This is a genomic window from Pseudomonas sp. NPDC086566 (genome assembly GCF_050280885.1).
GTDB classification, from domain to species: domain Bacteria; phylum Pseudomonadota; class Gammaproteobacteria; order Pseudomonadales; family Pseudomonadaceae; genus Aquipseudomonas; species Aquipseudomonas vlassakiae.
Map to the genome: position 1 here is coordinate 113,038 of NZ_JBNNWD010000008.1, position 55,703 is coordinate 168,740.

The 55,703-nt window shown below is 63.3% G+C and carries 56 protein-coding genes (2 of these 56 only partly in view); 30 read left to right on the top strand and 26 right to left on the bottom strand.

The window, feature by feature from the left end; all coding sequences use genetic code 11:
- Together proX and dddP are read left to right on the top strand one after the other, a co-directional pair.
- Window positions 1-163, top strand: the end of a protein-coding gene (gene proX, locus ACQKPS_RS19385) for a glycine betaine/L-proline ABC transporter substrate-binding protein ProX (RefSeq protein ID WP_427605378.1). 866 nt of this gene lie to the left of the window's left edge; only the last 163 of its 1,029 coding nucleotides appear in the window; the start codon falls outside the window, past its left edge; the stop codon is at window positions 161-163.
- A 97-nt stretch (window positions 164-260) separates the two neighbouring features.
- Window positions 261-1,604 (top strand): dimethylsulfonioproprionate lyase DddP, encoded by a 1,344-nt coding sequence (gene dddP, locus ACQKPS_RS19390; RefSeq protein WP_427605379.1) that lies wholly within the window; start codon window positions 261-263, stop codon window positions 1,602-1,604.
- Window positions 1,605-1,699: 95 nt separating this feature from the next.
- Here the strand turns inward: dddP and ACQKPS_RS19395 are convergent, their stop codons facing one another.
- Window positions 1,700-2,620 (bottom strand): LysR substrate-binding domain-containing protein, encoded by a 921-nt coding sequence (locus ACQKPS_RS19395; protein ID WP_427605380.1) that lies wholly within the window; start codon window positions 2,618-2,620, stop codon window positions 1,700-1,702.
- A 133-nt stretch (window positions 2,621-2,753) separates the two neighbouring features.
- Complete coding sequence (locus tag ACQKPS_RS19400) at window positions 2,754-3,038, bottom strand: DUF6555 family protein (protein WP_254480165.1); 285 nt, start codon at window positions 3,036-3,038, stop codon at window positions 2,754-2,756.
- Window positions 3,039-3,297: 259 nt separating this feature from the next.
- On the opposite strand from ACQKPS_RS19400, the gene ACQKPS_RS19405 reads away from it, so the two are divergent.
- Together ACQKPS_RS19405 and ACQKPS_RS19410 are read left to right on the top strand one after the other, a co-directional pair.
- Window positions 3,298-3,762 carry a hemerythrin domain-containing protein gene (locus ACQKPS_RS19405; RefSeq protein WP_254480166.1) on the top strand — a complete coding sequence of 155 codons (465 nt, stop codon included), beginning with the start codon at window positions 3,298-3,300 and terminating at the stop codon, window positions 3,760-3,762.
- Window positions 3,763-3,866: 104 nt separating this feature from the next.
- Window positions 3,867-4,112 carry a hypothetical protein gene (locus ACQKPS_RS19410; RefSeq protein WP_176506730.1) on the top strand — a complete coding sequence of 82 codons (246 nt, stop codon included), beginning with the start codon at window positions 3,867-3,869 and terminating at the stop codon, window positions 4,110-4,112.
- Window positions 4,113-4,148: 36 nt separating this feature from the next.
- Here ACQKPS_RS19410 and ACQKPS_RS19415 read toward each other — a convergent pair whose 3' ends face one another.
- Entirely contained in the window at window positions 4,149-4,445 is a 297-nt protein-coding gene (locus ACQKPS_RS19415; RefSeq protein WP_176506731.1) for a hypothetical protein, read from the bottom strand.
- A gap of 220 nt (window positions 4,446-4,665) precedes the next feature.
- Here ACQKPS_RS19415 and ACQKPS_RS19420 point away from each other — a divergent pair, with 220 nt between their 5' ends.
- Window positions 4,666-5,790 (top strand): mechanosensitive ion channel family protein, encoded by a 1,125-nt coding sequence (locus ACQKPS_RS19420; protein ID WP_313203269.1) that lies wholly within the window; start codon window positions 4,666-4,668, stop codon window positions 5,788-5,790.
- Window positions 5,791-5,878: 88 nt separating this feature from the next.
- On the top strand, window positions 5,879-6,226 hold the full coding sequence (locus ACQKPS_RS19425; RefSeq protein ID WP_254480168.1) for a hypothetical protein: 348 nt from the start codon (window positions 5,879-5,881) through the stop codon (window positions 6,224-6,226).
- Between the two features lie 64 nt (window positions 6,227-6,290).
- On the opposite strand, the gene ACQKPS_RS19430 is transcribed toward ACQKPS_RS19425, so the two are convergent.
- Window positions 6,291-7,244 (bottom strand): GlxA family transcriptional regulator, encoded by a 954-nt coding sequence (locus ACQKPS_RS19430; RefSeq protein ID WP_054887759.1) that lies wholly within the window; start codon window positions 7,242-7,244, stop codon window positions 6,291-6,293.
- A 104-nt stretch (window positions 7,245-7,348) separates the two neighbouring features.
- Between ACQKPS_RS19430 and ACQKPS_RS19435 the strand changes: the two genes are divergently transcribed.
- A complete protein-coding gene (locus ACQKPS_RS19435; RefSeq protein ID WP_283722888.1) occupies window positions 7,349-8,146 on the top strand; it encodes an SDR family NAD(P)-dependent oxidoreductase in 798 nt (265 codons plus the stop codon).
- 154 nt (window positions 8,147-8,300) lie between these two features.
- Complete coding sequence (locus tag ACQKPS_RS19440; RefSeq protein WP_427605381.1) at window positions 8,301-9,308, top strand: zinc-binding alcohol dehydrogenase family protein; 1,008 nt, start codon at window positions 8,301-8,303, stop codon at window positions 9,306-9,308.
- Between the two features lie 44 nt (window positions 9,309-9,352).
- Here the strand turns inward: ACQKPS_RS19440 and ACQKPS_RS19445 are convergent, their stop codons facing one another.
- On the bottom strand, window positions 9,353-9,529 hold the full coding sequence (locus ACQKPS_RS19445; protein WP_427605382.1) for a hypothetical protein: 177 nt from the start codon (window positions 9,527-9,529) through the stop codon (window positions 9,353-9,355).
- A 98-nt stretch (window positions 9,530-9,627) separates the two neighbouring features.
- Here ACQKPS_RS19445 and ACQKPS_RS19450 point away from each other — a divergent pair, with 98 nt between their 5' ends.
- The 16 genes from ACQKPS_RS19450 (at window position 9,628) to ACQKPS_RS19525 (ending at window position 23,236) form a co-directional block, all read left to right on the top strand.
- A complete protein-coding gene (locus ACQKPS_RS19450; protein WP_427605383.1) occupies window positions 9,628-11,037 on the top strand; it encodes a circularly permuted type 2 ATP-grasp protein in 1,410 nt (469 codons plus the stop codon).
- 3 nt (window positions 11,038-11,040) lie between these two features.
- A complete protein-coding gene (locus ACQKPS_RS19455; protein WP_427605384.1) occupies window positions 11,041-11,988 on the top strand; it encodes an alpha-E domain-containing protein in 948 nt (315 codons plus the stop codon).
- The gene (locus ACQKPS_RS19460) at window positions 11,985-12,764 is read left to right on the top strand and encodes a transglutaminase family protein (protein WP_254480173.1); all 780 of its coding nucleotides are present in this window, start codon (window positions 11,985-11,987) and stop codon (window positions 12,762-12,764) included. The genes ACQKPS_RS19455 and ACQKPS_RS19460 overlap by 4 nt, the downstream gene beginning before the upstream one ends.
- A gap of 39 nt (window positions 12,765-12,803) precedes the next feature.
- Window positions 12,804-13,526: a peptidase gene (locus ACQKPS_RS19465; RefSeq protein ID WP_427605385.1), complete on the top strand. Its 723-nt coding sequence runs from the start codon at window positions 12,804-12,806 to the stop codon at window positions 13,524-13,526.
- Window positions 13,527-13,640: 114 nt separating this feature from the next.
- Window positions 13,641-14,063: a nuclear transport factor 2 family protein gene (locus ACQKPS_RS19470; protein ID WP_254480175.1), complete on the top strand. Its 423-nt coding sequence runs from the start codon at window positions 13,641-13,643 to the stop codon at window positions 14,061-14,063.
- Window positions 14,060-14,812, top strand: a complete 753-nt coding sequence (locus tag ACQKPS_RS19475) for an SDR family NAD(P)-dependent oxidoreductase (protein WP_427605386.1) — start codon at window positions 14,060-14,062, stop codon at window positions 14,810-14,812. Before ACQKPS_RS19470 ends, ACQKPS_RS19475 begins: the two co-directional genes overlap by 4 nt.
- 3 nt (window positions 14,813-14,815) lie before the next feature.
- Complete coding sequence (locus ACQKPS_RS19480; RefSeq protein ID WP_427605387.1) at window positions 14,816-16,063, top strand: NAD(P)/FAD-dependent oxidoreductase; 1,248 nt, start codon at window positions 14,816-14,818, stop codon at window positions 16,061-16,063.
- A complete protein-coding gene (locus ACQKPS_RS19485; RefSeq protein ID WP_283722894.1) occupies window positions 16,060-16,872 on the top strand; it encodes a DUF1365 domain-containing protein in 813 nt (270 codons plus the stop codon). The genes ACQKPS_RS19480 and ACQKPS_RS19485 overlap by 4 nt, the downstream gene beginning before the upstream one ends.
- Window positions 16,847-18,106 (top strand): class I SAM-dependent methyltransferase, encoded by a 1,260-nt coding sequence (locus ACQKPS_RS19490; protein ID WP_427605388.1) that lies wholly within the window; start codon window positions 16,847-16,849, stop codon window positions 18,104-18,106. The genes ACQKPS_RS19485 and ACQKPS_RS19490 overlap by 26 nt, the downstream gene beginning before the upstream one ends.
- Before the next feature lie 2 nt (window positions 18,107-18,108).
- A complete protein-coding gene (locus ACQKPS_RS19495) occupies window positions 18,109-18,594 on the top strand; it encodes a DUF2878 domain-containing protein (protein WP_427605389.1) in 486 nt (161 codons plus the stop codon).
- Between the two features lie 322 nt (window positions 18,595-18,916).
- Window positions 18,917-19,957, top strand: coding sequence for an ABC transporter substrate-binding protein (locus ACQKPS_RS19500; RefSeq protein WP_427605390.1), 1,041 nt, complete (start codon window positions 18,917-18,919; stop codon window positions 19,955-19,957).
- Window positions 19,958-20,146: 189 nt separating this feature from the next.
- Entirely contained in the window at window positions 20,147-20,674 is a 528-nt protein-coding gene (locus tag ACQKPS_RS19505; RefSeq protein ID WP_427605391.1) for a DUF3455 domain-containing protein, read from the top strand.
- Between the two features lie 104 nt (window positions 20,675-20,778).
- Window positions 20,779-21,327 carry a sigma-70 family RNA polymerase sigma factor gene (locus tag ACQKPS_RS19510; protein ID WP_427605392.1) on the top strand — a complete coding sequence of 183 codons (549 nt, stop codon included), beginning with the start codon at window positions 20,779-20,781 and terminating at the stop codon, window positions 21,325-21,327.
- The gene (locus ACQKPS_RS19515; protein WP_427605393.1) at window positions 21,324-22,022 is read left to right on the top strand and encodes an anti-sigma factor; all 699 of its coding nucleotides are present in this window, start codon (window positions 21,324-21,326) and stop codon (window positions 22,020-22,022) included. The genes ACQKPS_RS19510 and ACQKPS_RS19515 overlap by 4 nt, the downstream gene beginning before the upstream one ends.
- Window positions 22,023-22,127: 105 nt before the next feature.
- Complete coding sequence (locus tag ACQKPS_RS19520) at window positions 22,128-22,706, top strand: TetR/AcrR family transcriptional regulator (RefSeq protein ID WP_427605488.1); 579 nt, start codon at window positions 22,128-22,130, stop codon at window positions 22,704-22,706.
- 53 nt (window positions 22,707-22,759) lie between these two features.
- Complete coding sequence (locus tag ACQKPS_RS19525; RefSeq protein ID WP_254480186.1) at window positions 22,760-23,236, top strand: DUF1348 family protein; 477 nt, start codon at window positions 22,760-22,762, stop codon at window positions 23,234-23,236.
- A gap of 145 nt (window positions 23,237-23,381) precedes the next feature.
- Here ACQKPS_RS19525 and ACQKPS_RS19530 read toward each other — a convergent pair whose 3' ends face one another.
- Window positions 23,382-24,236 carry a LysR family transcriptional regulator gene (locus ACQKPS_RS19530; protein WP_427605394.1) on the bottom strand — a complete coding sequence of 285 codons (855 nt, stop codon included), beginning with the start codon at window positions 24,234-24,236 and terminating at the stop codon, window positions 23,382-23,384.
- Between the two features lie 75 nt (window positions 24,237-24,311).
- Here ACQKPS_RS19530 and ACQKPS_RS19535 point away from each other — a divergent pair, with 75 nt between their 5' ends.
- Window positions 24,312-25,277, top strand: coding sequence for a DMT family transporter (locus ACQKPS_RS19535; protein WP_427605395.1), 966 nt, complete (start codon window positions 24,312-24,314; stop codon window positions 25,275-25,277).
- A 91-nt stretch (window positions 25,278-25,368) separates the two neighbouring features.
- Here ACQKPS_RS19535 and ttdB read toward each other — a convergent pair whose 3' ends face one another.
- From ttdB to ACQKPS_RS19550, 3 genes are read right to left on the bottom strand one after another with little or no spacing between them, the layout of a single operon-like run.
- Window positions 25,369-25,977 carry a L(+)-tartrate dehydratase subunit beta gene (gene ttdB / locus ACQKPS_RS19540; RefSeq protein ID WP_028945996.1) on the bottom strand — a complete coding sequence of 203 codons (609 nt, stop codon included), beginning with the start codon at window positions 25,975-25,977 and terminating at the stop codon, window positions 25,369-25,371.
- On the bottom strand, window positions 25,974-26,873 hold the full coding sequence (gene ttdA / locus ACQKPS_RS19545) for a L(+)-tartrate dehydratase subunit alpha (protein ID WP_081255345.1): 900 nt from the start codon (window positions 26,871-26,873) through the stop codon (window positions 25,974-25,976). Before ttdA ends, ttdB begins: the two co-directional genes overlap by 4 nt.
- 19 nt (window positions 26,874-26,892) lie before the next feature.
- Window positions 26,893-28,239, bottom strand: coding sequence for a dicarboxylate/amino acid:cation symporter (locus tag ACQKPS_RS19550; protein WP_427605396.1), 1,347 nt, complete (start codon window positions 28,237-28,239; stop codon window positions 26,893-26,895).
- Between the two features lie 195 nt (window positions 28,240-28,434).
- On the opposite strand from ACQKPS_RS19550, the gene ACQKPS_RS19555 reads away from it, so the two are divergent.
- Complete coding sequence (locus ACQKPS_RS19555) at window positions 28,435-29,364, top strand: LysR substrate-binding domain-containing protein (RefSeq protein WP_427605397.1); 930 nt, start codon at window positions 28,435-28,437, stop codon at window positions 29,362-29,364.
- 322 nt (window positions 29,365-29,686) lie between these two features.
- On the opposite strand, the gene ACQKPS_RS19560 is transcribed toward ACQKPS_RS19555, so the two are convergent.
- From ACQKPS_RS19560 to ACQKPS_RS19570, 3 genes are all read right to left on the bottom strand, one after another.
- Window positions 29,687-30,685 carry an AraC family transcriptional regulator ligand-binding domain-containing protein gene (locus ACQKPS_RS19560; RefSeq protein WP_427605398.1) on the bottom strand — a complete coding sequence of 333 codons (999 nt, stop codon included), beginning with the start codon at window positions 30,683-30,685 and terminating at the stop codon, window positions 29,687-29,689.
- A gap of 83 nt (window positions 30,686-30,768) precedes the next feature.
- Window positions 30,769-31,551, bottom strand: a complete 783-nt coding sequence (locus ACQKPS_RS19565; protein ID WP_254480193.1) for an SDR family NAD(P)-dependent oxidoreductase — start codon at window positions 31,549-31,551, stop codon at window positions 30,769-30,771.
- A gap of 681 nt (window positions 31,552-32,232) precedes the next feature.
- On the bottom strand, window positions 32,233-32,637 hold the full coding sequence (locus ACQKPS_RS19570) for a MerR family transcriptional regulator (RefSeq protein WP_427605489.1): 405 nt from the start codon (window positions 32,635-32,637) through the stop codon (window positions 32,233-32,235).
- A gap of 73 nt (window positions 32,638-32,710) precedes the next feature.
- Here ACQKPS_RS19570 and ACQKPS_RS19575 point away from each other — a divergent pair, with 73 nt between their 5' ends.
- From ACQKPS_RS19575 to ACQKPS_RS19585, 3 genes are all read left to right on the top strand, one after another.
- Window positions 32,711-33,775, top strand: coding sequence for an SDR family oxidoreductase (locus ACQKPS_RS19575; RefSeq protein WP_427605399.1), 1,065 nt, complete (start codon window positions 32,711-32,713; stop codon window positions 33,773-33,775).
- 26 nt (window positions 33,776-33,801) lie between these two features.
- Complete coding sequence (locus tag ACQKPS_RS19580) at window positions 33,802-34,701, top strand: DMT family transporter (RefSeq protein ID WP_427605400.1); 900 nt, start codon at window positions 33,802-33,804, stop codon at window positions 34,699-34,701.
- A 271-nt stretch (window positions 34,702-34,972) separates the two neighbouring features.
- Window positions 34,973-36,124: an alanine--glyoxylate aminotransferase family protein gene (locus ACQKPS_RS19585; RefSeq protein ID WP_427605401.1), complete on the top strand. Its 1,152-nt coding sequence runs from the start codon at window positions 34,973-34,975 to the stop codon at window positions 36,122-36,124.
- A 16-nt stretch (window positions 36,125-36,140) separates the two neighbouring features.
- Here ACQKPS_RS19585 and ACQKPS_RS19590 read toward each other — a convergent pair whose 3' ends face one another.
- From ACQKPS_RS19590 to ACQKPS_RS19600, 3 genes are read right to left on the bottom strand one after another with little or no spacing between them, the layout of a single operon-like run.
- Window positions 36,141-36,956, bottom strand: a complete 816-nt coding sequence (locus tag ACQKPS_RS19590) for a helix-turn-helix transcriptional regulator (protein WP_427605402.1) — start codon at window positions 36,954-36,956, stop codon at window positions 36,141-36,143.
- A 53-nt stretch (window positions 36,957-37,009) separates the two neighbouring features.
- Window positions 37,010-38,428 carry an aminotransferase gene (locus ACQKPS_RS19595; protein ID WP_254480198.1) on the bottom strand — a complete coding sequence of 473 codons (1,419 nt, stop codon included), beginning with the start codon at window positions 38,426-38,428 and terminating at the stop codon, window positions 37,010-37,012.
- A 37-nt stretch (window positions 38,429-38,465) separates the two neighbouring features.
- On the bottom strand, window positions 38,466-39,569 hold the full coding sequence (locus ACQKPS_RS19600; RefSeq protein WP_427605403.1) for a polyamine ABC transporter substrate-binding protein: 1,104 nt from the start codon (window positions 39,567-39,569) through the stop codon (window positions 38,466-38,468).
- A 230-nt stretch (window positions 39,570-39,799) separates the two neighbouring features.
- Between ACQKPS_RS19600 and ACQKPS_RS19605 the strand changes: the two genes are divergently transcribed.
- Window positions 39,800-41,191: an FAD-dependent oxidoreductase gene (locus ACQKPS_RS19605; RefSeq protein WP_254480200.1), complete on the top strand. Its 1,392-nt coding sequence runs from the start codon at window positions 39,800-39,802 to the stop codon at window positions 41,189-41,191.
- Window positions 41,192-41,215: 24 nt separating this feature from the next.
- On the opposite strand, the gene ACQKPS_RS19610 is transcribed toward ACQKPS_RS19605, so the two are convergent.
- From ACQKPS_RS19610 to ACQKPS_RS19660, 11 genes are all read right to left on the bottom strand, one after another.
- Window positions 41,216-41,920: an NAD(P)H-dependent oxidoreductase gene (locus tag ACQKPS_RS19610; RefSeq protein WP_254480201.1), complete on the bottom strand. Its 705-nt coding sequence runs from the start codon at window positions 41,918-41,920 to the stop codon at window positions 41,216-41,218.
- Between the two features lie 35 nt (window positions 41,921-41,955).
- Window positions 41,956-43,371, bottom strand: a complete 1,416-nt coding sequence (locus ACQKPS_RS19615; protein ID WP_427605404.1) for an aldehyde dehydrogenase family protein — start codon at window positions 43,369-43,371, stop codon at window positions 41,956-41,958.
- Window positions 43,364-44,554: a pyridoxal phosphate-dependent aminotransferase gene (locus tag ACQKPS_RS19620; protein WP_427605405.1), complete on the bottom strand. Its 1,191-nt coding sequence runs from the start codon at window positions 44,552-44,554 to the stop codon at window positions 43,364-43,366. The genes ACQKPS_RS19615 and ACQKPS_RS19620 overlap by 8 nt, the downstream gene beginning before the upstream one ends.
- 29 nt (window positions 44,555-44,583) lie before the next feature.
- Window positions 44,584-46,191 (bottom strand): 5-guanidino-2-oxopentanoate decarboxylase, encoded by a 1,608-nt coding sequence (locus ACQKPS_RS19625; RefSeq protein ID WP_427605406.1) that lies wholly within the window; start codon window positions 46,189-46,191, stop codon window positions 44,584-44,586.
- Between the two features lie 10 nt (window positions 46,192-46,201).
- Window positions 46,202-48,301: an acetate--CoA ligase family protein gene (locus tag ACQKPS_RS19630; RefSeq protein WP_427605407.1), complete on the bottom strand. Its 2,100-nt coding sequence runs from the start codon at window positions 48,299-48,301 to the stop codon at window positions 46,202-46,204.
- Between the two features lie 13 nt (window positions 48,302-48,314).
- Entirely contained in the window at window positions 48,315-49,475 is a 1,161-nt protein-coding gene (locus ACQKPS_RS19635; RefSeq protein ID WP_427605408.1) for an acyl-CoA dehydrogenase family protein, read from the bottom strand.
- Between the two features lie 35 nt (window positions 49,476-49,510).
- Window positions 49,511-50,302, bottom strand: coding sequence for an enoyl-CoA hydratase/isomerase family protein (locus ACQKPS_RS19640; RefSeq protein ID WP_427605409.1), 792 nt, complete (start codon window positions 50,300-50,302; stop codon window positions 49,511-49,513).
- 259 nt (window positions 50,303-50,561) lie between these two features.
- Window positions 50,562-51,968, bottom strand: a complete 1,407-nt coding sequence (locus ACQKPS_RS19645; protein ID WP_283722922.1) for an amino acid permease — start codon at window positions 51,966-51,968, stop codon at window positions 50,562-50,564.
- A 126-nt stretch (window positions 51,969-52,094) separates the two neighbouring features.
- The gene (locus ACQKPS_RS19650; RefSeq protein WP_427605410.1) at window positions 52,095-54,347 is read right to left on the bottom strand and encodes an ATP-binding protein; all 2,253 of its coding nucleotides are present in this window, start codon (window positions 54,345-54,347) and stop codon (window positions 52,095-52,097) included.
- A complete protein-coding gene (locus ACQKPS_RS19655) occupies window positions 54,344-55,108 on the bottom strand; it encodes a substrate-binding periplasmic protein (RefSeq protein WP_427605411.1) in 765 nt (254 codons plus the stop codon). Before ACQKPS_RS19655 ends, ACQKPS_RS19650 begins: the two co-directional genes overlap by 4 nt.
- On the bottom strand, window positions 55,105-55,703 hold the 3' portion of the coding sequence (locus ACQKPS_RS19660) for a response regulator (protein WP_427605412.1). The gene runs 118 nt beyond the window's last position; 599 of the gene's 717 nt are visible here — the last part of the coding sequence; the start codon falls outside the window, past its right edge — the gene reads right to left on this strand; its stop codon occupies window positions 55,105-55,107. The genes ACQKPS_RS19655 and ACQKPS_RS19660 overlap by 4 nt, the downstream gene beginning before the upstream one ends.

Consider the following 55,703-nt stretch of genomic DNA (forward strand, 5'->3'; position numbering starts at 1 on the left):
CAGCACCGCAGATGAAAGTGCCCAGAACATGAAAATGCAGCAAGGCGAGAAAAGTCCTGAGGCCATCCGTGGTCATGCCACCCAGTGGATAGCTGCACATCGGCAGCAGTTTGACGAATGGCTCCAGGCTGCCCGCGCCGCCGCCACACAAGCCAACAAGTAGTGCACACCTGAAGGCAGCCTGGCTGCCTTCAGTTTCCGCTACGCCCACAACCCTTGATCGTTCACGTGCGAACCACGCGCATTGCTTGGAGATGGTGATGTCGGCACCCTTTTCGATTTCCCCTGATAACAGACGCATTGACCCTGCCCGGCAGCGGGCCGCAGCACTGAAGGCAGACGGCTCTGTCGACGATAACGACCGGACTGAGATCGGCCCCACCCCTCTGGCTTTTGCCGAATGGCGTGCGCTGGGCCTGGAAGCGCCAAATCTGCCAAGGATGCGTGAGTACCGACTACAGCGCATTCGTGAACAACTTGTCGCGCGTGACCTGGGCGGGATATTGCTGTTCGACCCACTCAATATCCGTTATGCCACCGACACTACAAACATGCAGCTGTGGACGACCCACAACCCGGCGCGTGCCTGTTTCATCGCAGCAAGTGGCCATGTCGTGCTCTGGGATTTCCATGGCTGTGATCACCTCAGCGCTCATCTGCCGCTGGTGAGCGAACTTCGCAGCGGGGCTTCTTTCTTCTACTTTGAAACAGGCGATCGCACGGATGAGCATGCCCGACGATTTGCACTGCAGCTCGACGACATCCTGCGTCAGCATGCAGGATCGAACCGCCGCCTCGCAGTAGACCGGATTGAATTGGCTGGCGTCCGGGCATTGGACGCGTTGGGGATACAGCTGTTCAGCGGCCAGGAAGTCACTGAATTCGCTCGGGTGATCAAGGGCCCCGATGAAATCAAAGCCATGCGCTGCGCAGTGGCCGCTTGCGAAGCCGCCGTAGCGGAAATGCATCAGGCAATGCGCGCAGGGATGACAGAGAACGATATCTGGGCCGTGCTGCATGCCGGCAATATACGTCGCGGAGGTGAATGGATCGAAACTCGGATTCTAAGCTCTGGGCCGCGCACCAACCCGTGGTTCCAGGAGTCGGGGCCGCGAGTATTGAGCGATGGTGACTTGCTGTCTTTCGACACAGACCTGATCGGCGTGTATGGCATGTGTGTCGACATGTCACGTAGCTGGATCTGCGGAGGTTTGCCACCCACCGCTGAGCAGAAACGGTTGTATCGAATCGCCTACGATCACATCACGCAAAACATCGAGATGATCAAGCCGGGTGTCAAATTCACCGAACTCACTGCCAACGGTCACCGACTCCCTGAGTCTTGCCGAGCGCAACGTTACGGCGTCATGTTCCATGGCGTCGGGCTTTGTGACGAATATCCGTGCATTCGGTATCCCGAAGACCTGGAGTCCTATGGCTACGAAGGCGTGCTGGAACCGGGCATGGCCCTTTGTGTGGAGGCCTATATCGGCGAGGTGGGTGGACGCGATGGTATCAAGTTGGAGAACCAGTTGTTGGTCACAGAGACCGGCTATGAACTCTTGACGCGTTACCCTTTCGACAACAGCTTTCTTCGCGACTAACCCTGCCGCTCTGCGCTGGCTCTGTGACGACGTATCGCAGAGCCTTGCCCGAGGTGGAATCAAGGTCATCACGTTCTACAGACCGCAGCTTGCGGCTAGCTGCGTAACCACTCCACAAGACCGAGGATCGTTTTCGTAGCATCGCGCCCCTGCGGCACGACCAGGTAGTAAGCTTCCCTGGGCTTTATCACGAAATCCGTCAATCGCACCAACTCGCCCGATGCCAACAGATGATCGAGCATCCGCCCCCAGCCCAAGGCAACCCCATGCCCGTGAAGTGCTGCCTGGATCGTGTCCGTGTATAGCTGGCAGTGCAGGCGATAATGAAGCTTGGGTGGGTTCACGCCCAACGCGCGGAACCAGGTTGGCCATGTCATCCATCCCTCGGTGGTGGCCTCCGCATCGAGCAGATCAGCACTGTAGAGCTGCTCCACCGTCGACGGCACTGAATGTCGCGCAAGCCAGGCCGGAGAGCACACCGGAAAAACCTCTTCATCAAACAGATGCAGGGCGCTGCCGTCTGCCCACTTGCCGTTGCCATAACGCACCATCAAGTCAACGTCATGGCTGCGCAGATCACCGGTAAACATTTGCGTGGCGAGGCGCAAGCGTAAATGAGGCATGGCATCCTGAAGGCTGTTTAGACGAGGCATAACCCTCAGGTGCGAAAAAGTCGCTGTGGTACTGAGCACCAACTGCTGCTCATCACGCCCCTCGGAGAGGCGGACAAACACCGCCGCAACCTTCTGCAGCGATTCAGACATCACGGCGAACAATGTCTGCCCCTCACTGGTCATCCGCACGCCTCGATGTAGGCGATGAAAGAGCTGAACGCCGATGTTCTCTTCAAGAATCTTGATCTGTTTGCTCACTGCAGCCTGGGTCACACCTAACTCCCGGGCTGCCAGGGTGATGCTGCTGTTACGGGCAACCGCTTCGAACTCCAGAAGCGCGGTCATGGACGGAATGATCCGCCGGTACCCGTTGTGAAGGGTGTCTTTTTCTACTGTTTTCATCCAACGTCCCAAGTGTTGCGGCGCTCTGGCCAGCGCCACAACAAACATTGGCAGAAAACGGGTGCAGTGAACAGCGCTGGTACGGGCCTGCCTTAGCCCATCTGCGCGGCGTCTACGGCCAGTGCACAGACGGTCAAGAGGTGGACGAGAATTTCTTGACGTCCACTGGCGGAGCGACAAACTCCGGGCCCTCCCCGGCAGCTCGCCATTTCACATTGGAAATGCCATAGCGCTCTGCCATGGGCCGGCTGACCTTCTTGATCTTGTGCTGGCCGAAACGAGGAATGATGCCGACCCCGGCATCACAGCTCGCCCAATGCCACGCTTCGGCGTTATCCATCTTGTCCAGGCGGATGATAAATGTGCGGTATTCACTCCTGAGCGCATACTCGATCACGAAAAGTTGCTGACCTGCCATCGGACTCTCCTTTTACGATTCACGATCTAGGAGCAACGCGTGCAAGAAAAGATTCAGTGAAAGTGCACGACCGGATACGTCGCACATTACAGGGGCCGATACTTGCCGACCGCGTCACACCCTGGGTCGAAGTGCGGCGTTATTGGCGATGCCTGCCCCGTCCCGCCAGTGCGCTGATCAATTGCATTGAACCCCGCCGCTTGTGGCCCACTCCATCGAAGGCAACCGTGATTTTTCCCAGCCCCTGAAGAGGTGTCCCATGAATGCAATCGAACTGCTGATCCAGGACCATCAACTGGTGAAGAAACTGCTCGAGGAACTGTCCTCGACCACCGAACGTGCGGTGAAGAAACGCGCCGAGCTGCTGGAACGCATCAAGCAGGAAGTCACCATCCATACGGCCCTGGAAGAAGAGATCCTGTACCCGGCGATCAAGCAGGCTGGTGGCAAGGAAGAGGCCAAGATGTATTACGAGGCCAAGGAGGAACACCGCACGGTCGACTCGCTGGTGCTTCCCGACCTGCTGGAGACCGAGACCGGTACCGTGGAATTTGCCGGCCGGGTCAAAGTGATGAAAGAGCTGCTGGAACACCACATCGAAGAAGAAGAGAGCGAGTTGTTCCCCACCGCTCGCAAGCTGCTCGGCAAGCAGCAACTGGAAGACATGGGCCAGGCCATGGAGGCCCAGAAGAAACTGCTCAAGGGCGAACAGCGCGCTGCCTGACTGTCCCCAGCGCGCCCGCCCGGGCGCGCTGACCCAGGCTTACCGGGTGGCAACTCAGCGCTGGGGCAATCTACATCGAAACGCAATCACTCGGATATCGCAGGATGAATGACTGGATCGACTTTCTCGAATGGCCCGCCATGGCCCTCACCGTACTGGCCGCCTGGTGCATCGGCTCACGGCGCCCGGGCCGACGCAAGCTCGGCTTCTGCTGCTTCATCGCCAGCAATGTGCTGTGGGCGGTGTGGGGGTGGCAGGCACAGGCCTGGGCGTTGATCATCCTTCAGGTCTGCCTGTGCGTGATGAACCTGCGGGGCTGGAAAAAGAACACGGCGATGCAGACTGGCTGAACGCCAGGCGCCATCGCCGGGCCTTCAGCCACACGCTCATCGGCCTGCCGTTTCGGCGCTTACGACCTTGTCCTCGCTCGCTAGACGCCGGGCATAGCCAACGCCCCAAACCAGCGCCCGGCTCATGGTTTCCCCGGGGCGCTGATGATAGACCCGTTCACGCAGCACCGATCCGTCTGCCCGATAGACACCGATGAACAACTGGGTAGCACCTGTGCGTGACAAACGAGACTGCACTTCAATGCAAACCCCGTTGTCGAGCGCTTCCTCATGGGTCTGGTGGTGCAAGATCGGGTCGCACCACTGCCGATAGGTTTCGCCTCGTCTTTTCATCTGCCTGTCCTCTGTACGGTTGTCAGCGGTAGATCACCTGCCCTGCGCCAACACTCCAAATCAAATGCCAGTGTCGGACGGCCGGCCAGATGCACTCATTCCAGCCCCGACGCCTGGAATTTGCTGAAAGAGAAAAATCCGATCGACCTGTGGCGCCTGTTGGGCGTCCCAACAAAAGGACATTGGCTAATCAATCGGGCAAACCAGAGGTGAAGCTCACATGAACGAACGCATCATCGCTTTTTTCACCGACACCACCGTATTTGGTATTTCCATCCTCAACCTGCTGCTGGCACTGACCGTGGCCATCCTGACCTTCCTGGTCTCCCGCGCCGCGATCAGTTTTCTGCTACACCGGGTGAGGCGCTGGTCCGAGCATGACGGCGCGTTGAGCCAGGTGCTTGCCAAGGTGCTGTCAGGCACCAGCAATTTCCTCCTGTTCCTGGCCTCGCTGCTGGTGGGCCTGGGCATGCTCGACCTGCCCGAGCGCTGGCTGACGCGGGTCGGCAGCCTGTGGTTCGTGGTCGCTGCATTGCAGATCGGCCTTTGGGCCAACCGCGCCATCGGCCTCGGCCTGGGGCACTACTTCGCCCGCCACCGCGCCGCTGGCCTGAACCAGGGCAGTGCACTGGCCACGCTGTCGGCCTGGGGCGCGCGGGTGCTGCTGTGGTCGGTGGTGCTGCTGGCCATGCTGTCCAATCTGGGCGTGAACATCACTGCGTTCGTCGCCAGCCTGGGTGTGGGAGGCATCGCGGTGGCGCTCGCCGTGCAGAACATTCTCGGCGACCTGTTCGCTTCGTTGTCGATCGCCGTGGACAAGCCCTTCGAGGTCGGCGACTTCATCGTCATCGGGCCGCTGGCCGGGACGGTCGAGCACGTCGGCCTGAAGACCACACGCATCCGCAGCCTCGGCGGCGAGCAGATCGTCATGGCCAACGCCAGCATGATCAGCAGCACCATCCAGAACTACAAGCGCCTGCAGGAGCGACGCATCGTGTTCGAGTTCGGCCTGTCCTACGACACGCCCACCGAAGCGGTAAAGAAAGCGCCAGGTATTGTCGAAGAGGCCATCAAGGCCCAGGAACAGGTGCGTTTCGACCGCGCGCACCTGCGCGGTTTCGGCAAGGAGGCGCTGGAATTCGAATGCGTGTACATCGTCAAGGACCCTGGCTACAACCTGTACATGGACATACAGCAGGCCATCAACTTCAGGCTGCTCGAACGCTTCTCGAAAATCGGCGCCAAGTTCGCAGTCCCGGTGCGGGCGATCAAGGTCACCGCGTTGCCACACGAGGCCGACGTGCAGGGCCAGGGGCGCGACAGCCTCGGTATCAGAGGGGCCTGACTGCGTGGCCTCCGCTCGTCGGCGCCATCGCACAGGTTGCCCCGCGGGCAGGCCCAACCAGAGGTAAACCCCTTAATGGAGACAGACCATGAAGATCATCAAGCCTCATTCGTTGTTACTGGCGCTGTGTCTTGGCGCCAGCGCCCCGCTTGTGCTGGCGGCGACTGATCTGAACGACCAACGCGCCCCAGGTACGCAAACCCAGGACAGCGGCCACATGAATGGCAACGGCGGGGCCACCGGCTCCGGAACGCCTGGGGATGGCATGGGCACCGGCTCTGGGGGTACCGATAGCAATGGCACGGACAATACCGGGGGTGACGGCACTACCAACGGCTCAGGTACCGGCAGCGGAACTGGCGGCGGTAACGGCAGTGGCGGCTCGGGTGCTGGCGGCTCAGGTGGTGCATCAGGTGGCGGTAGCTCCGGCGGTTGATGCAGTCTCAACAAGCCGGGCTAGCGAGCGGCAGGCGCCCGTCAGCCCGCTGAGCCCATGCCGGTCATGACGCGGTCACAACCCGCCTGGCGTCCCTGCGCACGGCTTGCGGGGGGACGCCATAGCCGCGCATGAAGGCTTCGCGCATGTGCCGCCGATCCCTGAAGCCGGCCTCCTTGGCCACCACGTCCAGGCTGTGCCTGCTCTGCTCGATCAGCAGCCTGGCCGCTTCAAGCCGCAAGCTCTCCACCGCCTTGGCCGGTGACTGGCCGGTCTCGGCAGTGAATACGCGGGTGAATTGCCGGGGGCTCAAATGCACGGCTTCGGCGAGTTCCTCGACACTCAACGGCCGACTCAGGTGCTTGCGCGCGTAATCCAGGGCGCTCTGAATCCGATCCGACTTTGGCGAAAGGGTCAGCAGCTCGGAATGTTGCGATTGCCCACCCGAGCGGCGTTGATGCATCACCAGCTTGCGTGCCACGGACCTGGCCATGTCGGTCCCCAGGTCCTTTTCCACCATGCCAAGCGCCATATCCAGGGCAGCGGTCATGCCGGCAGAGGTCCAGATCTGCCCATCGACGATAAAGATCCGATCATCTTCCACCTCGATTTTCGGATGCAGCTCACGCAACTTTTTTGCATAGGCCCAGTGCGTCGTGGCGCGCCGGTTATCCAGCACGCCCGCCTGGGCCAGGATGAAACACCCGGTACACAGGCCAGCGGTACGTCGAGCGCCGTCGACGAAGCCTCGCACGCTAGCCAGCACTTGCTCACTCGGCGGCGTCAGCGGGGTCAAGGTCCCGGTGATCATCCAGGTATCGGCCAGGCCAGGCGCGCCCAGCGGCAGCGTGTCCATGTACATGCCCAGGGAAGAGCGCACCGTGCCGCCCTCGATGGAAAAGTTCTGGATCTTGTAAACCGCTTCACCCGCGACGATGTTCGCGAACTCGAAGACCGACTGCGTCGCCAGCGACATGATCTGGAACCCTTCGGTGATGAGGTAGCCGACCCGGTGCATGATTAGCGCTCCTTGTTCAATGTCCTGAAACCGTACCATATACGTCGTTCAAGACAAAAGCGAGCTGCTCCATCATGGCGCCACACCCAACCAGGAGCACGACCATGACTCAGCCATTCAAAGGCACCGCCCTCATCACTGGCGCATCCACCGGCATCGGTTCCATCTACGCGGAACGTCTGGCACGCCGAGGTTACGACCTGGTGCTGGTCGCCCGTAACCGCGAACGCCTCAACACGCTGGCCAGCCGGCTCACCACGCAAACCCAACAGAACGTAGAGGTGTTCCCGGCAGACCTGGGCAACGCCGACGACCTGGCCAGGGTGGAACGCAAACTGCGTGAAGACGCCAGCATCAGCCTGCTGGTGAACAACGCGGGCATCGGCACTCACACCAGCCTGCTGGAAAGCGATGTCGAGCGCATGGCCGACATGATCAGCCTCAACGTCACCGCGCTCACCCGCCTCACGTATGCGGCCGTTCCAGGGTTCGTGGCGCGCAAGCAAGGCGCCGTCATCAACATCTCGTCGATCGTCAGCCTGGCGCCGGAGCTGCTCAATGGCGTGTACGGTGCCAGCAAGGCCTATGTCACCGCCTTCACCCAGTCGCTGCACAAGGAGCTTGCGGACCAGGGCATCAAGGTCCAGGCAGTCCTGCCCGGGGCCACGGCGACCGACTTCTGGCAGATCGGCGGTTTGCCGGTCGAGAACCTGGATCCCGCCATCGTCATGTCGGCCCAGGACCTGGTGGACGGCGCCTTGCAGGACTTCGACGACAATGTGCTGATTTCCATCCCGTCGATGCATGACCTGCAACCGTTCGAGCGCTATGAAGCCAGCCGCAAGGCCCTGCTCGGTCAGCTGTCCAACAACCAGCTGGCTCCCCGCTACAACGCCAGGTGATCCCGTTCAGCGGGTGAAGCGAGCCAGCCCGGTCGTGGCTGCTTCACCCGATTTTCATCCCAAGCGATAAAGTCTTACTCCATTCAGGCTGTGTCTTGAATGAATCGAAACGAATAGCCTGCACGCCCTTTTCAAACCATTGGAGGTAGCGCCCATGAAAGCCGTCGTTTATAACCAGCCCGGTTTGCCTATCCAGGACCCGCAATCGCTCTACGACGCGGAACTCCCCGCACCCAAGCCGGGCGCCCGGGATCTGCTGGTGGAGGTCAAGGCGATTGCCGTAAACCCTGTCGACACGAAAATCCGCGCGAGCCGTGGCGGTGAGCTGCAGCAGGTTCTGGGCTGGGATGCGGTTGGTGTCGTCCGCGAGACCGGCGCTGAAGTGACGTTGTTCCAACCGGGCGATGAGGTGTTCTATGCCGGCGCCATCGATCGCCCCGGCAGCTACAGCGAGCTGCATGTCGTCGATGAGCGCATCGTCGGGCACAAACCGCGCAGCCTGGACAACGCAAGCGCCGCTGCCTTGCCGCTGACCTCCATCACCGCCTGGGAATTGCTGTTCGACCGCCTGGCTATCGAAGAGAACGCGGGCAAGGGCCAGCGTCTGCTGGTTATCGGCGCTGCCGGTGGTGTCGGTTCGATCCTGGTGCAGCTGGCCAGCAAGCTCACGCAACTGACCGTCATCGGCACCGCCTCACGGCCTGAAACCCAAGCGTGGGTGAAGGAACTGGGCGCCCATCACGTCATCGACCATTCCCAGTCGATCCCGCTCCAGCTCGAAGCGCTCAAGCTCAATCCGGTCGACTATGTGGTCAGCCTGACGCACACCGATACCTACCTTACCCAGTTGGTCGAAGTGCTGCGGCCGCAAGGCAAGCTCGCCCTGATCGACGACCCCGCGCAGCTGGATGTGATGCCGCTCAAACGCAAGTCGCTTTCGTTGCACTGGGAGCTCATGTTCACGCGTTCGCTGTACAAGACCGAGGACATGATCAAGCAGCACCAGCTGCTTGAGCGCGTTGCGCAGCTGGTTGACCAGGGGGCAATCAAAACCACCCTCGGCGAACATTTCGGTACGATCAGCGCCGCGAGCCTCAAGCGCGCCCATGGCCTGATTGAAAGCGGTAAAGCCAAAGGCAAGATCGTGCTGGAAGGGTTCTGACCCGCTACGCACAAAGCCAGAGGTGGAGGCTGTGGCGGGCGCGCTCAGCCCTCCATCGGCGCGCCAGCACCCACTTGGGTCAAAACCACCAGCGCGATGCTCAGTGCGCCTTTTTGATGCACGCCGGGCAGCAGCCCCGGTGCCAGCCAGTCACCACGGCGCACCACGCCGCCCTTGGCTTGCGCAGCAAAACCCCACCGCTTCAATGCCTTAGCGCTCACCCACGCCCATTCGAACGCTGCGCCGTACTTTCGGCACCTTCATTGCAATGGCCTTTTGCATGCACAACGTACTGCCAGCAAGGTAGCAAGGAGTGGCTATGTCCCGGGCTTTTTTCAATGAAATGTACGAAGCGAACGGCAGTTGCCGCCCGCATTACCAGGAGTTCGCCCGCTGGTTGGCCAATACCCCGCTGGAGCTGCTGGAGCAACGCCGGCGGGAGGCCGACCTGCTGTTTCACCGCGCGGGCATCACCTTTACCCTGTACGGCGACAAGCAGGACACCGAGCGCCTGATCCCCTTCGACATCATCCCGCGCAGCATCCGCGCCAGCGAATGGCGCATGGTCGAGCGCGGCTGTATCCAGCGGGTACAGGCATTGAACCTGTTCCTCCAGGACATCTACCACGACCAGCGTATCCTCAAGGCCGGGATCATCCCGCCCGAGCAGGTACTGGCCAACGAGGGCTACCAGATCGCCATGCAGGGCCTGGACCTGCACCGTGGGCTCTATGCACACATCGCCGGCGTCGACCTGGTGCGCGACGGGGATGGCAGCTACTTCGTGCTGGAAGACAACCTGCGCACCCCGAGCGGGGTCAGCTACATGCTCGAAGACCGCAAGATGATGATGCGGCTGTTCCCCGAACTGTTCGCCGCCCAGCGCGTCGCCCCGATCGACCACTACCCCAACCTGCTGCTGGACACGCTCAAGAGCGCCAGCCCGCTGGACAACCCTACCGCCGTGCTGCTCACCCCGGGCCGCTTCAACAGCGCCTATTTCGAGCATGCCTTCCTGGCGCGGGAAATGGGCATCGAACTGGTCGAAGGTGCCGACCTGTTCATCCGTGACGAGCATGTCTACATGCGCACCACCGCAGGGCCGCAGCAGGTGGACGTGATCTACCGCCGCCTGGACGACGACTACCTCGACCCACTGACGTTCAACCCCGACTCGATGCTGGGCGTGCCGGGGCTGACCTCGGTATACCGCGGCGGCAATGTGGTGCTGGCCAACGCCGTGGGTACCGGCGTTGCCGACGACAAGTCGATCTACCCCTACGTCGCCGACATGATCCGCTTCTACCTGAGCGAGGAGCCGATCCTCAACAACGTTCCCACCTGGCAATGCCGCCGGTCGGCGGACCTGTCACATGTCCTGGCCCACCTGCCCGACCTGGTGGTCAAGGAAACCCAGGGCTCCGGTGGCTACGGCATGCTGGTCGGGCCGGCCTCGACCAGCGCCCAGATCGAGGACTTCCGCGCCCGCATCAAGGCCCGCCCGCATGCCTACATCGCCCAACCCACGCTGTGCCTGTCCACCTGCCCGACCTTCGTCGACAGCGGCATCGCCCCGCGCCACATCGACTTGCGCCCATTCGTGCTGTCTGGCAGTGAAACCCGCCTGGTTCCGGGTGGCCTGACCCGCGTGGCGCTGCAGGAGGGCTCGCTGGTGGTCAACTCGTCGCAGGGCGGCGGTACCAAGGACACCTGGGTGGTGGAGGACTGAACCATGCTTTCGAGAACCGCTGCCGACCTGTACTGGATGTCCCGTTACCTGGAGCGTGCAGAAAACCTCGCGCGCATGCTCGAGGTCAGTTATTCGCTGTCACTGATGCCCCAGGCCGGGCGCAGCGACGGCCACGCCGAGCTGGCCATGTCACTGCTGGCCGCCGGCATGCTGGACGACTACCGCCGCCACAGCGAACTCGACAGCGAGCGCATGCTGCATTTCTTCGCCCTCGACGCGACCAACCCCAGCAGCATCTATTGCTGCCTGCAGGCGGCCAGGACCAATGCCCATGCAGTACGTGGCCGCATCACCGCCGATATGTGGGAGAACATCAACGCAGCCTGGCTGGAAATGCGCAACATCGCCAGCAACGGCCTGGGGCGGTATGGCATCAGCCAGTTCTGCGACTGGGTCAAGGAGCGCTCGCACCTGTTCCGCGGGGCGACTTCAGGAACCATCATGCGTAACGACGCCTACAGTTTCATTCGCTTGGGGACCTTCCTGGAACGGGCGGACAACACCCTGCGCCTGCTCGATGCACGCTACGAAATGTTCGGCGAGGCCTCTGAAGAGGTCAGCGACGACTCTGCCCGCGGCTATTACCAGTGGAGTGCCTTGCTGCGTGCGCTGACCTCGTACGAGGCCTTCAACGAGCTCTATCGCGCCGCGCCCAGCGCCCGGCCAGTGTCGGAGCTACTGTTGCTGCGGGTGGATGTACCGCGCTCGTTGCATGCGTGCATCGAGGAACTGGACCAGATCCTCGCCAGCCTGCCGGGCAGCACCGGGCGCGCAGCCCAGCGCATGGCCGCCGAACTCAATGCACGCCTGCGTTACACCGCGATCGACGAAATCCTCGAAGCGGGCCTGCACCCATGGCTGAGTGACTTCATCAGGCGTATCAACCAACTGGGCCAGGCGGTCCATCACTCCTACCTGGAGGTCGTATGAAACTGTCCATTCGCCACGACACCACCTACAGCTACGCCAGCGACGTCTGCAACAGCATCCAGTTCCTGCGCCTGACCCCGCGCAGCAGCGAACGCCAGCGTATCGATGAATGGCAACTGGACCTGCCCTGCAAGGTGAAGGGCCAGATCGACCCTTACGGCAACATCCTGCATGTACTGACCCTGGACAAACCCCATGGTCACCTCGCCCTGACCGCCAGTGGCCAGGTGGAGATCGACCCAAGCCGCGAGCAGGAGCACGAAAGCCAGTCGCCCCTGCCGTTCCTGCGTGGCAGCCACCTGACCCAGGCCGATGACACGCTCAAGACCTTCGCCCGCCAGCACTGCGGCAAACACCGCGACCGGGCAGCGCTGATCGGGCTCATGCACGGCTTGGCCGAGCACATGCCGTACCGCCCGGGCAGCACTTCGGTGGGCACCACCGCCATCGAGGCGTTCAGCGGCGCTGCCGGCGTCTGCCAGGACCACACCCACGCCTTCCTCGCCTGCGCACGCAGCCTGGGTATCCCGGCGCGCTACGTCTCGGGCTACCTGTGCACCGAGGACGAACAGCACCTGGCCAGCCACGCCTGGGCCGAAGCCTGGGTCGACGATGCCTGGTACAGCTTCGATATCACCAACCGCCTGACCCGGCCTGAGCGTCACCTCAAGCTGGCGGTGGGCCTGGACTACCTCGATGCCTGCCCGGTCAGGGGCGTGCGCCGCGGTGGCGGGGCCGAATCGATGCAAGCCAGCGTCCATGTGCACCGCCAGTAACTGGCGCTGCACCCATGCCTTGAAAACAAAGGAAACCGCATGACCTACTGTGTCGCCATGCACCTGGCGGACGGCCTCGTCTTCATCAGCGACTCACGGACCAACGCCGGCATCGATCAGATCTCGACCTTTGCCAAGTTGTTCGTGTTCAGCGTGCCGGGCGAGCGCCTGATCGTGCTGCAGACCGCCGGCAACCTGGCAACCTCACAATCGGTGGTGAACCTGCTCCGGCAACGCACCCAAGGCAGCGGCCCGCACCTGCTGAACGTGGCCACGCTGTACGATGCCACGGTGCTGGTCGCCGACACGCTGCGCGAAGTGGTCGGCCGTGACCGCAGCAAGTTGACCGCCGGCATCGACCTGAGCAGTTCGTTCGTCGTCGGCGGCCAGATTGCCGGTGGCCCCATGGCCATCTACAACGTCTACGCACAGGGCAACTTCTTCCAGGCCACCGCTGATACGCCGTTCCTGCAACTGGGCGAAAGCAAGTACGGCAGGCCGATTCTCGACCGCAACCTGAGCTACCACACGCCCCTTGATGAAGCCCTGCGCTGCGGCCTGATCTCGTTCGACTCGACCATTCGCAGCAACCTGTCGGTGGGCCTGCCACTGGACCTGCTGGTCTACCGCAAGGACAACCTGGAAACCCACTCGCGCCATCGCATCGCCAGCGACGACGCCTACTACCAGGAGATTCGCCGGCAGTGGATCGATGGCCTGAAACAGCTCCTGGCCGAGCTGCCAGAGCCACCGTATGGCTGAAGGCAAGGCACATGGCGCGCGATAAAATTGTACAAAGATATTCGGCTGTATAGATTTTTCCGCGCATCTGCACTATACCTTGTACAGTAAATTAATTTTGTACAGGTATTGTGCATGTCCGACTACCTGCAGCATTTCAGCGAACGCTTTGCCACGCTGGGCCCAGGCAATCTTGACCTTCTAGGCGACTTGTACAGCGAGGATGTGAATTTCCGCGATCCGCTGCATCACATCAGTGGGCTCTCGGCCTTGCGTGGCTATTTCGCACAGCTCTATGCCAATGTTTCCGAGGTCCGCTACAGCTTCGAAGGGCTCGATGAGCCAGCGCCGGGGCACGGCTACATCCGCTGGGTCTTGCACTACCGTCATCCGCGCCTGGCCGGCGGCCAGCCGATCAGCCTGCAAGGCTGTAGCCACCTGCGCTGGCGTGGTCGGGTGTACTTTCATCAGGACTACTTCGACGCTGGCGCCTTGCTCTATGAACATGTTCCGGTCCTGGGCGGCGCGGTTCGCTGGCTCAAGGGCAGGTTGGCATGAGCCGCTGCTGGTTGACCGGTGCCAGCAGCGGCATTGGCGCGGAACTGGCGCAGCGCCTGCTGGAGCAAGGCCACCAGGTAGCGCTTGGGGCGCGGCAAGCTGAGCGGTTGGCAGGCCTGGCCGCACAATTTGCCGGCCAGGTGCTGTTGGCCGTCGGCGATGTCGACCAGCCAGAACAGGTGGCACGCATCGCCGCGCAGATCGAACAGGCCTGGGGTTCGCTGGACCTGGTGATCCTCAATGCCGGCACCTGCGAATACCTCGAGCCGGGGCAATTCGACCCGGCGCTGGTCGAGCGGGTCATGCGCACCAACCTGATCGGCACCAGCCATTGCCTGGCGGCCGCCCTGCCCCTGCTGCGCCGCAGCCAACGCCCACATCTGGTGGTCATCGGCAGCTCGGTCAGCTGGTTGGCATTGCCGCGGGCCGGTGCCTATGGGGCGTCCAAGGCAGCGCTACGCTACCTGGTCGAATCCCTGCGCCTGGACCTGTCCCGCGAGAACATTGATGTCACCCTGGTCAACCCCGGCTTTGTCGATACACCGCTGACCCGCCGCAACGACTTCCCGATGCCCCAGCTGTGGAGTGCCGAGCGCGCCGCCAGGCACATTGTCACGCGCCTGCCCCGGCGCCCGCTGGAGATCACCTTCCCCGCCACCTTCACCCTGTTGCTGCGCCTGCTCGGCGCATTGCCGGCACGCTGGCGCCTGAAGCTGGGCCAGCGCCTGGCGCGACAACCCGAGGACTGACCCATGCGCATCGCCATCATCGGCAGCGGTATCGCTGGCCTCACCTGCGCCCACTTGTTGTCACGCCGGCATGCCGTCACCGTTTTCGAAGCGGCCGACCGGGTGGGCGGGCACACCCATACCGTCGATGTGCAGTGGCGCGGCCAGCAGTATGCGGTGGACACAGGCTTCATTGTCTTCAACGACTGGACCTACCCGCAGTTCATCCGCCTGCTGCAACACCTGGGCGTCGGCTCACGGGTGACCGAAATGAGTTTTTCGGTGCACGACCCGCGTACCGGCTTCGAGTACAACGGGCACGACCTGCTCAGCCTGTTCGCGCAACGGCGCAACCTGCTGTCGCCAGGCTTCTGGGGCATGTTGCGCGATGTGCTGCGTTTCAACCGCCAGGCCCTGGCCGACCTGGACCAGCAGCGTATCGATGGCGCGACCACCTTGGGCAGCTACTTGCGCGATAACCGCTACGGCGAACGCTTCATCGAGCATTACATCGTGCCCATGGGCTCGGCCATCTGGTCGATGTCGCGGGCCGACATGCTGCACTTCCCCTTGCAGTTCTTCGTGCGCTTCTGCCGTAACCATGGACTGCTGTCGGTCAACCAGCGCCCGCAGTGGCGGGTGATCGAGGGCGGTTCCCGCAGCTACCTGGCGCCGCTGTGCCAGCCTTTTGCCAAGCACATTCGCCTCAACTGCCCGGTACAACGGGTGAGCCGCGATGATCAGGGTGTGAACGTGACCTGGGCCTCTGGCAGCGAACGCTTCGACAAGGTGGTCTTCGCCTGCCACAGCGACCAGGCGCTGGCGCTGCTGGACGCCCCCAGCGAACAGGAACAGGCGATCCTGGGTGCCATCCGCTACGCCAGCAACGACGTGGTGCTGCACACCGACACCCGCCTGCTGCCGCGCCGGCGCAGGGCCTGGGCCAGCTGGAACTACCGCCTGGGTGGCAGCGAACAGGCACCCGCTGCACTTACCTACGACATGAACATCCTGCAGGGCATCGATGCGCCGGTGACGTTCTGCGTCAGCCTCAACCAGACAGCGCTGATAGACCCGGCACAGATACTCGCCCGCTTCGAGTACGCACATCCCCAGTACAGCCTCGCCGCCGTAGCCGCCCAGGCCCGGCAGGGCGAACTGCAGGGCCCGCTGCACAGCTATTTCTGCGGTGCCTATTGGGCCAACGGCTTTCACGAAGACGGCGTGCTCAGTGCACTGAACGTCGCCGGGCACTTTGGAGAGCAGCTGTGAACAGCAGCCTGTGCCACGGCTGGCTCAGCCACCGGCGCCTGGCTCCCAGGCCGCACGCGTTCCGCTATCGCATCGGCCTGTTCTACCTGGACCTCGACGAACTGCCGCGCCTGCTGAGCCTCTCCCGTTGGCTCGGGCGTTCGCGCCTGGCGCCGTTGTGCTGGCGCGAAACCGACTACCTGCCGGCACTGACTCGCCAGGGCAAGCCCTTGGGCGAGGCCGTGCGCCTGCTGGTCGGCCAGGCCACCGGGCAAGCGCCCGAAGGCGCCGTGCACCTGCTGACGCAACCGCGCTGCTGGGGGCTGTCGTTCAACCCGGTGAGCATCTACTTCTGCCACGACCGCCAAGGGCAGGTCACCAGCGTTCTGCTGGAGGTACGCAACACACCCTGGCGTGAGCGCTTCCACTATGTGCTGCCAGTGCAGGGCGACCTGGCCCGGCCCTTTACCGTGGCCAAGGCCTTCCATGTCTCGCCGTTCATGCCCATGGACATGGACTATCGGCTGCGCTTCGCCGTCGATGGGCAACGCGTGCGCGTGCACATGGAAAACTGGCAAGCCGGGCAGCTGGTGTTCGCCGCGGACCTCGCCGTGCAGCGCCAGCCGCTCGAACGCGCCAGCCTGCAGCGGCACCTGCTGGCCTTTCCCTGGATGAGCCTGCGCACCGTCACCGGTATCTATTGGCAAGCCCTGCGCCTGCTGCTCAAACGCTCCCCTGTCTACGACCACACCGCCAGCCAGCACGACCTGTCGCTTGGCCAAGCCATACACGAGGACCCCGATCATGCCCGACCCGACCCTGAGCGTTAGCAAATCAGCCAGCATCGCGCCGCTGTTCGGCGGGCTGGCAAGGCGTGCGGTACTGGCCCAGCTGCGCAACCTGAGCCGTGGCCATCTGCGCCTGATCAGCCAGGGCCGGCAATGGACCTTCGGTGACGTCGCCAGCCCGCTCTATGCGGAAGTGGAGATTGTCGACGACGCAGCCTGGGGCCTGGTGGCCGGCAATGGCTCGATCGGCGCTGGCGAAGGCTACATCCACGGCTACTGGCGCAGCCCGGACCTGGCCGCAGTGACCCGCCTGTTCGTCGCCAACCTCGAGGTGCTGGACGCCATGGAAGGCGGCCTGGCCCGCCTGGCCCGCCCGGCCCTGCGCCTGATGCACCACTTCAACCGCAACAACCGGCGCGGCGCGCGGCGCAACATCCTGGCCCACTACGACCTCGGCAATGCGCTGTTCGAACGGCTGCTCGATCCGACCATGATGTATTCCGCTGCGCAGTTCGACAGCGCTGAACAAACCCTGGAACAGGCGCAGTCGAACAAGCTCCGGCAGATCTGCCAGAAGCTCGAACTCAAGCCCGGCGAGCACCTGCTGGAAATCGGCAGCGGCTGGGGTAGCCTGGCCATCCACGCGGCCTTGCAGCACGGTTGCCGGGTGACCACCACGACCCTCTCCGCCGCGCAATACGCTCATACCCTGCAGCGGGTCAAGGCGCTGGGCCTGGATCGGCAAGTCACCGTGCTGCACGAAGACTACCGCGACCTGCGCGGGCGCTTCGACAAGCTGGTGTCCATCGAGATGATCGAGGCAGTCGGCCACCGTTACCTGCCCACCTATTTTCGCCAATGCGCCACCCTGCTCAAGGACGACGGCCTGATGCTGCTACAGGCCATCACCATCCGCGATCAACGCTACGCCCAGGCCTGTCGTTCGGTGGACTTCATCCAGCGCTACATCTTCCCCGGTGGCGCCCTGCCCTCGCTGAGCGTCCTGCTCGACACCGCCAGCCGCCAGACGGAGCTGAACCTGGTGCATCTGGAGGATTTCGGCCTGGACTATGCGCGCACCCTGCGCCATTGGCGCGACAACTTGCGCCATTCACGCGCGGAACTGGCCAGGCTCGGTTATGACGACACCTTCCAGCGCCTGTGGGAGTTCTACCTGTGCTATTGCCAGGGCGGCTTCGAGGAACGGACCATCGGCGTCGCCCAGTTGTTGTGGGCCGGCCCCCAGGCGCGGCGGGCACCGCTACCGGATGCCTGAACATGGGCCGCCGTGTCTGGTTGCTGGGCAACGCGTTGTGGCTGCAAGCCGGCTGGTGGCTGTGTGTGCTGGGGGCGCATAAGCCGTGGCTGTTGCTGATGGTGGTGAGCGGCCTGCTGCTGCACCTGCGGCTGAGCCCTGGCGGAGAGCTGCGCGTGTTGCTGTGGGTGGCGCTGTCCGGTTGCCTGCTGGACAGCACGCTGGGCCTGCTCGGTGTGTTCAGTTTCGCCCAGTGGCCGCTGCCACTGTGGCTGGCACTGCTGTGGCTGGTGTTGGCCAGCGGCATGCGCCACAGCCTGGCAGGGCTCGGCCAGCCCGCATGGCGCGCGGTGCTGCTGGGCCTGTTCGGTGGCCCGCTGGCCTATCTGGCCGGCGCCCGGCTGGCCGGTATCGAGCTGCCACTCGGGCGCCTGGAGACCGCGCTGATCCTGGCACCGGTCTGGGCACTGGCGCTGCCACTGGCCTTGCGCTTCGCAGCACGGCGCTGATCACCACGCAGCATCGACGCTCGTGTTTTTCCAGGCGCTCGCCCTGGCCTAGCCTTTGCGTGACCCGGGCGCCATAGGCCTGCAGAGCTTTTTCATATGACTGGAGCATATTTTTACTAATTTCCCCCGCCGCAGCTGTGGCGCACCATCCCCCAGGTGAGTGACAACCGCCGTTCCAGTCATTTCCACCCAGCGCCTCGCGATACGCACTCACCACAACAACAAGAAAACCACTGCGCACACCGCTGCGCAGTGGGCTCGGGCCGACTGGCCCAACTGCCTCGACAAAACAACACAACCACAAGCAGTGAGGGAGTTTTCCATGCGCATCATCGCCGCATCGCTCAGCTTTGCACTTCTTTCAGGTTTCAGCCTGTGCGCCGTATCCAATGAAGCCAGCCTCACCATCATCTCCTTCGGCGGGGCCACCAAGGCGGCCCAGCAGTCAGCGTACTTCCAGCCGTTCGAGAAGAGCGGTGCAGCCAGGGTGGTGGCGGGCGAGTACAACGGCGAACTTTCCAGGATCAAAGCCATGGTGGACGTCGGCCACGTCTCCTGGGACGTGGTGGAGGTTGAAAGCCCCGAGCTGATCCGCGGCTGCGAAGCGGGCCTGTTCGAACGACTGGACCCCGGCATTCTCGGCGAGCAGTCCGGCTACCTGTCCGGGACTGTCAGCGAGTGCGGCGTAGCCAGCTATGTCTGGTCGATGGTGCTGGCCTACAACCCACAAAAGCTCAGCGTCGGGCCCGCCTCCTGGGCAGACTTCTGGGATACCACGCGCTTCCCTGGCAAGCGCGGCCTGCGCAAGGGCGCCAAGTACACCCTCGAAGTCGCGCTGCTCGCCGATGGCGTTGCCCGCGCAGACCTGTACCAGGTACTGAGTACGCCCGAGGGCGTCAACCGAGCGTTCCACAAGCTGGACGAAATCAAGCAGAGCATCCAGTGGTGGGAAGCCGGTGCGCAGCCACCTCAGTGGCTGGTGGCAGGCGATGTGGTGATGTCTGCCGCCTACAACGGGCGCATCGCTGCCGCGCAGAAGGAAGGCTCGCCGCTGCGCATCGTATGGCCGGGCAGCCTGTACGACCCTGATCACTGGGCGATCGTGCGCGGCACTGCCAACAAGGACCTGGCAGAGCAATTCATCAGGTTTGCGAGCCAGGCAGGGCCACAGAAGACCTTCTCCACGCAGATCCCTTACGGCCCGGTGCGCACGCAAGCGCTGGCGCAGCTGCCTGAGGACGTCCAGCAACAGCTGCCTACTGCACCGGGCAATATCGCCGAGGCGCAGCTGGTGAACGCCGAGTTCTGGGTCGACCATGGTGAAGAGCTCGAGGAGCGCTTCAACGCGTGGGCCGCTCGTTGAACTGACCGGAGCCGGCGTCCCCCGCCGGCTCTTCGGCATCGAGGGGGGTTGATCAACAGCCTGTGCGTCGATAGCCAGGGCGACAACCGTTTTTTTTCATATCCAGTGCATCCAGCCAGGCCGCTGGTGGGTATTGCTAATGGGCGGCCTGTGACCGCCCGGCCCAATGACCTATCAGGAGCACAGCCCATGAACTTCAACGTCCCCACCTGCCTGCTCGCTTGCAGCCTCGCCCTGGCACTGCAAACCGCCCAGGCTCAGCCTGCGCTGCCAGATGCGATCAAGGTCCCGGATGGCCACCGCGTCATGCTCGAGACCGTCGGCGTCGGCGAGATCACCTATGAGTGCCGCGACAAGGCCAATACCCCCGGCCAGACCGAATGGACCTTCGTCGGCCCCAAGGCAGTGCTCAATGACCGCGCAGGCAAACAGGTGGGCGACTATTTCGGCCCGCCCGCCACCTGGCAGGCCAAGGATGGTTCCAAGGTCACCGGTACCCAACTGGCTGTAGCACCTGCGGACAAAGGCGCCATCCCCTACCAACTGGTCAAGGCAAACGCAGCCGAAGGCACAGGCACCATGCAGGGGGTCAGCTTCATCCAGCGTTTGGCCACCCGCGGTGGCGTGGCACCAGCAAGTGCATGCACGGCCCAGAACAAAGGTGCCCGGCAGGTCGTCCAGTATCAGGCCGACTATGTGTTCTGGACAGCCAAGTAAGGGGCACTCGAGCAGACACCCGGCATTCGTTCATCTACGCTGGTTGGCAAGCCCCCGGCTGGTAGGCCGGGGACCCTTGCAGGGATACAAGGAAGCCGCATACGTTGAACTCGCCAGCCGCCCCCTTCGACTTCCACCGCTGCCTGGAGGCCTGTGCACAGGGCGACCGGCGAGCCCTGCAGGCGCTCTACGATCACGAGGGTGCGCGCCTGCTGGGCGTAGCCCGGCGCATCGTGCGTGACGACGCCATCGCAGAGGACATCGTCCACGATGCGATGATCCGCATCTGGATGCGCGCAGCCAGCTTCGACCCGGCGCGCGGTTCGGCGCGTGGCTGGATCTACAGCATCACCCGCCACCTGGCGCTGAACACGATCCGCGATACACGCCGTGAGACGGTGCTGGAGGAAGCCGATATCGATACAACGCCCGCCTTTCACGGGGCGCTTGAAGACATTGACCTATGGTCAGGCTCGGCGAAAATCTACCGTTGCCTCGAGCAATTGCAGCCCTCACCCCAGCGCTGCATCCTGCACGCCTATGTCGACGGCTGCAGCCACGCCGAAATTGCCGGCCTGCTGGGTGCGCCGCTGGGCACCGTCAAGGCCTGGATCAAGCGTAGCCTGAAGGCGCTGCGGGAGTGCCTGGAATGAAGCCGGAATATGACGAAGCACTGGACACCCTCGCCGGCGAGTTCGTATTGGGGACCTTGTCGGCCGAGCAGCACGCCGCAATGATCGAACGCCTGAACAGCGACCCACCCTTGCGCGCCGCAGTGGATGCCTGGGAGGCACGCTTGCTGGAGCTGACCGCGCTGGCTGCGCCACAGCCACCGAGCGCCCGCCTGTGGGCGCGTATCCAGCGCAGCCTGAACGAACTGGCCACCCCCTCGCCGGCGCCACGCGCCAAGGTGTGGCAGCGCCTCGGGGTGTGGCAAGGGGTGAGTGCCGCAGGGCTGGCGGCAAGCGTGTTGCTGGCGTTCATCTTGTTTACCACGCCGCCGCCCAGCACTCGGTTCGTAGTGGTGCTGGTGGCGCCCAGCAGTCAGGCCGCCGGCTGGGTGGTACAGGCCAGCGACAACCGCATGATCGAGCTGATCCCGCTTGGCCAGGATGCAGTCCCCGACGGCATGGCCCTGCAGTTCTGGACCAAGGGCGAGCAATGGCGCGCACCGGTTTCGCTGGGCCTGGTCAAACCGGGTGAGCCTTATCGCATCCCGCTTCAAACCCTCCCACCGCTGGAAGCCAACCAGTTGTTCGAGCTGACCTTGGAGAAAGCCGGAGGCTCGCCTACCGGGTTACCGACGGGCCCGGTGAAGTTCATTGGCCGTGCGGTAAAAGTGATATGACCGATAGCCGGGGCCGGTGCTTCGGCTGAAAGCTCCTTGCCCACCCTCAAACGAAAATATCAATACCTGCTTGACCAGGGAGAACGATCGTTCTACTCTGGCTACATGAACAAGCCAATGACCGATACACGCGAAAAAATCCTTGCGACTGCCGAGAAGCTGATTTACGAAAACGGGATTCACGCCACTGGCATGGACCTTTTGGTAAAGACTTCAGGCGTAGCCCGTAAGAGTATCTATCGCTATTTCGCGACCAAAGACGATGTCGCCGCAGCGGCACTCAATGCACGCGATGTACGCTGGATGCAGTGGTTCAGGAGTGAGTGCGAAAAAGCCCAAACGCCGCAAGCGCGCATTCTCGGTATTTTTGATGTTCTTGGAAGCTGGTTCGAGTCTGACGGTTTTCGGGGTTGCGCCTTCATCAATACCGCCGGCGAGGTAGGCGACGCGGACGACCCTATTCGGCAGATCGCAAAACTGCACAAACAGAAGCTTCTGGATTACACACTGGAGCTGACCCGCCAGTTGCAGGTCAACGATCCGGTGAAGTTGGCCAGGCAACTCTTCGTGCTGATAGAGGGCACGATAACCGTCGCCCGCGTAATGGGTGATTTTACGGCGCTCGACAGTGCTCGGGAAATCGCCAAGTTACTGCTTGAACAAGAACAGCGCGCAAGCGCCTGACGCCCCGGCAATACCCACTCGACTGATTCATCCAATAGATTGGAGGCACCACCATGTCCAACGAACAGGCTCGCCCGCCACTTCCTCCTTTCACCCGCGAGTCGGCGATTGAAAAGGTCCGACTCGCGGAAGACGGTTGGAATACTCGCAACCCTGAAAAAATTGCGCTCGCTTATACCTTGAACACCCAATGGCGTAACCGAGCCGAATTTGCAAACAATCGCGAAGAAGCTCAGGCGTTCCTGACTCGCAAGTGGAAGAAGGAGCTGGACTACCGTCTGATCAAGGAGCTCTGGGCCTTCACCGACAACCGTATCGCCGTCCGCTACGCCTATGAGTGGCACGACGATTCGGGCAACTGGTTCCGCTCCTACGGCAATGAAAACTGGGAGTTTGAAGCCGACGGCCTGATGCATCGCCGATTCGCTTGCATCAACGACATGCCCATCAAAGAGAGCGAGCGTAAGTTCCACTGGCCACTGGGGCGCCGTCCGGATGACCACCCAGGCCTGACTGAACTGGGCCTGTAATTCATGCCGAACCTGATCCTGTTTTTTAAAGCAGGATCAGGTTTTGATCAGCAGGCGTTCAACCTTCCCTTACCCGTTTGATTGGCATGCGTAATCAACCATTGGCGCTCAAACAGCCAATGGGACCTTCTTTACATGTCCCTCCCTACAGTCGAAACGATTGCCGCATCGCCCGCGCCAGCAAAGTCACGGCGGCGTCCCCGCCCGATGCCGGGCTGCGCACGAAGAGGATGTCGTGGTCGGGAATAGCCGGTAGCCCCTCGAGGATCTGCATGCGCTCGGTGACCTTGGCCCGGTCGATCACACTGATGGCCAACCCGGCCTCCACACAGGCTTTGACGGCCTGGTTGGAGTGGCTTTCAAGGACGATCCGCGAGCGGCGTCCCGAGGCCTTGAGTGATTCGGTCATGGCCTCACGATAGGGGCATTGCAGCGCATGGGCAGCCAGCGGCAACGGGTCATGAAGTACCGCCGCCGCGTTCATCGGCCCGACCCAGACCGGCGTGGTCGACAGCAGTCGCTCGGCATTGGGCCCGAGCGTGCCTTCGGCCTGGGCGACAACTGCTGCCTGCAGTTTGCCGCGCCGGACCAGATCCCTCAGGGCATGGCTCGGCCCCGTCCTCAGTTCGAGCACCACATTCGGCCAGGCAGCGCTGAACATCGGCAAGATGTCGCGAATCACATGGGCTGCGTATTCGTCAGGGACACCGAGCGTGATACGCCCGGCCAGATCCGGCCCGTGCAGCTCTGCCAGCACCTGATCGTGGGTGCGTAACAGCTCGGCGGTCGAATTCAGCAGCCGTCGGCCCAGGGCCGTCAAGGATATGGACTGGTTGTCGCGATTGAGCAGCCTGCCACCGGCAACGGCCTCCAGCCGTTGAATGTGAACGCTGACCGCCGCCGGGCTTTTGTGCAGCTGCTCGGCCGCAGCGCTGAATTTGCCAATACGCACCACGGCATGGAAGGTACGCAGGAGGTCGATATCGAGTGTGGTTGCCATAGTTCAATATCCGTAAAGAACTGCTGCAGTTAATTTTGATTTATCAGATTACGCCGATTTCGTAGTGTCGGGGGTATGAACCAGCACCTGCCGACTCCGCCCTGCACGCCGACCCGTCGCCCCTGGCAGCGGGCCTGGCCGCTGCCCTTGCTTGAAGCCGCGCTGCTGCTGACCTGGAGTTCCGGGTTCATCGGTGCACGCTTCTCCATCGATCATGCCCCCGCCCTGCTGGTGGTGTTCTGGCGCTGCGTCGTGGTGAGCCTGCTGTTGTTCCCGTTCGTCTGGCGCGCGCTGCTCCAGACGCCGTTTGCCGTGTTGCTGAGCCACGCGGGCATCGGCCTGCTGGCCATGGCGGGCTACCTCACCGGCGTGACGCAGGGCATTGCCCTGGGTGTGCCCGCCGGCCTTGCCGCGTTATGTGCCGACCTGTTGCCGCTGGGCATGGCGCTGCTCGCGGCGCTGCTGCTGGGCGAGCGCCTGCCGCTGCAGGTATGGGCCGGCCTGGTCGTCGGGCTGCTGGGGATGCTGTGGGTGACCCACGATGCGCTGACGCTGGGCACGGCACCGATGTGGGCCTATGGCCTGCCCGTGGCCGGCATGTGCTCGCTGGCGGTGGCCACGTTGTGGCAAAAACGCAGCACGGTGCAGGCCATGGGCCTGTTGCCGAACCTCTGGCTGCAGTGTTTCGTCTCCAGTTTCGCCTTCGCGGCCCTCGAAGGCAGCCAACGCAGCCTGGCACCGGTTGCCAGCGCAGGCTTTGCATTGAGCGTGTCGTGGACCGTCGTCCTGTCGACGCTTGGTGGCTATGGGTTGTACTGGGCCTGCCTGCGCAGGTCCTCGGCCACCCGCGTCGCCAGCGTGCTTTATCTCAGCCCACCGATCACCCTGCTCTGGGCCTGGGCGATGTTCGATGAGCCGTTGTCCTGGCAGATGGCAGCGGGGATGGCGCTATCGGCGGTCGGGATCTGCCTGGTGGTACGCGCCGAGGCCCGACGATCCAGCCGCGATGAGCGCAAGCCCAACCACCCTACCCCTCGCTGAGGTGATGACGCCACTGACAGCGATGTAGATAAGTGCCTTGGCAAGGTTGAGAGATGGGCAGTTCAGGTATTCGCCTGACTGCCCCTGCTCATCACTTGATGAAACGGACCTGGCTATTGATCTTCTCGATGACCGCACCTTTGCGTTCGTTGAAGCGGGCCTTGTTCTGCTCGAACAGGTTGTTGCCCTTGGTATCGATGGAGATGATCAGAGGCCCGAACTCACGCACCCGGTTGACCCACAGCGTCTCCGGCATGCCCAGATCCTGCCACTCGGCACGCTCGATTTCCTCGACCTGGGTGGCGGCCAGTACTGCGCAGCCACCGGGGAATACTGCGTGCACGGCTTTGTTCTCCAGGCATCCGGTAGTGGTCTCCGGCCCCATGCCGCCCTTGCCTACGATCAGCTTGACACCGGTCTGTTCGATAAACTGCTTCTCGAATTTTTCCATGCGCATGCTGGTGGTCGGGCCGATGGACACCATCTCGAAACTGCCGTCTTCTTTCTTCTTGACGATCGGGCCCGCGTGGAAAATAGCGCCGCCACGCAGGTCCACAGGCAGCTCGCGGCCCAGCTCGATGAGGCGGCGGTGTGCGACGTCACGGCAGGTCACCAGTTGACCGGTAAGGTAAACCACGTCGCCGACGTTGAGGTTGGCCAGATCTTCGTCGCTGATCGGGGTGTTGATGATCTTCTTCACAGTACTACCCCTTCGTGGGAGAGGATGTCATAGGTCAGGTCGGCGTTGATGCGAATCTTGCCGCGGCGGTGTGCCCAGCAACCGGTGGAAACTGCCACGCCAATGGTCGAGGGGTGACGCGCCGAAGACTCGATGTTCACGCCCATCACGCTGCTGTTGCCGGTCAGGCCCTGCGGGCCGATGCCGATTTCGTTGAGGCCTTCTTCCAGCAGCTTTTCCATCATCGCCGCGCTTTCGTTCGGGTGGCTGGAGTCCACTTCGCGCAGAATGGCCTTCTTCGACAGGCGTGCTGCGGTCTCCACCGAGGTGGAGACACCCACACCTACCAGCAAGGGTGGACAGGCGTTTACCCCACGGGAGGTGATGACATCGAAGACAAACTCAGTCACCCCCTCATAACCTTGGCCTGGCATCAGTACTTTGGCCGAACCCGGCAACGTGCAACCGCCACCGGCCATGTACACGTCGACGATTGCGTAGTCGGCATCGGGGATGATTTCCCAGTCCAGCCAGGGGATCTTCGAGCCGGTGTTGGTGCCCGTGTTCTTCTCGATGAAGGTTTCCACCGCGTTATGGCGCAGGGGCCCATGGACGGTGGCTTCCTTGGTAGCATTTTCGAGGATGCCTTCCATTTCACCGAGCAGCGGAAAACGCGCGCCGGCCGAAATGAAGTACTGGATCACGCCAGTGTCCTGGCAGCTCGGCCGGTTGAGCTTGTCGGCGTATTCCTGGTTGTCGGCCATCGAGTCATACACGGCAATGGCCAGTGGATTGGTTTCGGCTGCACGCAGCTTGGCCGTTTTTTCCTTCACGTCTTTGGGCAGGCGTTTGCCAATATAGGCGGTGAACTTGGCCAGCGTGTCGGTCAGCGATGAGACGGCTGCTTCTTTATCTATGGTATCCACGGTTATTTCCTCAGTGCATCACAAGGTGTTTTTTTTCAGGGCTGACGGCAGTGAGTGGAGCCGTACCCTTTAACGCTTCTTTCTCTGGTTCAGCGCAGGCGTTGCCATCAAGAACCTGGTTCATGCGGTCGCTATCAAGCGCACCGACCCACTTCGCGATGGCCATCGTTCCGACCGCGTTGCCGATGGTGTTGGTGATAGCGCGAGCCTCGGACATGAAACGATCGACGCCTAGCAGCAGCACCATGCCGGCTACCGGAATGTTGTCCATGGTGGCCAAGGTCGCAGCGAGCGTGATGAAGCCTGAGCCGGTAACCCCTGCCGAACCCTTGGAGGTGAGCAGCAGCACGCCGAGTACGATCAGTTGATCCATCAGGGACAATGGTGTGTTGGTGGCTTGGGCGATGAAGATCGCGGCCATGGTGTAGTAGATGCACTGGCCGTCAGGATTGAAGGTGAGGCCGGAGGGGATAACCAGGCCGACGACTGGCTTGGATACGCCGACCTTTTCCAGCTTGTTCATCATTTGAGGCACTACCGACTCGGATGAGCTGGTGCCGAGCACGGTGAACAGTTCTTCGCGCAGGTACTTGAGAAACTTCCACAAGCTGAAGCCCGACATCCGCGCGATGCTGCCCAGGATGATCACCACGAACAGGAAGCAAGTCAGGTACATGGTCGCCATCAATTTGCCTAGCGACGCGATCGAGCCCAAGCCGTACTTGCCTACGGTGAACGCCATTGCGCCGCAAGCTGCCAACGGCGCGACGCGCATGACCAGGCCAACGATGTAGAACATGCCGTGTGAGAATGCCTCCAGCACGTCAACGACCGGTTTGCCGCGTTCGCCCAGATTGGCCAGGGCAATGCCCAGCAAGGAAGAGAAAAGCAGGATCTGCAGGATCTCATTCTTGCCAAAGGCGTCGACTACGCTGCCCGGAATCAGATGGAGCAGGAAGTCGGTGACACCGCCCGTACCCGTAGCTGCGGCTGAGGTGTAAGTGGAAATTGCCTGGGTGTCCAGGGTGGCTGGGTCGACGTTCATCCCTTGTCCGGGTTGCACCAGATTGACAACGATCAGGCCCAGAACGAGAGCAAAAGTTGACAGGACCTCGAAGTAGATCAGGGCGCGCACACCGACCCGACCCAACTCTTTCATGTTTTCCATCTTGGCGATGCCCAGCACCACCGTCGCGAAGATGATGGGCGCGAACACCATCTTGATCAGCTTGATGAACGCATCACCCAGCGGCTTCATGTCCACGCCGAGCTGCGGCCAGAACACGCCTAACAGGATGCCGATCGAAACCCCGATCAGCACCTGCACGTACAACTTACCTACCCATCGCTTGGCCATTGCCGTCTCCGAATTATTGTTGTGAGTCGGATTTATGTGGCGACTGGGCTACGCAGCGGGAGGAAAACCTCCTCACAGGCTGGCAGTTTAATAGCCCAGTTTTTTTGTGGTTAATCACGCAGGGACTAAGGTAATGGTTTTTTAGAAACGGTGTAATACAATCAAATTAAACTCATTATTTACCTAGAGTTAATTATGAACCCTGTGTCCGAGCTTGCTTTCTTCAGTCAACTGGTCGGGGCGGGCAGCCTGGCGGCCACCGCTCGCGAGCTGAACCTCACCCCACCTGCAGTGACGAAGCGTCTTGCGCAACTGGAAAAGCGCCTTGGGGTGCGCTTGCTGAATCGGACGACACGCAGCATCAGCCTCACGGCGGAAGGTGAGACCTATCTGGTCAATGCCAAGCGGATCCTTGAGGAGATTGAGGAGATGGAGCGGCAGGTCTCAAGCAGCCGTGCCGAACCGAAGGGTTTGCTGCGTGTGAATGCGCCCCTTGGCTTTGGGCGTACTCATGTAGGGCCGGCAATTTCATCCTTTGCCAAGCGTTACCCTGAGGTGGAGGTCCAGCTGCACCTGAGCGACCGTCCTATCCATCTTCCTGATGACGCGATCGATGTGGCTATTCGTTTCGGTGAGCTACCGGACTCCAGACTGATTGCTCGCAAGATTGCCAGCAACCGCCGACGTCTCTGCGCCTCACCGGGCTATCTCGACACCTTCGGCAGACCGGAGTCTCCACGTGATCTCATGAAGCACAACTGCATAGTGTTGCGGCAAAACGATGCAGCATTTGCCACTTGGCGATTGAGTCGGGGTAAGCAAATCGAGTCCATAAAGGTTCATGGTGGCTTGAGTACCAATGACGGTGAGGTCGCCTTGAGCTGGGCATTGGAGGGGCATGGGATACTTATGCGTGCGGAGTGGAACCTGGCTGATCATTTACGATCCGGAAGGCTTGAAGAGGTGCTGGCGGATTATGAAACGCCTCCGGCGGACATCTATGCCGTTTACTTGGAGCGCCTGAATTTATCTGCGAAAGTATCATTTTTCATTGAACACCTCAGAGATTTTTTCAAGAGTAAGGCAGATCAGCAGGCAAATGGTCTTGCTGCCTGGGCGCGTTAATACTGTATCGCACCTGTCGTTGTAGAGCATCGACTGCTTCTGGTCAGAAAGCCGCTCTCGGCGAACGTATTCTTTGGGTCGAAAGCGGACGCTCGTAGTTTGGCACCTGCGTGATGGCTGATGTGTTTGCCTGAAGATCTTCAGTGTGCATGAGATCGAGCGCCGCCCGCGCGGCGCTCGATCTCCTAGGCGCTGAAAATTTCACGGCGAACACATCCGAACACCGCACAAAACCCAAGGCATGCATCGTCCGCCATGGGTCGAAAGTAGCCGGTCGCAACTGACAGCTTTCGACCCATAGCGGACATTCAGCCCTCTGGCTTCAGTGGCAGTGCTGGCTTCGATACTCGCCTGGCGTCATGCCTGTCCAAGTCTTGAAGGCACGCAAGAAAGAATTGGCATCCACAAAGCCGATCAGGAAGGAAATTTCCCCTGGAGAGAGGGTCGAGCGAGTCAGGTAGTGGCGAGCCAGGCCCTCTCGCGTGTCATTGAGCACGTCCTGATAGCTCAGCGCCTCGTCTGCAAGATGCCGCTGAAGCGAGCGCTTGCTCATTGCCAGGCGACGGGAGATATCGTCGATACTGCTCCGGCCGCTTGGGAGCATGTCGAGCAGTGCGCTGCGTACTCGCTCACGTGTGCTGGCGCCGGCTTCAAGCCTTGAAAGCCGCGTCTGAAGTTCCGGCTCGAAGAACTGCCACATGGAAATGTTCTCGGTCAGGAAAGGACGGGCAGCATCCTGTGTCGAAAAGCGAAGCCGATTGCAGTCGCCTTGTTGCAAGCGACACCCCAGAAAGTCTTCGCACGGCTTTGCCGGGTTGGGTATCGCTACCAGCTCCGCCTCTAACGGCGAGATCGCTTGCCGTGTGGCGAGGCGTGCCAGGTGGGTGAGGAAAACCAGCTCCGTGGCGCAGAGGCTGTGCGGCAGCGGACGGTCGTAACCGTAGCATTCGATTAATACCTCGGTGTGAGCCTCGGTAAAAATGACTTCCAGCGCCAAAGGCCCACAGAGACGTTTGTATTCTGCAAGCCGAGTAAGCGCGACGTTGAGGTCGGGACTGCACAGGCAGGCAAAAAGAGCCGGATCGAAAGCCTCGACCGAAATGGAACCACCGAGTAGCAGCGGTAAGCGCGACACCCCCACCATCTGTTCGAGGCTGCGAAACAGCCGAAAGTATTCCGCCGGGGAAAGCGATGCATCTTTGCGGCTGAACAAATCGGCCGGTAGCTCAGCCAAGGCCAGCACATCCCCGGGTGCTAGTCCCAAATCAGAAATAATGAGTTTCCACCCGGAGTGCACTGCAAAATGCTTGGCTTGTTTCATGGACTAGCAATCTCTCTGGAAGCGAATTTCTGTGGTTTGGCAGGCAGCAGGCCTGACGAAAGCCGCAGTGCCTCAAGCCTTCATCAGGATGGCTTCTCCATCGCTTGGCGGGACATCTTGAGCACCATTTTGCGAGGCAGCAGCGGAACGATCCAGTCGAGCATGACGCGCAACTTGCCTTCGTTGAAGGCAACCAATTCACCGCGCTCCATGGCCTTGTAACCGCGCTGAGCCACGGACTCCGCCGTCCTGGCGTTTTTCCAGACATCCACGCCCTGCAAATCTCCGGCAGCGACGAACCCTGTGGCGACCGCACCTGGACATAACGCGGTGGCTGTCACACCGTACTCCCTCACCTCTTCGGCGATTGCCTGGGTGAATGAGGTCACGTACGCCTTGGTAGCGTAGTAAACCGCCTGCAAGGGGCCCGGCATGAACGAGGCGGTCGAGGAGACGTTGAGGATCCGCCCGCGCCGACGCGACACCATTCCTTTGAGGTAATGATGGGTCAAGGCGGTAAGCGTGATCATGTTCACCTGCATCATGGCCCGATCGGCTGCGAGTTCGCGCTCGACAAACTTGCCATGCCCACCGAAACCGGCGTTGTTGATCAGAACTTCAATGGACAATCCCAAGGCTTCGGTGGCAGAGAATATGCGATCTGCCGAGGCGGGATCGGCCAGATCTTCCACGATTACATAGGCTTTCACCCCGTATCGGGTCTGGAGCTCCTGTTTTATGGCGTCCAGCTTGTCCCGTGAGCGGGCTACCAGGACAACATCGCCATGCTTGGCTGCATGGATACGTGCCAGTTCAAGTCCGATGCCGCTCGAGGCTCCGGTGATCAATGCGGTATTGGAAATCATGCTATCTCCTTTGTTGGGAAAGGCCCCTTGGATAAGGAGATGCTACGGCTTGGACTTGAGCATGGCACTAGCGCAAGACGCCATGACTAATTCCGATCGCGCCAATCGCTCGGCGGATGGTCGCATCGCATCCGATGCTGGTACGCGAGGCTCATAATGTGTCCGCTTAGGGTCGAAAGCTGTCAGTCGCGACCGGCTACTTTCGACCCATGGCGGACGATGCATGCCTTGGGTTTTGTGCGGTGTTTGGATGTGTTCGCCGTGAAATTTTCAGCGCCTAAGAGATCGAACGCCGCCCGCGCGGCGCATCGCGGATGAATCCGCTCCTACATTTTGTTGCAACGTGGCCATGCCTGTGAGGCCATGGTTGTCAGCCTTGTTGGCATGACGGGATTTTTAGGCGGGCATTGATGCCGCCTCACATGACTTCAGACATGCACCAAGACGGGCTACCATGGCCTGTCAGGTTCGGCACGTTGCAACAAATGTAGGAGCGGATTTATCCGCGATGCGCCGCGCGGGCGGCGCTCGATCTCATGCACACTGAAGATCTTCAGGCAAACAGATCAGCCACCACGCAAGAGCCAAACTACGACCGTCGCTTCGGGTCGATAGCAGCCACTCGCGACCGGCCAGCTTCGACAACGCGCGCGGCCCTCGCTCAATGCCCTTGTGGTCAGGCTATGCGGTCGAGGTGCGTCCATGGACAGGCAGGTGCGCAACCGTCAGTCCGTTGGCAATGGCACTGGCTTCAAGCTTCGCACGCTCTGCCTCGAGAAACGCATACGCGGCTTGCAGGGTTGTGATCTTCGTTTGAATGTCGGCCATCTTGTTGGCCACCAACGCCGCGCCTTGTGCGCAATCGATGGTATTTCCCCGCTTGGCCTGAAGGATGTCCCTGATCTCGCCGAGTGAAAAACCTCCGCCCTGGGCACTTTGAATGAAGGCCAGGTCAGCCACGGTCTGATCGCTATAGCTGCGGTAATTGTTGGCCAGTCGATGGGCCACGATGAGCCCGAGCTGCTCGTAATAGCGTAATGCATGGCGACCGATGCCGCTGCGGCGCTCCAGCTCTCCAATGTTCACCGTAAAAATTCCTTGACTGTAGAGCACACTCTACACCTTAGCCTGCGCCGATCATCCAAACAAGGAGTCAGACATGGGCGTGGAATGCTTCGTCACAGGCGGCAGCGGGTTTGTCGGTCAACATTTGCTGGCTCGCCTCACTGCCACCGGGCACAGGGCCTGGGTGCTCATGCGCAGCCCCGAAAACATCGAGCGTCTCAGGCAACAGGTAAGCCGCCTGGGAGGTGACGCCGCGTCTATCCATGCCGTCGAGGGCGATATCAGCAGGGAGGGGCTAGGGCTCAGTGAAGCAGACCGGCAACGCGTGTCTTCGGCGGCGGTGGCCTTCCACCTGGCGGCGCAATTTACCTGGGGGCTGACGATGGAGCGCGCTCGCGAAGTCAATGTGCAAGGGGCACTGCGGGTGGCCAGGCTTGCGGCCAGCCAGCACATGCGGCTGGTGATGGTGGGCGGCTTCATGCTGCAGAACCTTACCTACCTTGCCAAGGTCGGGGTGGATATCGTGTGCCCTGAAAACACCCATTGGCCTGCGGTCTACGGCCGTGTGGGTGGCTACGAAGGCAGCAAGCTCGAGTCGCATTTCGCCGTTATCCGCTACCTGCAGGAAGCAGACGCGGATTATACGATCGTCCATCCCGCTACGGTGTGCGGCCACAGCGAGACGGGGCACATCCTCGAAGGACAACCGCTGGCCGAACTCATTCGCAATCTTGCCCAGGGCCGCTTCAAGGCTGTCCCAGGTACAGACCGCCACTGGTTGCCGGTCGTCAGCGTCGATTACCTGGCGACGATGATAACCTGCGTGGCGTTCGACCCCTCGATGGCCAACCGGCAGGTCCTGGCACTCGACGAGAGCTCAGCGAACCTGCAGGGGATGCTCGAGCAACTGGCAAAGACACTGGGTGTGAAGGCGCCTCGGCGCCATGTCGCGATCAGGTTGATCAAGTGGCTGTTGACGATCCCCGGCCTGGCGGCGCGATTCGCAATCAGCGCCGAGTCGTTGAACTTCATCCAGACGCAGCGCTTTGACATGAACCGCAGCAGGCAACTGGAGCGCAAGTATCGGTTGACCCATCCCGATCTGGCACGAACGCTGGAAAAGACGGCGCGCTACGTCACGAGTCATTTGTCCCACTGATCCAACCAGACACACGGAAGGTCACCATGCAATCTCACTTCGGCAAAGGCGTCCTCTTTGCACTCTGCGCAGCTGCACTGAACGCAAGCATCGGCGTACTTAGCAAGGTGTTGATGAACAGTGGCTTCAGCTCCAGCAGCATCGCCTTGATAAAGACCCTGCTCGGCGGGTTGCTGCTGTCAGGCTTTCTGGTGTTCCTCAAGCGGCCCCTGCACAAGGCCAGGTGGCGCCCTGCCGCCGTCTGCGCCTTTCTCGGCATTTTCATGCTGTTCCACTTTGAAACGTTGGCCTACAGCCATTACGCCGCCGCCGGGGTGGTGGTGATCCTGATGGCCAGCGCGTCCATTGCTTCGATATTACTGGGACGGATAGTCCTCAAGGACCCGATCAACGCCAACGTGATGGCAGGCGCAGGGCTGACGATAGCCGGCATTGCCGTCATTTTCGGCGCCGATGTTCAGCAAGGCTTTACCCTGCAAGGTGCCGCGCTCGCGTCGATTGGAGGCTGCGCTTATGGCGCATTTTCGGTTGCCATGAAGCGCATGGGCGTATCCGGGGGCCTGCATTTCACCCGGCAACTCCTGATGTTCGGCAGCCTTTACCTGCTGCTGCCCGCTGCGAGCGATGGGTTCACCCTGGGCGCGTTATCGCCGGTAGCCCTGATGGCCTTGCTCGCGCTGGCTACGCTGCCGACCATCCTCGGATTTTTCTGCACCACCAAGGCCATCGAGTATCTGAAACCGTCACAAGTCCAGGCACTGGAACTCACCGAGCCGCTGTTCGCCGCGCTGCTGGCACTCGTGGTGCTCGATGAAGTGCCACGAGACACGTTGTACCTGGGCGGCGGCCTGATCCTGCTTGGCCTGTGCTTCTCCAACGAGCTGATTCGCTCAGGCAGAAAAGCGCCACACCCCTCCGGCGTGTAAAGTGGGGCGACAGGCGCAATTGCCGCTTGGCCAGCAGGGTGAGTGCAACGACGATCTGACCGGGCCCTGTAGGCCGGCCTGAGCGATAACCTGGGCAGCCTGTCGGTAGAGGTTCCCTTCGGCACGGTGTAGGCGCTATGACTGCAACCCCACGGTGCTGTGCCGATGCCGCAGTGCTGTGGGGTTGCCGCCAGCCCAAGCCCAAGCTTGTCATTTGCCAGTGCTTGGGCCAAGGTCGATACCACTGACATCTCTGCCGAAGGAGTCACCCATGTCAAAGCTCTATCCCGCCATCGACCCCGAGGGGCTGATCGAGTACTCGGTGGTCTACACCGACCGCTCGCTCAATCACATGTCGCAGGCCTTTCAAGGCGTGATGAGGAACATTTCCAGCACCCTGAAGCAGGTCTATAACGCCCAGGCCGTTGCGGTGGTTCCGGGCAGCGGAACCTTCGGCATGGAAGCGGTGGCACGACAGTTTGCCAACGGCCAGCAATGCCTGGTGATACGCAACGGCTGGTTCAGCTATCGCTGGAGCCAGATCCTTGAGATGGGCAACATCCCGGCGGCCGCCACGGTGCTCAAGGCCCGACCGGTGGAAACGGGTCGCCAGGCGCCCTACGCCCCTCCCCCTCTGGACGAAGTGTTGGCGGCGATTGCGGCGCACAAGCCGCAGGTGGTCTTCGCCCCCCATGTCGAAACCTCATCCGGGATGATCCTGCCTGACGCGTACCTGCGGGCCGTCGGCGACGCCGTGCACGCGGTGGGCGGCCTGTTCGTGCTGGACTGCATTGCCTCAGGCACGCTGTGGGTCGATATGCACCAGTGCGCCGTGGACCTGCTGATCAGCGCGCCGCAGAAAGGCTGGAGCGCCTCACCTTGCTGTGCCCTGGTGATGTTCAGCGCCCTGGCCCTTGAACGCATCGCGCAGACGCAGAGCAGCAGCTTTGCCTGCGACCTGAAAAAGTGGCTGCAGATCATGCAGGCCTACGAACAGGGCGGGCATGCCTACCATGCGACCATGCCCAGCGATTCACTGGCGCGTTTCAACGATGTGATGAACGAGATGCACGCCTACGGTTTCGACAAGCTCCGCAGCGAACAACAAGCGCTGGGTGACCGGGTGCGCGCCCTGTTGACCGGCAAAGGCATCAAGAGTGTGGCCGCGGCCGGTTTCCAGGCCCCCGGGGTCGTGGTGAGCTACACCGAAGATGCGGATATCAAGAGCGGCAAGAAACTCGCCGAGCACGGCCTGCAGATAGCCGCCGGCGTGCCGTTGCAATGTGACGAGCCAGCCGACTTCCAGACCTTCCGCATCGGTCTGTTCGGGCTTGAAAAACTGCACAATATCGAACGCACCGTCAGCACCCTTGAGCAGGCACTGGACGAAGTGCTGAGCCGTGACCTCCCGCTGCCAGGCTGAAGCGGACGATCCCCGCTCAGATCCGCCGCAACCAGCCGATGAACTGGGCAAACAGCTCCGACTGCGAGTTGATGTCCAGCTTCAGGTAGAGGTTCTTGCGGTGCATCCGCACGGTCTCGGGTGAAATCCCCAGCTCCTGGGCGGTGGATTTCACCGAGTGCCCCTGCAACACCATCTGCGCCACCTGCCGCTCGCGCTCGGTGAGCACCCCGCAACCAAAACTGTCGAACGCCGCCTGCACGCTCTCTTTCGCTTCTGGCTGCTGTTCCAGCCCATGCCGGGCAAAGCGCATCAGCAGCTCGCGAACCATCGGCTCCACCGCCTGCAACAGGTGCAGTTGCGCCTCGCCCAGGCGCGCACCGCTGCAGCCTTGGAACAGGCTCAGGGAGATCTTGCTGTCGTTGCCCAAGTCGACGATGAAGTAGCTGTCCTCGCTGCAGCCGGTGCCCAGGTAGTAGGTCTTGTAGTAGTCGCTATCGAAGAAGTTGTCCGGGGCGATGTCTTCCAGGTGATAGAAGCCCTGCGCCAGGCCCTTTTGCACCGCCAGGCAGAACGGGTCGAGCAGGTAGCCGGCGGCGAAATAGCGTTCCAGCACCGCCTCGTGGTAGCGCGCCGGGATGCCCTGCTGGTACAGCAGCTGCGGCGGCTGGCCCTTGCGTTCGAGGCTGATCAGCATCGACTCGGCGGCCACCAGCTGGCTGATGGCCGCCGCCAGCGAGGCCAGCGCGTGTGGGCCATCACTCTGGGCGAAGGCCTGCTGCAGGGCGCTGTGCCATTGCTGCAGGGCATGAAACGGCAGGTTTATTGTGGTGTTTTCGTGTGCTCGGCTCATGCCCCGCAGTCTACCGGCCGGGGCACGCATGCGCATCTTTGCTTGAGGGTCGATCATTGGCCGTGGTACAGGCCCTGCCCGGTCAGCTCCTGCGCCGTCTCGACAATGCAACTGCGCAGGGTAGCGACGATTTCGTCCACCTGGGCATGGGTAATGATCAGCGGCGGCGACATCACGTTCAGGTGCATGATCGGACGCACCAGCAGCCCCTTGGCCTGCGCCCGCATGTGGATGCGCTCGCCGATGTTCACCGCGTCCGGGAACAGCGCCTTGGTCTGTTTGTTGGCAACGAACTCGACGCAGGCCATCAGCTTCATGCAGCGCACCTGGCCGACCAGCGGCAGTGCAGCAAGAGTCTGCAGGCGCTGCTCCAGGTAGCTGCCGACGTCGTTGACATGGGCCAGCAGGTTTTCCCGCTCGATGATCTCGATGTTCTTCAGCGCCGCCACGCAACACACCGGGTGCCCGCTGTAGGTGAAGCCGTGGGTGAAACAGCGGCCTTTTCCCGGCTCGGCGATCACCTTCCAGATGCGCTCGGAGAAGATGCATGCGCCCAGCGGCAGGTAGGCCGAGGTCAGGCCCTTGGCGGTGGTGATGATGTCCGGGGTCACGCCGAACAATGCTTCGGAGGCGAAGAAGGTGCCCAGGCGGCCGAACGAGGTAACCACTTCGTCGGCGACGAAGAGGATGTCGTAGGTCTGGCACACCTGCCACATGCGCTGGAAATAGCCCTTGGGCGGAATGATCACCCCGCCCGAGCCCATGATCGGCTCGGCGAAGAAGGCTGCGACGTTGTCTGCGCCCAGTGAGAGGATCTTGTCCTCGAATTCGGCCACCAGGAAGTCGAGGAACTCGGCCTCGTCCATGTCATCGCCCGCCCGGTAGAAATTGGGGTTGGAGACGTGGTGGATCAGCTCGTGGGCATAGTCGAACTCCGGCACCCGGTCGGCGGCCTTGTTGCCGATCGACATGGTCAGGCAGGTCGAGCCGTGGTAGGCGTTGTAGCGGGCGATCACGTGCTTCTTGTGCGGCTTGCCGCGGCAGTTCTGGTAGTACTGGATCAGCCGGTAGGCGGTGTCCACGGCGGTGGAGCCGCCGGTGGTGAGGAACACGTGGTCGAGGTCGCCGGGCGCCAGGCTCGCGAGCTTCTGGCACAGTTCGATGGCTTTCGGGTTGGCCATGTCGGAAAACGGGTTGGAATAGGCCAGCTGGCGCACCTGGTCGGCGATGGCCAGGGCCATTTCCTCGCGGCCCAGGCCGATGTTGGTGCACCACATGCCACCGACGGCATCGAGGAAGCGGTTGCCCAGGGTGTCGTGGATGTAGGCGCCATCACCAGCCTGGATATTCAGCGCGCCCTGCTCGGCGTGCTCGTCAAACATGTGGTAACCGTGCATGTAGTGGGCTTTGTCGGCTTTCACCAGCTGGTCGTTGTTCGGGGTGGCGGCCAATGGGCGAGTCGGGGTAGCCATAAGCAATTCCTTGTCGGATCGGTACGGTTAAAGGGGGTCAGATGCCGGTCTTGACCGTGCTCCAGACCCGGGTGATGGCGCGCATGGCCTGCGGGTCCTGGGACTTCTGCGTGAACAGCCGCTCGCGGGTCTGCGGGTCGGGGTAGATCGCCGGGTCGTTGCGGATATCGGCTTGTACCAACGGCGTGGCGGCTGCGTTGCTGTTGGCGTAGTGGATGTAGTTGGTCACCTCGGCCATGGTCCTGGGCTGGAGCAGGTATTCGAGGAAACGGTGGGCGTTGGCCACATGTGGGGCGTCATTGGGCAGGTAAAGGCTGTCGAACCAGATCAGCGAGCCTTCCTTGGGAATGAAGAACGCCAGCTTGATGTCCTTCTTCGCCTCCACCGCACGGGCCTGGGCGGTGGCGTAGTCGCCGGACCAGGTCAGGGCCATGCACACGTCACCGTTGGGCAGGCTGGTGAGGTAGTTCACCGAGTCGAACTTCTTGATGTAGGGGCGTATGCCCATGAGCACGTCCTGGGCGGCCTTGAGGTCGGCCGGCTTGGCGCTCTGCGGGTCTTTGCCGAGGTACTTGAGGGCCAGCGGGATGACTTCGCTGGGCGCGTCCATCACGGTGACGCCGCAGTCGGCGAAGCGCGAGACGACCTTGGGGTCGAACAGCATGGCCAGCGAGCCGATGGGCGCGTCGGGCATGCGCTGCCTGATCTTGTCGACGTTGTAGGTGATGCCGGAGCTGCCCCAGGTGTAAGGCGCCGAGTAGACCATGCCGGGGTCGAAGGCTTGCAGGCTCTGCACCACGTGCGGGTCGAGGTTGGCCCAGCTGGGCAGCTTGGCCTTGTCCAGCGGCTGGAACACCCCGGCCTTGATCAGCGGTGGCACCAGCGAGCCATTGAGCATCACCAGGTCGTAGCCGGAGCGGCCGGTGAGGAGTTTGGTCTGGACCGTCTCGTAGCCATCGAAGGTGTCATAGATGACCTTGATGCCGGTCTGCTTCTCGAAATCGGCGAGGGTGTTTTCGCCGATGTAGTCGGTCCAGTTGTACAACCTGAGCGTGTTGCTGGTGTCTGCCTCGGTGGCCAGAGCGGCCGCGGCGGTACAGCACATCAGCAGACTGGAAATCACCTTCAATGCCTTGCGCATAGCAACTCCATCGTGTGATCAGGATCGGCTCGGGTGAGCGGATGGAGCCACTATCCGGGGGATCGGGCCACGGGGCCATAACCCGAATGGGTGGGTTCGCGCCTGCATAGTTTTAATTTATATATGCATACGTTAAATCGATTTTATTTATGCATAGCGCACTGCAAGGATGCGTGGCACAGGGTGCGCATGGCTCGGCGCCCTTCTCGGTCCCTTTCTGGAGAAGCACGATGCGCCCTTTCTGGCTGGAACAAGCCCTGAACCATCAGCCCGACCAACCCTGCCCGCCCCTGCGGCAGGATATCCAGGCCGATGTCTGCATCGTCGGCGGCGGCTATACCGGCCTGTGGACCGCCATCATGCTCAAGGAACAGAACCCCGAACTCGACGTGGTCATCGTCGAAGCGGACATTTGCGGCGCGGGGGCCAGTGGCCGCAATGGCGGGTGTGCGCTGTCCTGGTCGGCGAAGTTCTTTACTCTGGAGCGGCTGTTCGGGCTCGAAGAGGCCGTGCGCCTAGTCAAGGCATCGGAGCAAAGCATCTACGCGATCGGCGAGTTCTGTAGCAAATACGGCGTGGAGGCCGACTACCGCCTCGACGGCACGCTCTATACCTCGACCAGCCAGGCTCAGGTCGGCTCCACCGATGCGGTGGTCGCTGCGCTCGAACGCCACGGCATCAACACCTTCTGCAAACGCCCGCTCGCCGATGTGCAACGCATGGCAGGCTCGGCCCAGCACCTGGAAGGCTGGTACTCGCCGGCAGCGGCCAGCGTGCAACCGGCCAAGCTGGTACGTGGCTTGCGCCGCGTTGCGCTGCAGCTGGGCGTGCGCATTCATGAAAGCTCGCCGATGGTCGGCCTGGAGCAAGGGCAGCCCGCCACGGTCATAACACCCCACGGTAAAGTGACCTGCGCCAAGGTGGTGCTGGCGATCAATGCCTGGATGGCCCGCGCCTTCCCACAATTTTCGCGTTCGGTGGCCATTGTCTCGAGCGACATGATCATTACCGAGCCACGGCCAGACCTGCTGGAGCGCATAGGCCTGACCAGCGGCGTGACCGTGCTCGACTCGCGCATCTTCGTCCACTACTACCACAACACCCCCGACGGGCGAATCATGCTGGGCAAAGGCGGCAATACCTTTGCCTTCGGCGGGCGCATGCTGCCGGTATTCGACCAGCCATCACCCTATGCGAACCTGCTGCGCGGTGCGTTGGAAAAATTCTTCCCGGCATTCACTGGCGTCGATATCGCAGCCACGTGGAACGGCCCTTCGGATCGCTCGGTCACCGGTTTGCCGTTCTTCGGCCGCATGGGCGCCAAGGGCAATATCTTCTATGGCTTCGGGTATTCCGGCAGTGGCGTGGGCCCGTGCCACATGGGCGGGCAGATCCTGTCGTCGCTGGTGCTGGGGCTGGACAACCCGTGGACCCGCTCGCCTTTGCTCGCCGGCCCGCTCGGGCATTTCCCGCCGGAACCCATCCGTTACCTGGGGTCATTGATGGTACGCAACGCCATTCGCCGCAAGGAGCGTGCCGAGGACCTCGGCCGGCGCCCTCGTCGGCTGGATGTCCAGCTGGCCAAGTTCGCTGCCGCAGCCGGCAAGGCAGACAAAGCCTGATACCTAAGCTGGGTGCCCCTGTGATCAGCGCGGCAGCGGATACAGCGCCTCGTCAAAGTGGTCCAGCCGTGGGAACTTAAGCGGCAGGTCGTCCGACAGGTGCTGCAGGCGTTGCGCGTAACGGTGCAGGAACGCCTGGCGCGCTTCGTCGCTGATGTACGGCACATGCCAGGCCACGAACGGCTCCAGCACTTCGAAGCCGACATAGGCCAGGGTCCCGCGCAGGATCGGCCGCAGCATGTCTTCAAGCGGCCCGTGGATCGCGCCTTCGCCGAACATGTGCTCACGCCCGCCCAGGGTCACGGTCACCAGTGCGCGCTTGCCGGCCAGGCCGCCCTGGTCGTAGAAACGCTTGCCGCCGTAGCACACTCCCGACACCAGCACCCGGTCGATCCAGCCCTTGAGCATCGCCGGCGCCGAGAACCAGAAGATCGGGAAATTCAGCACCAGCAGGTCGGCCCACAGCAGCTTGTCCAGCTCCTGCTGGATATCCGGGGCGATGGAGCCGCTCTTTACGCCCAGGCGCTGCTCCAGCGCATACACCAGGTAGTCCGGATTTTCCCGCTGGCTGAAGTCGTCGGCGCTGGCCACCGGGTTCCAGCCCATGGCGTACAGGTCGCTGACCTGCACCTCATGGCCCTGGGCGCGGAAGGTCTGCGCCGCCTGGTCACGCAGGGCGGCGGTGAAGGAGCGAGGCTCGGGGTGAGCGTGAACGATCAGGACTTTCATGGGTGATTCCTCAAACAGTCTTCAATGTGAACGGATCAGAGCTGAATGGCCTTGACCTCGACGAACTCGTTCAGGCCTTCCTCGCCCCACTCGCGGCCATTGCCCGACTGCTTGTAGCCGCCGAACGGTGCCTGGTAGTTGAACGCCCCGCCATTGACGAAGCACTGGCCCGCGCGCAGCTGGCGGGCCAGTTGCAGCGCCTGGTCGCGGCTAGCGGCCCACACTGCGCTGGACAGCCCGAACGGCGAGTCGTTGGCCAAGGCAATGGCCTCGGCCTCGTCGGCATAAGGAATCAGGCACAGCACCGGCCCGAAGATTTCTTCCTGGGCAATGCGCATGCGGTTGTCGACGTCGGCGAAAATCGTCGGCGGCACAAAGAACCCACGCTCGAAGCCCGCTGCAGTCGCCCCGCCGCACAGTAGCCGCGCGCCTTCTTCCTCGCCGATCCGGATGTATTCCTGCACCGTGCGCCGCTGCCCGGCCGAGCACATCGGCCCGAGGAAGCTGCGTGGGTCCTGCGGGTCGCCCATCACCAGGCTGCGCGCCTCGTCCGCGGCGACCTCCAGAGCCTCGGCATAGCGCGAGGCCGGCAGCAGCATGCGCGTCAGTGCGGTACAGGTCTGCCCCGAGTTGATCATCACGTCCTGCACGCCATGGCGCACCGCCGCTTCCAGCGGTGCGTCGGCGGTGATCAGGAACGGCGACTTGCCGCCCAGCTCCAGGCACACCCGCTTTACCGACGGCGCCGCAGCCTGGGCAACCCGCACGCCCGCCCCGGTGGACCCGGTGAACGAGACCATGTCCACCAACGGGTGCCGCGCCAGCGCCTCACCGACCTTCGCCCCCGGCCCGCTGACCAGGTTGAACACCCCGGCCGGCAGCCCGATGGCCTCGATCATTTCCGCCAGCAGGAAAGCATGCAGCGGGGTTTCCTGGCTTGGCTTGACTACCACCGTGCAGCCCGCAGCCAGGGCGGGTGCGAGCTTGCCGATCAGCTGGTGCAGCGGGTAGTTCCAAGGGTTGATGAACGCACACACGCCCACGGCCTCGCGGTACACCAGCGAATTGCCGACTTCGCGCACCTCGTCCATCAGGCCGGCCAGCTGGATGTACTGCTCAAGCCCGACGATGGGCCCGTCGACCTGCACCGACCGGCACCACTGCACCGGCATGCCCAGCTCGGTGGTGATCACCGCAGCCATCTCGTCGGCCCGCGCCTTGAGCTGCCCGGCCAGGGCGCGGATGTACCCGGCGCGCACGCTGGACGGCGTGCGCGACCAGTCGGCGAACGCCCTTCGCGCCGCGTTGACGGCATGTTCCACATCCGCTTCGTTACCCAGCGGCACCCTGCCGGCCACGGCCTCGCTGGCCGGGTCGATCACCTCGGCCATGCCCTGCCCCACCGGCTGCTGCCAGCGGCCATCGATGAACAGTCGGTGGTACTCACGCATTGCGTTGCGCCTCCATCAGCTCGCTGGCGCAGCGGGCAATACGCCGGCAGGCCTCGCTCAGCGCTTCGGTGCCCAGCACCAGGCCCAAGCGGATATGCCCGGCTGCGCTCGGGCCGAATGCTTCACCGGCCAGTACCGACACCCCATGCTGGTCTAGCAGGCGGTCGGCGAATGCTTGCGCGCTGAGGCCGGTGTCGCGGATATCGACCATCACGAACATGCCGCCATCGGGCTTCAAGGCCCGCAAGCCCGGGCAGTGCGCCAGGCGTTCGCACACCAGATCACGGCGCTGGCGGTAGGCCTCGCGCATGCCGTCCAGCTCGGGCAACGGCTGCTCCAGCGCGACCACCGCCGCATCCTGGATGAAATCGGGTGAGCCATACAGCATGCACAGCGCCAGGTTTTCCAGATGCGCCGACAGCGCTGGCGAGCCGACCACCCAGCCGACCCGCCAGCCAGTCATGGCATGGGACTTGGACAGGCTGTTCAGCGTTGCCGTGCGCTCGGCCATGCCGGGCAGGCTGGCCGGGCTGATGTGCTCGCCTTCGAACAGCAGCTCGCTGTACACCTCGTCGCTGATCAGCCACAGGTCATGGGCGATGCACAGTTCGGCCAAGGCCTCCCAGGTGCTGCGCGGCAGGCTGGCACCGGAGGGGTTGTGCGGGCTGTTCAGCGCCAGGGCACGGGTGCGCGGAGTGATCCGTGCGGCGACGTCCGCAGGTTGTACGCGAAAGCCATGCTCAGGGCGCACCGGCACGGGTACCACCTTGGCCCCGCAGGCGCCGAACACCGCCTCGTAGGTGACATACATGGGCTCGGCGACGATCACTTCATCGCCCGGCTCCAGCACGCATTGCGCCACGCAGAACAGCGCGCACTGCGCCCCCGCCAGCACCGTCACCTGGTCGGCCGTGACCTTCTGGCCGCTGCGCTGCTGGTGGCGACGGGCGATGGCCTCGCGCAGGCTGCGCTTGCCGCGCACGTCGGCGTAATGGGTATTGCCCGCTTCGAGGCTGGCTACCGCCGCCTGGACAATCGGCGCCGGTGTGTCGAAGTCCGGGTCGCCGACCGACAGCAGCAGCACGTCGCGGCCCTGTTCGAGCATGGCCAGGGCGCGGTAGTGGATCTCCCAGGCGGCGGCGCCGTCGCCGGCGATCCGTTGGGTCAAAGAGGAAAATCGCATGGCTGGATGTCCTGTTGTGCAAGGTGGGCTCAGCGCGCGCAGGCGTGCTTGAGCTCGATCAGGGTCACGCCGTTGCGGGCAAAGCCGCCGCGCAGGTCGCGTTGCAGTTCGTCAAGGTTCTGCGGCTGCGCCACGGTACAGCCGAAGGCACGGGCCAGGCCGGTGAAGTCCGGGTTGCGCGGCAACACGCCGATGGGCTCGATATCAAGGTTGAGCATGTCGTCGCGGATCTGCCCCAGCGCATCGTTGTTCCACAGCAGCACCACCAGCGGGCGGTCCAGCTCCTCGACCGCGGTCGCCAGTTCCTGCGCGGTGTAGAGGAAACCACCGTCGCCCACCAGCACCAGGCCCGGCCGGTCGGCCGTGGCGAACATCGCGCCGATGCCGGCCGGCAGGCCGTAGCCCAGGGTGCCGTAGCCGGTGGGGTGCAGCCAGCTGCGCGGCGCCCGGCTGTTGAACACATAGCTGCCGGTGTAGGCCAACTGGGTCATGTCGGTGCTGACGAAGGCGTTGTCTGGCAGCTCGGCTGCGACCCGTTGCAGGATCGCTTGGTGAATGGCCTGCAGAGGGCCGTGACTGGCCTGCACGGCATCGCGCAAGCGGGCCACGGCGGCGCTTGCCTGGGTCGCGTCGCGCACGCCGTCCGGCAACTGTTCGAGTAGCCCGGCCAAGGTTTGCCGGGCATCGCCGTGCAAGGCCAGCGCGCAGGGGTAGAAGTCGTTGAACTTGCGTGGGTCGATGTCCACCCGCAACAGCTCGCCAGCCAGTGGCAGGCGCTCGCGCCAGAAGTCGGTGTCGGCCATCTCGGTGCCGACCGCCAGCACCACGTCGGCCTCGGCGATCAGCGCCCAGCCCGGCTCGACGCACAAGGTGGAGCCGGCATTGAGTGGCGAATCCAAAGGCGCCAGTCCCTTGCCGGCGACGCTGGTGAACAGCGGCGCCGCCAGGCGGGTGCTCAACTGCTGCAGCTCGGCGCCCGCCTGCAGGGCGCCACCGCCGGCAATGATCATCGGGCGCTTGGCCGCCGCCAGCCGGGCGGCCGCCTGTTGCAGGCTGTCGAGGCTGGCCGGGCCGCGCCCGGGACGGCGTACCACATCAGCGCTCCAGTCCCGCGCCACCGGCGCGGCCAGCACATCCAGCGGCACCGAGATATGCACCGGGCGCGGGCGCTCGCTGTCGAACACGGCATAGGCGCGGGCGATCAGCTCCGGCAGGTCCTCGGGCGTCAGCGCCACGGCGGAAAAGGCGGTGATCGGCGCGGTCATGGCGCGCTGGTCCTGGGTCTCGTGCAGGCAGCCCCAGCCTTTGCCCAGGCTGGCGGTGTGGTTGACGCTGGAGATCATCAACAGCGGGATGGAGTCGGCGTAGGCCTGGCCGATGGCCGTGGCCGCGTTGGTCACGCCGGGGCCGGTGATGACAAAGCAGACACCCGGCTTGCCGCTGACCCGGGCATAGCCGTCAGCCATGAAGCCGGCGCCCTGCTCGTGCCGGGTGAGCACGTGGCGAATGCCGCTGCCGGGCAGGCCGCGGTACAGCTCCAGGGTGTGCACGCCGGGGATGCCGAAGACGGTGTCGACGCCGTAGTTGGCCAGCAGGCGCACCAGCGCCTGGCCGCCCGTGAGAGTGGGGTTCGTCATGTTCATGTCCTTACACCTGGCCGAGGCGGATCAAGGCATCGACCGCAAGGGTGCCATTGGCACCGACCATCAAAGGGTTCACATCCAGCTCCAGCAGCTGGTTGGCGTTTTCGCAGGCGTAGTCGGCCACGGCGCGGATGGCAGCGACCAGGGCATCCAGGTCGGCCGCCGGCTTGCCACGAAAGCCCTGCAGCAAGGCGGCGCTGCGCAGGCCAAGCACGGCCTTGCGGATGGCACCGTCAGTGGTCGGCAACAGCAGGCTGCTGCTGTCCTTGAGCAGCTCGACGAGGATGCCGCCAGCACCGATCACCAGCGCCAGGCCGAAATCCGCCTCGCGCTTGATGCCGACGATCAGCTCGGCCAGTGGCGCGCCGGCCATCGGTTCGAGCAGCACTTGGTCGAAGGCGACCCCTGGCGCGTAAGCGGCGATGCGCGTGCGCATCTGCTCAAGGGCGTTGCTGAGGGCGGCCTCGTCGGCCAGGTTCAGCGCCACCGCGCCGGCCTCGGTCTTGTGCGGCAACTGCGCGCTGACGGCCTTGAGCACCAGAGGGAAGCCCACCTGGCCCACATCGGCCAGTGCGCGCTGCGGGCTGCTCAGCACACCCTTCGGAATGGGCAGGCCGAAACCGCGCAGGGCCTGCTTGGACTCCCACTCGTTGAGCAGGCGGCTGTCACCGGCCAGCGCCTGCGGGCACAGCGGTACCAGCGCCGATTCGCCCAGCGCCAGCAAGGCCGGGCGCTGCTGCGCGTAACGGGCAACCCGGCCCCAGGCTGCCAGGCCATCCTCCACCCCTTGCAGCGCCGGCACCCCGGCCGCGTGCAGGCGTTCACGGGCGCTGGCTGGCAGCAGTTCAGGGAAGGCCGACGTGACGAAACCGGTCTTGCCATGGCGCTTGAGCGCCGCGCAGTAAAGCTCCAGCAGCAGGTCGCACTCTTTGCGCTCGCCCGTGAACTCGGCGGGGTAATCGAGCACCAGCATCGCCGCGTCGGCCTCGCTGCGAAGGGCGCTGTCGAGCATGCTCGCCTTGGCCGGGCCGTCGCCCCAGATCGCCGTGGTGAAGTCCAGCGGGTTGACCAGGTTGGCGTAGGCCGGCAACACCTGAGCCAGTTCCTCGACCTGGCTGGCATCCAGGGCCGGCAGGCGCAGCTGGTTGCTTTCGCTGTAGTCGGCGATCAGCCCGGCATCGCCGCCCGAGCAGGCCAGTGCGATCAGGCCGGGGCCTTTGGGCAAGTAGCCGCAGGCGGCGGCCTTGAGGGTTTCGACGAAGCTCACCGGGCCGCTGACACGAATCACCCCCAGCCGCTCGAACAGGCTGTCGTACAGGGCGTCGGAGCCGGACAGCGAACTGGTGTGGCTCAGCGCCAGCTCGGCGCCGATCTGCGACACGCCGGTCTTCAGCGCGACGATCGGGATGCCCTTCTCCAGCGCCTTGTGCGCGGCGCGGGCAAAACCCGGCACGTTCTTCAGGCCTTCCAGGTGCAGGCCGATGGCGGTGACCCGGGGTTCATCGAGCAGCACGTCCATCAGCTCGGCAATGCCCAGTTGCGCCTGGTTGCCGACCGAGGCCATGTAGGCCACCGGCAGCGAGCGGTCGCTCATCGACAGGTTGTAGGCGAAGTTGCCGCTCTGGGTCAGCACCGCCACGCCCTTCTCTACTGCCTTGCCACCATGGGCCACGGGCCACAGGGCGGCGCTGTGCAGGTAGTCGAGCAGGCCGTAGCAGTTGGGCCCGAGCAGGGCCATGTTGCAGGCGGCTTCAAGCAATTGCTGTTGCAGCGCCTGGCCCTCGGCGCCGCTTTCGGCGAAACCGGAGGCATAGCAGATCGCCCCGCCCGCGCCTTTGGCGGCGAGTTCGGCGACACAGGCCAGGGTCAGTTCGCGGTTGGTGGCGATGAACACTGCGTCCGGCGCGCAAGGCAGCTCGGCCACGCTGCGCACACAGGGCACGCCGTCGATGCTGGCGTGCTGCGGGTTGACCAGCCACATCTGGCCTGGGTAGCCGCCCTCGGCGCAGCGCTTGAGCGCCCGGGCCATGCTGCGCCCGCCGATGAACGCCAGGTGCCGGGGTGCCAGCAGGCGTTTGAGGTTGTCACGAATGGCTTGCGACATGCTCAGGCTCCGGTCAGCGCAGCAGTGGGCGCAGCAGTTCGCGCGAGATGATGTGCCGCTGGATCTCCGAGGTGCCTTCCCAGATCCGTTCGATGCGTGCATTGCGCCAGATCCGCTCGACCGGCCCTTCGTCCATCAGGCCCATGCCGCCGTAGATCTGCACCGCTTCGTCGGCAACCTTGCCGAGCACTTCGCTGGCGAACAGCTTGGCCATGCCGGCTTCGCCGTCGGTCATGCTGCCCTGGTCCATCTTCCAGGCGGTGTGCAGGGTCAGCAGTTCGGCGGCGCGGATCTGCGTGGCCATGTCGGCGAGCTTGAACGACACGCCCTGGTAAGTGCCGATCGGCTGGCCGAACTGCTTGCGGTCGGCCGCCCACTGCAGCGACACGTCAAGCGCGCGCTGGGCCTGGCCGACGCAGTTGGCAGCGACCATCACCCGGCCAGCGGTCAGCCAGGCGTTGGCCACCTCCCAGCCCTTGCCGACTTCACCGAGTACCTTGGCGGCCGGCACCTTGCAGTCGTCGAAGAACAGCTCGTAGGTATGGTAGCCACGGTTGCTCACGCATTTCGGGCCACGGCGGATGGTCATGCCCGGGGTGCCACGGTCCACCAGAAAGGCGGTGACGGCGTTGCGCTTGCGGCCGTTGTGCTCGTAGGTGTCGGTGACGGCGAAGACGATGGCGAAGTCGGCGTGCCCGGCATGGCTGATGAAGTGCTTGCTGCCGTTGATCACGAAGCCATCGCCTTCGCGCACGGCACGGGTCTTGATCGAATTGGCGTCGGAGCCGGCGCCCGGTTCGGTCAGGGCGAAGCAGTCGGTCTTCTCGCCGCGGATGCACGGCAGCAGGTAGTCCTCGACCTGCTGGCCGGTGCAGGCCATGAGGATCTTCGACGGCCGCGCGACGAACACGTGCAGCGCCCAGGAAACCTTCGACAGCTCGCGCTCGATCAGGGCCTGGGACAGGTAGTCGAGGCCGCCGCCACCGACTTCCTCGGGCATGTTGAAGGCGTAGAAGCCGGCGGCGATGGCCTTGCCACGGATCTGCGCAGCCAGCTCCGGGGACACTTCGTCGGCACGGTCCACGGTTTCTTCATGGGGCAACAGCTCCTTGGCGACGAAGCTGCGTACGGCGTCCACCAACATTTCTTGTTCTTGGGTCAGTTGGAAATTCATGGCCTGTTCCTGGGTAACCGGGGAAGAGTGAGGGTTTATTGGCCGCTGAAGCGTGGCGCGCGTTTTTCCGTGGCGGCGCGCAGGGCCTCGGCGCCGTCCTCGCTGCGCCCGCAGAGCAGGCCCGCGGCCAGCTCGGCAGCGAGCTGTTCGGCGAGGTTGCGCGAGGCACCTTCGCGCAGCAGACGCTTGGTCTGGGCGTAGGCAAAGGTCGGGCCCTGGGCCAGGCGCGTGGCCAGTTCGGCGGTGGCGGCGGGCAGTTGGTCGTCGGCGACCACTTCACCAACCAGGCCGGCCGTCAGGGCGCGTTCGGCGCCCCACAGTTCATCGAGAAACAGCAGGCGCTTGGCCTGCTCGCTGCCGATCAGCCGTGGCAGGTGCCAGCTGGCACCGGCATCTGGCGAGTAGGCCATGCTCGTGTAGCCGGCCTTGAAGCGGGCCGACTGGGCCGCCAGGCGCAGGTCGCAGCACAGCGACAGGTCCATGCCGGCGCCGACGGCGGTGCCGTTGATGGCGGCGATGGTGGGCTTGTCCAGGTTGTGCAGGCAGTGCATCAAGGCGTGGGCGGTTTCGGTCCAGCCATAGGTTTCCAGTGCGCCACGGGCCTCGGCCTCGGCCCATTCGGCGAGGTCGGCGCCGGCGCAGAAGCTGCGGCCAGTGCCGGTCAGCACGACCACGCGTACGGCGGGGTCGACGTTATACGCCTCGAGGGTGGCGTGCAGCTTTTTCAGGGTGGGGATGTCCAGCGCGTTACGCTGCTCGGGGCGGTTCAGGGTGATCCAGGCAACGCCGGCTTCAACCTGGGTGAGTAGGGACGACGGAGCGGTCATGACGGGCCTCGGATTATTGTGATTGCTGTGAGAGGTGAGGCTCATGCTAAACGAGTGTTCAACAAGGAGGCAATTGCGGTTGCAGCGGTGTTACAACTTCGAACAAGTGGTGGGTCACCAGGTGCATGGCGAGAGGTTTTTGGCGCCTGCAAGATCGAGCGCCGCGCGGGCGGCGCTCGATCTGCCAGGCCCTGCAAAAACACCGGCGAACACTTGGCGGCCCTCACTCAAAACCCCGCCATGCACCGCCAAACCCGTCTCACGCCACCGGCACTTCCACCCCCACGCCATGGCGCTTGCGCTGCACCAGGAAATACGCCGCATAGCACAGCGCGATAAAGCCAAAGCCCCAATACAACGAAGGCCGCTGCGTCTCATCCATGGCCAGGAACACGAACAGCGAACTGCACAGGGTGATGCACAGCAACGGCACCAGCGGATACAGCGGCGCGCGATACTTGAGATCGCTCAGCTGCCCCCCCTCGCTCAGGAACTGCTTGCGGAAGCGGTACTGCGCCAGGGCAATGACGATCCAGGTCACCGTGCCGGACATGCCGCTCACCGCCATCAGCACCATGAACAGGGTGTCGGCGGCGATAAAGCTGGTCATCAGCGACACCAGCGCAAAGCACAGGGTGATGAACAAGGCGCGCAGGGGTACGCCACGGCTGCTCAACGGCGACAGGCTGCGCGGTGCCATGCCGGTCTTGGACATCGCCCACAGGATACGGGTGGAGGCATACAGGCCGGAGTTGCCCACCGACAGGATCGCGGTGAGGATCACGAAGTTCATCAGGTCTGCGGCGTAGGGAATGCCGACCATGTCGAACACCTGCACGAACGGGCTTTCCATCAGCCCGGCCTGCTGCCACGGCACGATCGCCGACAGCACCACGATCGCCAGCACGTAGAAGATCAGCACGCGGAACACTACGTTGCGCACGGCCCGCGGGATGCTCTTGTCCGGCTGGTCGGTCTCGCCCGCCGCCACGCCCATGATCTCGCAGCCCTGGAAGGCGTAGACCACGGTCATCATCACCGCGAACACCGCAGACAGGCCATTGGGGAACAGCGAGTCGCCGATCAGGTTGCTCATCATCGGCGCCGGCGCCCCGCTGTTCAGCGAAATGCCACCGAAGATCACCAGCACACCGACGATGATGAAGCCGAGGATCGCCGCCACCTTGATCCCGGAGAACCAGTATTCCGCTTCACCGAAGGCGCGGGTAGCCAGTGCATTGATGCCGAACAGCACGGCCACGAACAGCGCTGACCAATACCAGATCGGCACCTCCGGGAACCAGCGCGTCATCAGCATGCCCGCGGCAGTGAACTCGAGGCCCACGGTGGTCGCCCAGCTCATCCAGTACACCCAGCCAATCATGAAACCGGTGGCCGGGCCGATGAATTTCGTCGCATGGGCCTGGAACGAACCGGACACAGGCATCTGCACCGACAGTTCACCCAGGCAGACCATCACCAGGTACATCAGCAAACCGGCGACCAGGTAGGCCAGGATCGCCCCCACTGGCCCGCCCTGGTTGATGGTCACCCCCGAGCCCATGAACAGCCCGGTACCGATCACGCCACCCAGCGAGAGCATGAAGATGTGCCGGCTCTTCAATGCCCGCGTGAGGTGGATACCTTCAGCTTTACGGCCTTTCATTATTATTATCTCCAATAAGCGTCGAAGACCGCGTGTGCAGCGGTTGCATCCGATTATTGGAAGGCGATGTAAGGCCCGGTTGATCGTAAAGATCAAAGATGTAAAAAGTCGTAAGGATTTTGTCGCTCAGGCGACCAGCAACGCGGCGAGGGTGTCTTCGGCACGCTGCAATTGTTCGCCCAGCAGCGTTCCCATGGCCCGTACCCCCGCGTTGTCGCGGGCCAGGCCACGCGCTTCCAGTTCGCGCAAGGTCGCCGCCAGGCCGCACAGGCCCATGGAATCGCTGCTGCCGGCCAGCCGATGGGCCAGGTGGATCACCTCGGTGCAGTCCCCCGCCTCGACCGCTTCGAGCAAGGGCATGCGCTGTCGCACCAGGCTGTCCTGCAGGCCGGCCAGCAAGCCTTGCAGCTTCTGCTCGCCAAGCAGCGTGCGGTGCGTGCTCAGCAGCCCGTGGTCAAGCCAGACAAAGGTTGCCGGCGACGCCTCCAGGCATTGCCCAGCCAATGCCTGGCGCAGGCTGGCAAGCTTCAGCGGCTTGCCCAGCACCCCCTGCATGCCGGCATCCAGGTAGGCCCGCAGCAACCCCGGCTGGACGCTGGCGGTCAGCGCCAGGATGCGCGTGTCGCGGTTGGGCGTGGCGCCGGCACGCAGCTGCCGGCACAGCTCCACGCCGCTGATGCCGGGCAGGTGCACATCCAGCAGAAGCACGTCGAAGCGCTGCCGAGCACACAGCTGCAAACCCTGCTCGGCATCCTCCGCCAGCCAGACCTTGTGCCCGTCACGCTCCAGCAGCCCGCTGACCACCTCACGGTTCAAGGCCACGTCTTCCACTACCAGGATGTCCAGTGGCGCCGCGCCGGCAGCGGCCGCCGCCATGGCCTGGGGCGCCTGCGCCGTCTCGAGTTCCACCTCCAGCCAGAAGCAGCTGCCCTCCCCCTCGCGGCTGCGCACGCCGATCTGCCCGCCCATCTGCTCGACCAGGTGCTTGCTGATCGCCAACCCCAGGCCGGTGCCGCCGTAGCGCCGGGCAACGGCTTCGCTGGCCTGGACGAAACGCTCGAAGATCTTCGGCTGCATCGCCTCGCAGATGCCGATGCCGTCGTCGGTGACACTCAGGCGCAGGCGCTGGCGCCCGGTTTGGCCCTGCACCACCTGCACTTCGAGCAGAATCTCGCCGCCCTCGGTGAACTTGATGGCATTGGCCAGCAGGTTGCTCAGGACTTGGCGCAGGTACTGCTCGGCGCCGTGCTGGTATGCCGCCAGTTGCGGGTCGATGCGGCACAGCACCAGGCTGTCGGTGGCCAGCGCACGGGGTTCGAGCAGAGTCACGACCTCGGCGCACAACTGGCGCAGGGAGAAATCCACCGCCTCGGGACGGCTTTCGCCCTCTTCCAGGCGGGCAAAATACAGCACCTCGTTGAGGATGCTCAGCAACCCCTCGCCGGCCTTGTACAACGCCTCCAGGCGTTGCCGGTCGGGCGCAGCGAGGCCGGCGCCACGCAGCAGCTCGGCCATGCCGAGGATGCCATTGAGCGGCGTACGCAGTTCATGGCTCATGGTCGCGAGGAAGCGCGACTTGGCCAGGTTGGCTGCCTCGGCGTCGTCCTTGGCACGCATCAGGCTCGCCGTGCGCCGCTCGACCTGCTTCTGCAACTCGTCACGCTTGTCCTGCAAGGCCAGGCGGTCGCTTTCGCGGCGTTCGCTGTCACTGAGGATGGCCCGGCGCATGTCGTCCAGTGCCAGGGCCACGCTGTCGATTTCGTCGGTATGGGGTGAGCGGCGCTTGTTCAGGCGCAGCGGCTCATGCCATTGCCCGGCACCGATGCGCCGGGCGAAGTCGGCCATGACCTGCAGGTGACGGGTGACCAGGCGATAGAACAAACCCGACAGTGCCAGGGCCAGGCCGCAGAGGAACACGCTCATCCACAGCAGGCTGGTCAGGCCGGTGGCGAACAGCCTGCGGTGCACCGCGCCCAGGTCAGTGCTCACTTCCAGCTCACCCAGATGGCGCGCAGGCCCTGAAGGTGGCTGATAGTCCAAGGCAAAACGCTCGATCCGCAACGGCCCCTGCGGGTGCGGCTCGCCCTGCTGCAAGCTGAAGTCGGCGCTGTACAGGCGCACCCGCGCCACATCGGAAAAATCCACCAGTCCACGCAACTGCACGTTCAGCTGCTCCTGGTTCAGGTCCCACAAGCTGCGCTCCAGGCTGGCCAGGTAGCCGGCACGGATCAACGCCATGCGCGCATCGATCTCGCGCATTTCACGGCGGTATTCGAAATACAGCTGCACGCTGCTGGCCAGCACCGTGAAGCACAGGCTGAACAGCAGGATGAACAGCAACAGCCGCCGCAACAGGCCCCCCGGTTGCAGGCGGCTCATGGCTGCCTGACCATGTCGCGGTAGGTGACTTCGCTTTCGTGCAGCCAGCGCTCCAGCTCGCCGGCGTCGGCCATCTTCTGCAGTTGCGTGTCGATGTCGCCCATCCGCTCGCTCAGCGGCGAATGGCGTGACACCGCCACGCGCAGGTAGTCGACGCTCAGTGCCGATGACAGCGCAACGATGTCCTGAGCGCCGGGCAGGTGCTCGACGAACAGCTGGCCGGTACGCCGTTCCTGGATCACGAAGTCGATGCGCCCGCGAATCAGCTTGCCGAAGTTCTGCCCGCTGTCCGACACCCATTCGATGTTCTGGTGCTGCGCCACGAAGCGGTCGAATGCCGGGCCATAGCTTTCCCCGAACAGCAGCCCGCCGCGGTACCTGGCCAGGTCTTCGAGCTGGTCGAACTGCAGCGGATGCTGCCGGTTGGCGAACACCGCCACCTCCTCGCGCAGCACCGGCACCTGGGAAAAGCGCATCGACTTGGCACGCTGCTCCGAAGCGTAGGCCAGCACTACATCCACCCGCCCTTCGGCAGCGTCGAGCAGGCAGCGTTGCCAGTTGCCCAACACGACCATCTCGACCCGATAGCCCAGCCGCCCGAACAGCTCGCGCACCACCGTGGGGGCCAGCCCGCGCGGCTGCTTGCCATCGCTCCAGGACACCGGCGGGTACACCGGGTAATCGCAATAGCGCACGCTGTCGGCGGCCTGCAGCGCAGCACTGGCCAACAGCACCAGCAGGCCGAACAGGTACCGGCTCACGCGGCCACGCTGGCGGTGAACAGGTAACCGGCGCCGTGGATGGTGATGATCAGTTCAGGCTCGGCGGGGTCGTCGTGCAGTTTGCGCCGCAGGCGGCCGACCAGCACGTCGATGGAGCGGTCGTTGGGCACCCACTCGCGGTTGCGGATCTGGTCCATCAGCTGGTCGCGGCTCAGGGTATGGCCGCTGTTGCGCAAGAACACGCTGAGCAACTGGAACTCGCCGTGGGTCAACAGGGTTTCGCCGCCCTGCGCATCGATCAGACGGCGGCGGTCGCAGTCCAGCGACCAGTCGCCGAACTGCTTGAGGGTGACGGTGGCCACGCTGGCTGGCCGGGCGCCCTGGGCGTGGCGCACGCGGCGGATCAGGTTCTTCGCGCGGGACACCAGTTCGCGGGGGTTGAGCGGTTTGCTCACATAATCGTCGGCGCCGCATTCCAGGCCAACGATGCGGTCTATCTCGTCGTTGCGCCCGGTGATCAGAATGATCCCCACTTCCGAGCGTACCCGCAGTTCACGGGTCAGGGTCAGGCCGTCCTTGCCGGGCAGGCGGATGTCGAGCATCACCAGTTCCACCGGCTGCTCGCTCAGCAGCG

Coding starts and splice junctions, on each gene's coding strand:
- ACQKPS_RS19495 (WP_427605389.1), top strand. CDS start 18,109: ATGGGCCGCCGTGTCTGGTTGCTGGGCAACGCGTTGTGGCTGCAAGCC.
- ACQKPS_RS19555 (WP_427605397.1), top strand. CDS start 28,435: ATGAACCCTGTGTCCGAGCTTGCTTTCTTCAGTCAACTGGTCGGGGCG.
- ACQKPS_RS19645 (WP_283722922.1), bottom strand. CDS start 51,968: ATGAAAGGCCGTAAAGCTGAAGGTATCCACCTCACGCGGGCATTGAAG.
- ACQKPS_RS19480 (WP_427605387.1), top strand. CDS start 14,816: ATGCGCATCGCCATCATCGGCAGCGGTATCGCTGGCCTCACCTGCGCC.
- ACQKPS_RS19620 (WP_427605405.1), bottom strand. CDS start 44,554: ATGCGATTTTCCTCTTTGACCCAACGGATCGCCGGCGACGGCGCCGCC.
- ACQKPS_RS19450 (WP_427605383.1), top strand. CDS start 9,628: ATGTCCCGGGCTTTTTTCAATGAAATGTACGAAGCGAACGGCAGTTGC.
- ACQKPS_RS19560 (WP_427605398.1), bottom strand. CDS start 30,685: ATGAAACAAGCCAAGCATTTTGCAGTGCACTCCGGGTGGAAACTCATT.
- ACQKPS_RS19470 (WP_254480175.1), top strand. CDS start 13,641: ATGTCCGACTACCTGCAGCATTTCAGCGAACGCTTTGCCACGCTGGGC.
- ACQKPS_RS19580 (WP_427605400.1), top strand. CDS start 33,802: ATGCAATCTCACTTCGGCAAAGGCGTCCTCTTTGCACTCTGCGCAGCT.
- ACQKPS_RS19600 (WP_427605403.1), bottom strand. CDS start 39,569: ATGCGCAAGGCATTGAAGGTGATTTCCAGTCTGCTGATGTGCTGTACC.
- ACQKPS_RS19590 (WP_427605402.1), bottom strand. CDS start 36,956: ATGAGCCGAGCACACGAAAACACCACAATAAACCTGCCGTTTCATGCC.
- ACQKPS_RS19435 (WP_283722888.1), top strand. CDS start 7,349: ATGACTCAGCCATTCAAAGGCACCGCCCTCATCACTGGCGCATCCACC.
- ACQKPS_RS19565 (WP_254480193.1), bottom strand. CDS start 31,551: ATGATTTCCAATACCGCATTGATCACCGGAGCCTCGAGCGGCATCGGA.
- ACQKPS_RS19500 (WP_427605390.1), top strand. CDS start 18,917: ATGCGCATCATCGCCGCATCGCTCAGCTTTGCACTTCTTTCAGGTTTC.
- ACQKPS_RS19505 (WP_427605391.1), top strand. CDS start 20,147: ATGAACTTCAACGTCCCCACCTGCCTGCTCGCTTGCAGCCTCGCCCTG.
- dddP (WP_427605379.1), top strand. CDS start 261: ATGTCGGCACCCTTTTCGATTTCCCCTGATAACAGACGCATTGACCCT.
- ACQKPS_RS19550 (WP_427605396.1), bottom strand. CDS start 28,239: ATGGCCAAGCGATGGGTAGGTAAGTTGTACGTGCAGGTGCTGATCGGG.
- ACQKPS_RS19440 (WP_427605381.1), top strand. CDS start 8,301: ATGAAAGCCGTCGTTTATAACCAGCCCGGTTTGCCTATCCAGGACCCG.
- ACQKPS_RS19595 (WP_254480198.1), bottom strand. CDS start 38,428: ATGGCTACCCCGACTCGCCCATTGGCCGCCACCCCGAACAACGACCAG.
- ACQKPS_RS19605 (WP_254480200.1), top strand. CDS start 39,800: ATGCGCCCTTTCTGGCTGGAACAAGCCCTGAACCATCAGCCCGACCAA.
- ACQKPS_RS19475 (WP_427605386.1), top strand. CDS start 14,060: ATGAGCCGCTGCTGGTTGACCGGTGCCAGCAGCGGCATTGGCGCGGAA.
- ACQKPS_RS19640 (WP_427605409.1), bottom strand. CDS start 50,302: ATGACCGCTCCGTCGTCCCTACTCACCCAGGTTGAAGCCGGCGTTGCC.
- ACQKPS_RS19625 (WP_427605406.1), bottom strand. CDS start 46,191: ATGACGAACCCCACTCTCACGGGCGGCCAGGCGCTGGTGCGCCTGCTG.
- ACQKPS_RS19425 (WP_254480168.1), top strand. CDS start 5,879: ATGAAGATCATCAAGCCTCATTCGTTGTTACTGGCGCTGTGTCTTGGC.
- ACQKPS_RS19430 (WP_054887759.1), bottom strand. CDS start 7,244: ATGCACCGGGTCGGCTACCTCATCACCGAAGGGTTCCAGATCATGTCG.
- ACQKPS_RS19615 (WP_427605404.1), bottom strand. CDS start 43,371: ATGCGTGAGTACCACCGACTGTTCATCGATGGCCGCTGGCAGCAGCCG.
- ACQKPS_RS19460 (WP_254480173.1), top strand. CDS start 11,985: ATGAAACTGTCCATTCGCCACGACACCACCTACAGCTACGCCAGCGAC.
- ACQKPS_RS19525 (WP_254480186.1), top strand. CDS start 22,760: ATGTCCAACGAACAGGCTCGCCCGCCACTTCCTCCTTTCACCCGCGAG.
- ACQKPS_RS19420 (WP_313203269.1), top strand. CDS start 4,666: ATGAACGAACGCATCATCGCTTTTTTCACCGACACCACCGTATTTGGT.
- ACQKPS_RS19415 (WP_176506731.1), bottom strand. CDS start 4,445: ATGAAAAGACGAGGCGAAACCTATCGGCAGTGGTGCGACCCGATCTTG.
- ACQKPS_RS19610 (WP_254480201.1), bottom strand. CDS start 41,920: ATGAAAGTCCTGATCGTTCACGCTCACCCCGAGCCTCGCTCCTTCACC.
- ACQKPS_RS19465 (WP_427605385.1), top strand. CDS start 12,804: ATGACCTACTGTGTCGCCATGCACCTGGCGGACGGCCTCGTCTTCATC.
- ACQKPS_RS19405 (WP_254480166.1), top strand. CDS start 3,298: ATGAATGCAATCGAACTGCTGATCCAGGACCATCAACTGGTGAAGAAA.
- ACQKPS_RS19395 (WP_427605380.1), bottom strand. CDS start 2,620: ATGAAAACAGTAGAAAAAGACACCCTTCACAACGGGTACCGGCGGATC.
- ACQKPS_RS19630 (WP_427605407.1), bottom strand. CDS start 48,301: ATGTCGCAAGCCATTCGTGACAACCTCAAACGCCTGCTGGCACCCCGG.
- ACQKPS_RS19635 (WP_427605408.1), bottom strand. CDS start 49,475: ATGAATTTCCAACTGACCCAAGAACAAGAAATGTTGGTGGACGCCGTA.
- ACQKPS_RS19490 (WP_427605388.1), top strand. CDS start 16,847: ATGCCCGACCCGACCCTGAGCGTTAGCAAATCAGCCAGCATCGCGCCG.
- ACQKPS_RS19530 (WP_427605394.1), bottom strand. CDS start 24,236: ATGGCAACCACACTCGATATCGACCTCCTGCGTACCTTCCATGCCGTG.
- ACQKPS_RS19455 (WP_427605384.1), top strand. CDS start 11,041: ATGCTTTCGAGAACCGCTGCCGACCTGTACTGGATGTCCCGTTACCTG.
- ACQKPS_RS19410 (WP_176506730.1), top strand. CDS start 3,867: ATGAATGACTGGATCGACTTTCTCGAATGGCCCGCCATGGCCCTCACC.
- ACQKPS_RS19515 (WP_427605393.1), top strand. CDS start 21,324: ATGAAGCCGGAATATGACGAAGCACTGGACACCCTCGCCGGCGAGTTC.
- ACQKPS_RS19575 (WP_427605399.1), top strand. CDS start 32,711: ATGGGCGTGGAATGCTTCGTCACAGGCGGCAGCGGGTTTGTCGGTCAA.
- ACQKPS_RS19400 (WP_254480165.1), bottom strand. CDS start 3,038: ATGGCAGGTCAGCAACTTTTCGTGATCGAGTATGCGCTCAGGAGTGAA.
- ACQKPS_RS19585 (WP_427605401.1), top strand. CDS start 34,973: ATGTCAAAGCTCTATCCCGCCATCGACCCCGAGGGGCTGATCGAGTAC.
- ACQKPS_RS19520 (WP_427605488.1), top strand. CDS start 22,128: ATGAACAAGCCAATGACCGATACACGCGAAAAAATCCTTGCGACTGCC.
- ACQKPS_RS19650 (WP_427605410.1), bottom strand. CDS start 54,347: ATGAGCCGCCTGCAACCGGGGGGCCTGTTGCGGCGGCTGTTGCTGTTC.
- ACQKPS_RS19535 (WP_427605395.1), top strand. CDS start 24,312: ATGAACCAGCACCTGCCGACTCCGCCCTGCACGCCGACCCGTCGCCCC.